The 54,261-nt window shown below is 72.1% G+C and carries 54 protein-coding genes and 2 pseudogenes (1 of these 56 only partly in view); 26 read left to right on the plus strand and 30 right to left on the minus strand.

Translation table 11 applies throughout. From position 1 onward, the window contains the following. Nucleotides 1-6: 6 nt before the first annotated feature. Together IG90_RS0130015 and IG90_RS0130020 are read right to left on the minus strand one after the other, a co-directional pair. Nucleotides 7-723: a L,D-transpeptidase family protein gene (locus IG90_RS0130015; RefSeq protein WP_030591368.1), complete on the minus strand. Its 717-nt coding sequence runs from the start codon at nucleotides 721-723 to the stop codon at nucleotides 7-9. Nucleotides 724-906: 183 nt separating this feature from the next. Continuing rightward, a complete protein-coding gene (locus tag IG90_RS0130020) occupies nucleotides 907-2,217 on the minus strand; it encodes an MFS transporter (RefSeq protein WP_030591371.1) in 1,311 nt (436 codons plus the stop codon). 62 nt (nucleotides 2,218-2,279) lie between these two features. Here IG90_RS0130020 and IG90_RS0130025 point away from each other — a divergent pair, with 62 nt between their 5' ends. Continuing rightward, nucleotides 2,280-3,233, plus strand: coding sequence for a LysR family transcriptional regulator (locus IG90_RS0130025; protein ID WP_030591374.1), 954 nt, complete (start codon nucleotides 2,280-2,282; stop codon nucleotides 3,231-3,233). A 44-nt stretch (nucleotides 3,234-3,277) separates the two neighbouring features. Beyond that, nucleotides 3,278-3,538 carry a hypothetical protein gene (locus IG90_RS0130030; RefSeq protein WP_051860312.1) on the plus strand — a complete coding sequence of 87 codons (261 nt, stop codon included), beginning with the start codon at nucleotides 3,278-3,280 and terminating at the stop codon, nucleotides 3,536-3,538. 25 nt (nucleotides 3,539-3,563) lie between these two features. Here the strand turns inward: IG90_RS0130030 and IG90_RS0130035 are convergent, their stop codons facing one another. Then, on the minus strand, nucleotides 3,564-4,325 hold the full coding sequence (locus tag IG90_RS0130035; RefSeq protein ID WP_078585464.1) for an alpha/beta hydrolase: 762 nt from the start codon (nucleotides 4,323-4,325) through the stop codon (nucleotides 3,564-3,566). A gap of 103 nt (nucleotides 4,326-4,428) precedes the next feature. Here IG90_RS0130035 and IG90_RS0130040 point away from each other — a divergent pair, with 103 nt between their 5' ends. Next, complete coding sequence (locus tag IG90_RS0130040) at nucleotides 4,429-5,583, plus strand: adenosine deaminase (protein ID WP_030591384.1); 1,155 nt, start codon at nucleotides 4,429-4,431, stop codon at nucleotides 5,581-5,583. 134 nt (nucleotides 5,584-5,717) lie between these two features. Next, complete coding sequence (locus IG90_RS0130045) at nucleotides 5,718-6,020, plus strand: hypothetical protein (protein WP_030591387.1); 303 nt, start codon at nucleotides 5,718-5,720, stop codon at nucleotides 6,018-6,020. 111 nt (nucleotides 6,021-6,131) lie between these two features. Here IG90_RS0130045 and IG90_RS0130050 read toward each other — a convergent pair whose 3' ends face one another. From IG90_RS0130050 to afsQ1, 5 genes are all read right to left on the minus strand, one after another. Continuing rightward, complete coding sequence (locus IG90_RS0130050) at nucleotides 6,132-6,338, minus strand: PspC domain-containing protein (protein WP_030591389.1); 207 nt, start codon at nucleotides 6,336-6,338, stop codon at nucleotides 6,132-6,134. Nucleotides 6,339-6,432: 94 nt separating this feature from the next. Then, nucleotides 6,433-6,999 (minus strand): VanZ family protein, encoded by a 567-nt coding sequence (locus IG90_RS0130055; protein ID WP_030591391.1) that lies wholly within the window; start codon nucleotides 6,997-6,999, stop codon nucleotides 6,433-6,435. A 241-nt stretch (nucleotides 7,000-7,240) separates the two neighbouring features. After that, the gene (locus IG90_RS0130060) at nucleotides 7,241-7,879 is read right to left on the minus strand and encodes a hypothetical protein (protein ID WP_030591394.1); all 639 of its coding nucleotides are present in this window, start codon (nucleotides 7,877-7,879) and stop codon (nucleotides 7,241-7,243) included. Next, the gene (locus tag IG90_RS0130065; protein WP_030591398.1) at nucleotides 7,876-9,405 is read right to left on the minus strand and encodes a sensor histidine kinase; all 1,530 of its coding nucleotides are present in this window, start codon (nucleotides 9,403-9,405) and stop codon (nucleotides 7,876-7,878) included. The genes IG90_RS0130060 and IG90_RS0130065 overlap by 4 nt, the downstream gene beginning before the upstream one ends. After that, the gene (gene afsQ1, locus IG90_RS0130070) at nucleotides 9,402-10,079 is read right to left on the minus strand and encodes a two-component system response regulator AfsQ1 (protein ID WP_078533099.1); all 678 of its coding nucleotides are present in this window, start codon (nucleotides 10,077-10,079) and stop codon (nucleotides 9,402-9,404) included. The genes IG90_RS0130065 and afsQ1 overlap by 4 nt, the downstream gene beginning before the upstream one ends. Before the next feature lie 182 nt (nucleotides 10,080-10,261). On the opposite strand from afsQ1, the gene IG90_RS0130075 reads away from it, so the two are divergent. Further along, entirely contained in the window at nucleotides 10,262-11,068 is an 807-nt protein-coding gene (locus IG90_RS0130075; RefSeq protein ID WP_078585465.1) for a SigE family RNA polymerase sigma factor, read from the plus strand. 231 nt (nucleotides 11,069-11,299) lie between these two features. Here IG90_RS0130075 and IG90_RS0130080 read toward each other — a convergent pair whose 3' ends face one another. Continuing rightward, nucleotides 11,300-12,007: a uridine kinase family protein gene (locus tag IG90_RS0130080; RefSeq protein WP_030591407.1), complete on the minus strand. Its 708-nt coding sequence runs from the start codon at nucleotides 12,005-12,007 to the stop codon at nucleotides 11,300-11,302. 62 nt (nucleotides 12,008-12,069) lie between these two features. Between IG90_RS0130080 and IG90_RS0130085 the strand changes: the two genes are divergently transcribed. Continuing rightward, entirely contained in the window at nucleotides 12,070-12,489 is a 420-nt protein-coding gene (locus IG90_RS0130085; protein WP_030591410.1) for a hypothetical protein, read from the plus strand. Between the two features lie 85 nt (nucleotides 12,490-12,574). On the opposite strand, the gene IG90_RS0130090 is transcribed toward IG90_RS0130085, so the two are convergent. The 3 genes from IG90_RS0130090 to deoC are packed head-to-tail and all read right to left on the minus strand — an operon-like array spanning nucleotide 12,575 to nucleotide 15,922. Beyond that, nucleotides 12,575-13,492, minus strand: a complete 918-nt coding sequence (locus IG90_RS0130090; RefSeq protein ID WP_030591413.1) for an aldehyde dehydrogenase family protein — start codon at nucleotides 13,490-13,492, stop codon at nucleotides 12,575-12,577. Beyond that, nucleotides 13,485-14,921: an aldehyde dehydrogenase family protein gene (locus IG90_RS0130095; protein ID WP_030591416.1), complete on the minus strand. Its 1,437-nt coding sequence runs from the start codon at nucleotides 14,919-14,921 to the stop codon at nucleotides 13,485-13,487. Before IG90_RS0130095 ends, IG90_RS0130090 begins: the two co-directional genes overlap by 8 nt. A 5-nt stretch (nucleotides 14,922-14,926) precedes the next feature. Further along, nucleotides 14,927-15,922: a deoxyribose-phosphate aldolase gene (gene deoC / locus IG90_RS0130100; RefSeq protein WP_030591419.1), complete on the minus strand. Its 996-nt coding sequence runs from the start codon at nucleotides 15,920-15,922 to the stop codon at nucleotides 14,927-14,929. 158 nt (nucleotides 15,923-16,080) lie between these two features. On the opposite strand from deoC, the gene IG90_RS0130105 reads away from it, so the two are divergent. Beyond that, nucleotides 16,081-16,719: a PH domain-containing protein gene (locus IG90_RS0130105; RefSeq protein ID WP_030591423.1), complete on the plus strand. Its 639-nt coding sequence runs from the start codon at nucleotides 16,081-16,083 to the stop codon at nucleotides 16,717-16,719. Between the two features lie 283 nt (nucleotides 16,720-17,002). On the opposite strand, the gene IG90_RS0130110 is transcribed toward IG90_RS0130105, so the two are convergent. From IG90_RS0130110 to IG90_RS0130120, 3 genes are all read right to left on the minus strand, one after another. Further along, entirely contained in the window at nucleotides 17,003-18,643 is a 1,641-nt protein-coding gene (locus IG90_RS0130110; protein WP_030591426.1) for a phospho-sugar mutase, read from the minus strand. Between the two features lie 280 nt (nucleotides 18,644-18,923). Next, nucleotides 18,924-19,748, minus strand: a complete 825-nt coding sequence (locus IG90_RS0130115) for a purine-nucleoside phosphorylase (RefSeq protein ID WP_030591429.1) — start codon at nucleotides 19,746-19,748, stop codon at nucleotides 18,924-18,926. A gap of 116 nt (nucleotides 19,749-19,864) precedes the next feature. Next, the gene (locus IG90_RS0130120) at nucleotides 19,865-20,302 is read right to left on the minus strand and encodes a gamma-glutamylcyclotransferase family protein (RefSeq protein WP_007458837.1); all 438 of its coding nucleotides are present in this window, start codon (nucleotides 20,300-20,302) and stop codon (nucleotides 19,865-19,867) included. 272 nt (nucleotides 20,303-20,574) lie between these two features. On the opposite strand from IG90_RS0130120, the gene IG90_RS0130125 reads away from it, so the two are divergent. Beyond that, the gene (locus IG90_RS0130125; protein WP_030591432.1) at nucleotides 20,575-22,014 is read left to right on the plus strand and encodes an NAD(P)H-quinone dehydrogenase; all 1,440 of its coding nucleotides are present in this window, start codon (nucleotides 20,575-20,577) and stop codon (nucleotides 22,012-22,014) included. A 176-nt stretch (nucleotides 22,015-22,190) separates the two neighbouring features. Then, nucleotides 22,191-23,150: a DeoR/GlpR family DNA-binding transcription regulator gene (locus tag IG90_RS0130130; protein WP_078585466.1), complete on the plus strand. Its 960-nt coding sequence runs from the start codon at nucleotides 22,191-22,193 to the stop codon at nucleotides 23,148-23,150. Nucleotides 23,151-23,345: 195 nt separating this feature from the next. On the opposite strand, the gene IG90_RS0130135 is transcribed toward IG90_RS0130130, so the two are convergent. Then, on the minus strand, nucleotides 23,346-23,888 hold the full coding sequence (locus IG90_RS0130135) for a TetR/AcrR family transcriptional regulator (protein WP_459170904.1): 543 nt from the start codon (nucleotides 23,886-23,888) through the stop codon (nucleotides 23,346-23,348). 173 nt (nucleotides 23,889-24,061) lie between these two features. Continuing rightward, nucleotides 24,062-25,816 (minus strand): acetyl/propionyl/methylcrotonyl-CoA carboxylase subunit alpha, encoded by a 1,755-nt coding sequence (locus IG90_RS0130140; RefSeq protein ID WP_030591441.1) that lies wholly within the window; start codon nucleotides 25,814-25,816, stop codon nucleotides 24,062-24,064. A gap of 354 nt (nucleotides 25,817-26,170) precedes the next feature. On the opposite strand from IG90_RS0130140, the gene IG90_RS0130145 reads away from it, so the two are divergent. Beyond that, nucleotides 26,171-26,644, plus strand: a complete 474-nt coding sequence (locus IG90_RS0130145; RefSeq protein ID WP_051860313.1) for a hypothetical protein — start codon at nucleotides 26,171-26,173, stop codon at nucleotides 26,642-26,644. On the opposite strand, the gene IG90_RS0130150 is transcribed toward IG90_RS0130145, so the two are convergent. The 4 genes from IG90_RS0130150 to IG90_RS0130165 form a co-directional block, all read right to left on the minus strand. Then, a complete protein-coding gene (locus IG90_RS0130150; protein ID WP_030591446.1) occupies nucleotides 26,625-27,236 on the minus strand; it encodes a nucleoside triphosphate pyrophosphatase in 612 nt (203 codons plus the stop codon). The two genes, IG90_RS0130145 and IG90_RS0130150, sit on opposite strands and share 20 nt — an antisense overlap. A gap of 59 nt (nucleotides 27,237-27,295) precedes the next feature. Further along, complete coding sequence (gene mmpB / locus IG90_RS46755) at nucleotides 27,296-27,424, minus strand: morphogenic membrane protein MmpB (RefSeq protein ID WP_098018286.1); 129 nt, start codon at nucleotides 27,422-27,424, stop codon at nucleotides 27,296-27,298. 110 nt (nucleotides 27,425-27,534) lie between these two features. Then, the gene (locus tag IG90_RS0130160; RefSeq protein WP_030591448.1) at nucleotides 27,535-27,741 is read right to left on the minus strand and encodes an acyl-CoA carboxylase epsilon subunit; all 207 of its coding nucleotides are present in this window, start codon (nucleotides 27,739-27,741) and stop codon (nucleotides 27,535-27,537) included. Nucleotides 27,742-27,784: 43 nt separating this feature from the next. After that, nucleotides 27,785-29,365 (minus strand): acyl-CoA carboxylase subunit beta, encoded by a 1,581-nt coding sequence (locus IG90_RS0130165; protein WP_030591450.1) that lies wholly within the window; start codon nucleotides 29,363-29,365, stop codon nucleotides 27,785-27,787. A 155-nt stretch (nucleotides 29,366-29,520) separates the two neighbouring features. Here IG90_RS0130165 and IG90_RS0130170 point away from each other — a divergent pair, with 155 nt between their 5' ends. From IG90_RS0130170 to hutH, 5 genes are all read left to right on the plus strand, one after another. After that, on the plus strand, nucleotides 29,521-30,390 hold the full coding sequence (locus IG90_RS0130170; protein WP_030591453.1) for a biotin--[acetyl-CoA-carboxylase] ligase: 870 nt from the start codon (nucleotides 29,521-29,523) through the stop codon (nucleotides 30,388-30,390). A 190-nt stretch (nucleotides 30,391-30,580) separates the two neighbouring features. Next, nucleotides 30,581-31,780, plus strand: coding sequence for an adenylate/guanylate cyclase domain-containing protein (locus tag IG90_RS0130175; RefSeq protein ID WP_030591457.1), 1,200 nt, complete (start codon nucleotides 30,581-30,583; stop codon nucleotides 31,778-31,780). 156 nt (nucleotides 31,781-31,936) lie between these two features. Then, complete coding sequence (locus tag IG90_RS0130180) at nucleotides 31,937-32,749, plus strand: enoyl-CoA hydratase/isomerase family protein (RefSeq protein WP_030591460.1); 813 nt, start codon at nucleotides 31,937-31,939, stop codon at nucleotides 32,747-32,749. Nucleotides 32,750-32,862: 113 nt separating this feature from the next. Then, a complete protein-coding gene (locus IG90_RS0130185; RefSeq protein WP_030591463.1) occupies nucleotides 32,863-34,017 on the plus strand; it encodes a GGDEF domain-containing protein in 1,155 nt (384 codons plus the stop codon). Nucleotides 34,018-34,491: 474 nt separating this feature from the next. Further along, nucleotides 34,492-36,042, plus strand: a complete 1,551-nt coding sequence (gene hutH / locus IG90_RS0130190) for a histidine ammonia-lyase (protein WP_078585467.1) — start codon at nucleotides 34,492-34,494, stop codon at nucleotides 36,040-36,042. 120 nt (nucleotides 36,043-36,162) lie between these two features. Here hutH and IG90_RS0130195 read toward each other — a convergent pair whose 3' ends face one another. Continuing rightward, nucleotides 36,163-36,489 carry a hypothetical protein gene (locus IG90_RS0130195; RefSeq protein ID WP_030591469.1) on the minus strand — a complete coding sequence of 109 codons (327 nt, stop codon included), beginning with the start codon at nucleotides 36,487-36,489 and terminating at the stop codon, nucleotides 36,163-36,165. A 108-nt stretch (nucleotides 36,490-36,597) separates the two neighbouring features. Here IG90_RS0130195 and IG90_RS0130200 point away from each other — a divergent pair, with 108 nt between their 5' ends. The 3 genes from IG90_RS0130200 (at nucleotide 36,598) to IG90_RS0130210 (ending at nucleotide 39,570) form a co-directional block, all read left to right on the plus strand. Beyond that, nucleotides 36,598-37,047 (plus strand): hypothetical protein, encoded by a 450-nt coding sequence (locus IG90_RS0130200; protein WP_233436119.1) that lies wholly within the window; start codon nucleotides 36,598-36,600, stop codon nucleotides 37,045-37,047. A gap of 236 nt (nucleotides 37,048-37,283) precedes the next feature. Continuing rightward, nucleotides 37,284-38,552 carry a L,D-transpeptidase gene (locus IG90_RS0130205; protein ID WP_030591474.1) on the plus strand — a complete coding sequence of 423 codons (1,269 nt, stop codon included), beginning with the start codon at nucleotides 37,284-37,286 and terminating at the stop codon, nucleotides 38,550-38,552. Nucleotides 38,553-39,162: 610 nt separating this feature from the next. Next, on the plus strand, nucleotides 39,163-39,570 hold the full coding sequence (locus IG90_RS0130210; RefSeq protein ID WP_051860314.1) for a DUF1330 domain-containing protein: 408 nt from the start codon (nucleotides 39,163-39,165) through the stop codon (nucleotides 39,568-39,570). Here the strand turns inward: IG90_RS0130210 and IG90_RS0130215 are convergent. After that, nucleotides 39,537-39,989, minus strand: coding sequence for an RDD family protein (locus tag IG90_RS0130215; RefSeq protein ID WP_030591480.1), 453 nt, complete (start codon nucleotides 39,987-39,989; stop codon nucleotides 39,537-39,539). The genes IG90_RS0130210 and IG90_RS0130215 overlap by 34 nt on opposite strands. A 487-nt stretch (nucleotides 39,990-40,476) precedes the next feature. Here IG90_RS0130215 and IG90_RS44970 point away from each other — a divergent pair, with 487 nt between their 5' ends. The 3 genes from IG90_RS44970 to IG90_RS0130230 all read left to right on the plus strand — a co-directional run bounded on the left by IG90_RS44970 (nucleotide 40,477) and on the right by IG90_RS0130230 (nucleotide 43,108). Beyond that, nucleotides 40,477-40,647 (plus strand): hypothetical protein, encoded by a 171-nt coding sequence (locus IG90_RS44970; protein ID WP_167345015.1) that lies wholly within the window; start codon nucleotides 40,477-40,479, stop codon nucleotides 40,645-40,647. 349 nt (nucleotides 40,648-40,996) lie between these two features. After that, the gene (gene gdhA / locus IG90_RS0130225) at nucleotides 40,997-42,385 is read left to right on the plus strand and encodes an NADP-specific glutamate dehydrogenase (RefSeq protein WP_030591483.1); all 1,389 of its coding nucleotides are present in this window, start codon (nucleotides 40,997-40,999) and stop codon (nucleotides 42,383-42,385) included. 153 nt (nucleotides 42,386-42,538) lie between these two features. Continuing rightward, complete coding sequence (locus IG90_RS0130230) at nucleotides 42,539-43,108, plus strand: hypothetical protein (protein WP_030591485.1); 570 nt, start codon at nucleotides 42,539-42,541, stop codon at nucleotides 43,106-43,108. A gap of 8 nt (nucleotides 43,109-43,116) precedes the next feature. Here the strand turns inward: IG90_RS0130230 and IG90_RS0130235 are convergent, their stop codons facing one another. Next, a complete protein-coding gene (locus tag IG90_RS0130235; RefSeq protein ID WP_030591488.1) occupies nucleotides 43,117-43,524 on the minus strand; it encodes a YrdB family protein in 408 nt (135 codons plus the stop codon). Nucleotides 43,525-43,783: 259 nt separating this feature from the next. On the opposite strand from IG90_RS0130235, the gene IG90_RS0130240 reads away from it, so the two are divergent. Then, the gene (locus tag IG90_RS0130240; RefSeq protein WP_209443582.1) at nucleotides 43,784-44,233 is read left to right on the plus strand and encodes a helix-turn-helix domain-containing protein; all 450 of its coding nucleotides are present in this window, start codon (nucleotides 43,784-43,786) and stop codon (nucleotides 44,231-44,233) included. 151 nt (nucleotides 44,234-44,384) lie between these two features. On the opposite strand, the gene IG90_RS0130245 is transcribed toward IG90_RS0130240, so the two are convergent. Then, nucleotides 44,385-45,299 carry an alpha/beta fold hydrolase gene (locus IG90_RS0130245; protein ID WP_030591494.1) on the minus strand — a complete coding sequence of 305 codons (915 nt, stop codon included), beginning with the start codon at nucleotides 45,297-45,299 and terminating at the stop codon, nucleotides 44,385-44,387. Between the two features lie 105 nt (nucleotides 45,300-45,404). Here IG90_RS0130245 and IG90_RS0130250 point away from each other — a divergent pair, with 105 nt between their 5' ends. After that, nucleotides 45,405-46,124 carry a TetR/AcrR family transcriptional regulator gene (locus IG90_RS0130250; protein WP_030591496.1) on the plus strand — a complete coding sequence of 240 codons (720 nt, stop codon included), beginning with the start codon at nucleotides 45,405-45,407 and terminating at the stop codon, nucleotides 46,122-46,124. 74 nt (nucleotides 46,125-46,198) lie between these two features. Here the strand turns inward: IG90_RS0130250 and IG90_RS42635 are convergent. Beyond that, nucleotides 46,199-46,294 (minus strand): annotated as a pseudogene (locus IG90_RS42635) (peptide-methionine (S)-S-oxide reductase MsrA); the annotation flags it as partial. A gap of 43 nt (nucleotides 46,295-46,337) precedes the next feature. On the opposite strand from IG90_RS42635, the gene IG90_RS0130255 reads away from it, so the two are divergent. Beyond that, a complete protein-coding gene (locus IG90_RS0130255; protein WP_051860315.1) occupies nucleotides 46,338-47,822 on the plus strand; it encodes a recombinase family protein in 1,485 nt (494 codons plus the stop codon). A gap of 154 nt (nucleotides 47,823-47,976) precedes the next feature. Here the strand turns inward: IG90_RS0130255 and IG90_RS44445 are convergent, their stop codons facing one another. The 3 genes from IG90_RS44445 to IG90_RS0130270 all read right to left on the minus strand — a co-directional run bounded on the left by IG90_RS44445 (nucleotide 47,977) and on the right by IG90_RS0130270 (nucleotide 50,667). After that, nucleotides 47,977-48,837: an SAVMC3_10250 family protein gene (locus IG90_RS44445; protein ID WP_124264659.1), complete on the minus strand. Its 861-nt coding sequence runs from the start codon at nucleotides 48,835-48,837 to the stop codon at nucleotides 47,977-47,979. Between the two features lie 119 nt (nucleotides 48,838-48,956). Further along, nucleotides 48,957-49,622, minus strand: a complete 666-nt coding sequence (gene msrA / locus IG90_RS0130265) for a peptide-methionine (S)-S-oxide reductase MsrA (protein WP_030591502.1) — start codon at nucleotides 49,620-49,622, stop codon at nucleotides 48,957-48,959. Between the two features lie 118 nt (nucleotides 49,623-49,740). After that, a complete protein-coding gene (locus IG90_RS0130270; protein WP_030591505.1) occupies nucleotides 49,741-50,667 on the minus strand; it encodes a LysR family transcriptional regulator in 927 nt (308 codons plus the stop codon). Nucleotides 50,668-50,767: 100 nt separating this feature from the next. On the opposite strand from IG90_RS0130270, the pseudogene IG90_RS39895 reads away from it, so the two are divergent. After that, nucleotides 50,768-51,972: pseudogene (locus tag IG90_RS39895) on the plus strand (MFS transporter). 70 nt (nucleotides 51,973-52,042) lie between these two features. Here the strand turns inward: IG90_RS39895 and IG90_RS0130280 are convergent. Next, nucleotides 52,043-53,146 (minus strand): hypothetical protein, encoded by a 1,104-nt coding sequence (locus IG90_RS0130280; protein WP_030591508.1) that lies wholly within the window; start codon nucleotides 53,144-53,146, stop codon nucleotides 52,043-52,045. Between the two features lie 66 nt (nucleotides 53,147-53,212). Here IG90_RS0130280 and IG90_RS0130285 point away from each other — a divergent pair, with 66 nt between their 5' ends. After that, nucleotides 53,213-54,261: the 5' portion of a cystathionine gamma-synthase gene (locus IG90_RS0130285; protein ID WP_030591512.1), read on the plus strand. 97 nt of this gene lie beyond the right edge of the window; 1,049 of the gene's 1,146 nt are visible here — the first part of the coding sequence; its start codon is at nucleotides 53,213-53,215; its stop codon lies beyond the right edge, outside the window.

Raw genomic sequence — 54,261 nt, forward strand, 5'->3', positions numbered from 1 at the left:
CCTGGCTCAGGTCCCGGGCTTGCGCCCGTACACGTACACGTCGTCGCCGTTCTTCAGCAGTTTCCAGTATGCCTTCGCGTCGGCGGGCCGCATGTTGACGCAGCCGCCGGAGCCCGGCGGGTTGTACATGGACTTGGTGACCGAGTGGAACGCCTGGCCGCCGTCGAAGAACTGGGAGTGCGGCATCCAGACCTTGTAGATGGTCGACCAGTGCTTGATGTTGCGCCAGTAGATCTTCTTGGCCCCGGTCCGGGTCTCCGCGCCGTCCCGGCCGGTCCGCACCGGCACGGGTCCGTACGTCAGCTTCTTGCCGTCCTGGATCCAGCTCAGCTGCCGCGTCAGGTCGACACAGGCGATGCGCCCCTTGTTGGTGGGGCACTTCTTCGCCTTGTTGGGGTTCTTCCCGGCCGCCTTCTGGGCGAGCATCGTGTTCATCGTGCGCCAGGTCAGCGGACCGGCGTAGCCGATGGTGGGGGTGATCCCGTGTTTCTTCTGGAACTTCTGGGTCGCCTTGCAGTCGGCCGTCGACTGCTTGCCGTCCACGGGCCGCTTCAGGAACTTCTCGACCTGCTTCTGGTACGGTCCCACCGACTTCGTGCAGGACGCCGCGTGGGCGGCGGTGCCGGTGCCCAGGACCAGGGCCGGGGCGGCCACCAGCCCGGCGACGGACAGTGCCACCCCACGCCGCAACCGTCTTCCGGGTTTTTTCGCCGTGACTCCCATGCGCGCAACTTCCCTTCGCCCACAGTGCGTTGTTGGTTACGTCTGGTAGACGTGCGAAGGGGGGCGGTGGTTGCGCGCCGGTATGTCTCGGTTGTGTCCCGGTCCGGCGCGACCCGGCGGACCGGTCGGCGCGGGGCCGGGCAGCACACGCTGCCCGGCCCTCGCGCACGTCGCCCGGGCGGTTCAGCGGGTGGCCGGGACGAGCGCCCGCCGCTCCGCACGCGCCACCCGGGTCCCGTACAGGGTGATCGAGACGACTCCGAGGACCGCGAGCAGGCCCAGGGCCACCGTCGCCGTCCAGCCCCCGGCGTGGAAGGCGACCGCGCCCAGCGTGCCGCCCGCGCTGGAGCCCAGGTAGTACGCCGACTGGTAGAGCGCCGAGGCCTGCGCCCGGCCCGTCGTCGCGGTCCGGCTCACCGAGGACGACGCGACCGCGTGCCCGGCGAAGAAGCCGGCGGTGATCAGCACCAGGCCCAGCAGCACGGCGGCCAGCTGGTCGCCCAGCGAGAGCAGCAGCCCGGCGGTCGTGGTGGACACCGCCAGATAGAGCGCGCCCCGGCGGCCCAGCCGGGCCACCAGGCGTCCGGCGGCGGCCGAGGAGACCGTACCGACCAGGTAGACGAGGAAGATCGACCCGATGACGCCCTGCGGCAGGCTGAACGGCTCCTCGACCAGCCGGTAGCCGATCACCGTGTAGACCGCGCCGAACACCGTCATGAACAGCGCGCCGATCGCGTACAGCCGCACCAGCAGCGGGTTGCCCAGGTGGGTGGCGACGGCCTTCGCCAGCGCCTTCGGGTTCGGCGAACCCGGGTGGAAGTTCTTCGCCTTCGGGATGAGGAAGTGGAACGCGACGGCGCACACCAGCGCGAGCAGCCCGACCGCCGCGAGCGCGGCGCGCCAGCCCCAGGCCTGGGCGACCCAGCCGGTGAGGATGCGCCCGCTCATGCCGCCGATGCTGTTGCCCGCGACGAACAGCCCGATCGCGGCGATCAGCGCCTTGGGCCGCACCTCCTCCGCCAGATACGCCATCGCGGAGGCCGGAAGTCCGGCGAGCGCCGCGCCCTGGACGGCGCGCAGCGCGATCAGCGCGCCCATCGACGGGGCGAGGGGCACCAGCAGCCCGACCAGTACCGCGATCGCCAGCGACGCCGTCATCATCTGCCGCCGCCCGAACCGCTCCGAGAGCGCGCTCAGCGGCAGCACGAACAGGGCCAGCGCCCCGGTCGCCGCCGAGACCGTCCAGCTCGCCTGCCCGGCGGTCGCGTCGAACGACGCGGAGACGGCGGGCAGCAGCGCCTGGGTGGAGTAGAGGAGGGCGAAGGCCGCGACACCGGCGGCGAAGAGGGCGAAGCTCATCCGGCGGTAGCCGGGGCGGCCGGGCTCCAGACGCTCATGGGTGGCGGCGGCGGGCGCGGCGGTGGTGGTGACGGGGGACTGCGGGGCAGAGGCATCCACGACGATGGTGGATGCCCCGGTACTGGCGGGAGGCATACGTCGAAAGTAGAGCGAGACGTTTCATGCGTCCAATGCATGAAACTGCCATAATCGATCCCATGGTGCATGAACGCAGCTCAGGGCCTCGGCTGTCACCGAGTAGTTACGAAGAAGACATCCGGGCCGTGCTCGCGCCCCGCCTCGCGTACTTCGAGGCGGTCGCCCGCCACGAGCACGTGACCCGTGCCGCGCACGAACTCGGCGTCCCGCAGTCCACGCTCTCGCGGGCCATGGTCCGGCTCGAAGCGGACCTGGGCGTCGCCCTGTTCGCCCGCAAGGGCCGCACCGTCTCGCTCACCCCGGCGGGCCGCACCTTCCTCGGCTCGGCGGAACGGGCCCTGGCCGAGGTGGAGAAGGCCGCCGACTCGGTCCGGGCGGACGCCGACCCGACGGCGGGCCGGGTCTCCTTCGGCTTCCTGCACACCATGGGCTCGGAGACCGTGCCCGCCCTGATCCGCGCCTTCCGGGTCGACCACCCCAAGGTCCGCTTCCAGCTCGTGCAGAACTACGGCGAGGCGATGATCGAACGGCTGCGCGCGGGCGGCCTCGACCTCTGCCTCACCTCACCCGTGCCCGACGCCCCCGACCTGGTCGCCCGGCGCCTCGACGAACAGCGGCTGCGCCTGGTGGTCCCCGACGACCACCGTCTCGCGTCCCGCCGCCGCATCCGGCTCGCGGAGGCCGCCGACGAGACGTTCGTCACCCTGGAACCCGGTTACGGGCTGCGCCGGATCACCGACGACCTCTGCGCGGAGGCGGGCTTCACCCCAAGGGTCGCCTTCGAGGGCGAGGAGGCGGAGACCCTGCGCGGACTGGTCGCCGCCGGGCTCGGGGTGGCCCTGCTGCCGCCGCCCGCCGTCGCCCGCCCCGGGGTCGTCGAACTGACGGTCACCGCACCGCGCGCGGCCCGTGAGATCGGCGTCGCCTGGCTGGACGGACACCCCGACACCCCGCCGGTCGCCGCCTTCAAACGCTTCCTGCTCTCGCGCCGGGGGAACCTGCTGCCGGACTGAGCCGGACCGGGCCGGACCGAGCCGGAGCGATCGTCCGGCCGGCCGTGGGGTTCGCGCTGCTGATCGGGGGAGGCGTCCTCCTGCGGTCGGCGCTCTGGTGGAACCGCCGCCGCGCCCCGGGCACCCCGGCCGTCCGCGCCGCGCAGATCACCGTGCCGACGGCGGCGACGGCGCTCGCGGTGGGCACCGCGGTCACCGGCGGGCACCTCCCCCTCGCCCTCCCCACCGCCGCCGCGGGCTGCGCGGCCACGTGGACGTCCTCGGTGTGGCCGCTCCGGCGGCCGGCCCGAGAACGTACGACCTGAGGCAAGGGCTTTGCCCCGTAGGCGTTCAGTGCCGCAGCGACCGCCCGAACCCGGCGGCCAGCGGCATCCGCAGCCCCAGCGGCGGCGGTGCGGCGAGCGCGTCCGCGACCGGGCGGGCGTAGGACCGGGCGAGGAGGGAGCCGGTCACGAAGTCGGCGGCCAGCGCCACCACTTCGGAGCGGTGCTGGCGCAACGCGTTCCCGTCCGAATGGACTTCGAAGCGGCAGGTGTCCCGGTTGGACTTCTTCGCCCGCTCGGCCAGCCGGTAGGACAGCTCCGGGTCGGTGCGCTCGTCGTCGGTGCCGTGCACGATCAGCACCCGGCGCCCCATCAGCTGCTTCACCGGCTCCGGCCCGTCCGCCGCCTGCTCCGGCAGCCACGGGGCCATCGCCAGCACCGACGTCACCGCACCGTGCCCGGCGGCCCGCAGCGCCGCCCGCCCGCCCATCCCGTGGCCGGCCAGGCAGACCGGCACGTCGCCGTACCGCCGCTGGACCTCGTCGGCCGCCCACGCGGCGTCCTCGACGGGATGCGCGTCGTCCGCGTTCCAGCCGCGGCAGCGATAGCGCAGCACGTGCACCGCGAGCCCGTCGCCCGCCCCGGCACGGGCCAGGGAACGGGCGAACGGCAGCTGCGCCGCGTACGACAGGGTGGAGGGGCGACGGCGTGAGTCGGCCCGGCCGTCCGGGAGCAGCAGAACCACGCCGCTGACCTCGTCCATTGCTCCGGCCGTCCGAACGGCCCGTCCCAGCCTGGCTTCAGGCAGGGGGAGTGCGCGCTGTCCCATGACAGAACAGTGTCAGAAGGAGAGGTGTACTCCGCCCGACTTCGCGGTCACTGTTACGCATCGACACGAGGCGCTCTACGCGCGTAGGCGCTAGAGTGCCAAGATGACGAGCCAGACCCCGAATGTCCCTGATTCCGACCAGATCCGGCGCGCCCCCAAGGTGCTGCTCCACGACCACCTCGACGGCGGCCTGCGGCCGGGCACCATCGTCGAGCTGGCCCGCGCGCAGGGTTACGACTCCCTCCCCGAGACCGAGGCCGACAAGCTCGGCATCTGGTTCCGCGAGGCCGCGGACTCCGGTTCGCTGGAGCGCTACCTGGAGACGTTCGCCCACACCTGCGCCGTCATGCAGACCCGTGACGCGCTGTTCCGGGTGGCCGCCGAGTGCGCCGAGGACCTCGCCGAGGACGGCGTCGTCTACGCCGAGATCCGCTACGCCCCCGAGCAGCACCTGGAAGGCGGCCTGACCCTCGAAGAGGTCGTCGAGGCCGTCAACGAGGGCTTCCGCGAGGGTGAGCGCATCGCCCGCGCCAACGGCCGCCGCATCCGCGTGGGCGCCCTCCTCACCGCGATGCGGCACGCCGCCCGCGCACTGGAGATCGCCGAACTCGCCAACAGCTACCGCGACCAGGGCGTCGTCGGCTTCGACATCGCCGGCGCCGAGGCCGGGTTCCCGCCCACCCGCCACCTCGACGCGTTCGAGTACCTCAAGCGGGAGAACAACCACTTCACGATCCACGCGGGCGAGGCCTTCGGCCTGCCGTCGATCTGGCAGGCCCTCCAGTGGTGCGGCGCCGACCGGCTCGGCCACGGGGTGCGGATCATCGACGACATCGAGGTCGCCGAGAACGGCTCGGTCTCCCTCGGCCGCCTCGCCTCCTATGTGCGCGACAAGCGCATCCCGCTGGAGATGTGCCCGACCTCCAACCTCCAGACCGGCGCGGCCACCTCGTACGCCGAGCACCCGATCGGGCTGCTGCGCAAGCTGCACTTCCGGGTCACCGTGAACACGGACAACCGGCTGATGAGCGGGACGAGCATGAGCGGGGAATTCGAGCGGCTGACCGAGGCCTTCGGATACACGCTCGACGACATGCAGTGGTTCACAGTCAATGCGATGAAATCAGCATTCATTCCTTTCGACGAACGTCTCGCGATGATCAATGACGTCGTCAAGCCCGGATACGCGGAGCTGAAGTCGGAGTGGCTTTTCCGTCAGACCGCTGTGACCAGTGGCTCTACGGTCTCCGGAGGCTGAGGGGCGGGACAGGAGAAAGGGCCGGGAGGTGAAATCCCGGCCCTTTCTCGCGTGTCGGTATGTTTGCGGAGCGAGCTGAGGGGCGGCTAGCTTGCAGAGCCGCTCGCATCCCCTTCCCCAAGGATGAATTCTCCATGAAGAACTCCGCTGCCAAGACTCTCGGTGTCGCCGCTCTCGGCGCCGCTTTCGCCGCTGCCGCCGCCGGCAGCGCCTCCGCCGCCCCCTCGCTGCCGCTGGACAGCGCGGCCGGGGCGCTCCCCGTCTCGACGATGGCGCTCGACACCGTCGCGCAGTCGGTCCAGAACGCGCCGGTCCAGGAGACCGTCGGCAAGGTCCTCGGCGGCGACGCCACCGACGCGGCCGCCCCGGTCACCGGCCTGCTCGGCGGACTGCCCACCCAGGGCCTCTCCGCCAACGGGATCCCGCTCGGCGGCTGACCCGGCCCGCGCGCCGGGCCTCCGGCGGCACCCGCACGTGCCGGTGGGGCGCACACCCTGATCCAGGGTGTGCGCCCTACCGTGCGTTCTCGCTCCCCGTGTCGCGTCGCGTCACCAGGCCGTCGCGGAGGAGGCGGACTTCTCCGAGGGCAGCAGTGCCCACAGCGCCAGGTAGAGCAGGAACTGCGGGCCGGGCAGCAGGCAGGAGACGACGAAGATGACGCGCATCGTGCTTGCGGAGATACCGAAGCGCCGGGCGAGGCCCGCGCACACTCCGCCGATCATGCGGCCTTCGCGGGGGCGGACAAGTGCGGCCATGGTGGGCTCCTTCGCGAACCGTTGCGGGAGGAGCAGCCTGTCGTGCTCCCCGATGTATCCATGGTGCCGCCGCGAGGGGGTACAAAACATCGCTCTACGGTGCGAGACCGACCCCGGTAATCGTCGGGGTCGACCCCGCAGGGGCCTCGTCCCTGAGACGGGTCTCCTGGCGGAAGTACGGCAGGTCCCGTACCCCGGGCAGTCCCCGGCGACGCAGCCGCGCCCGGCAGACCGGGACGACCAGCAGATGGGCCAGCACCACCCCGGTGGTGTTCAGCAGCAGCGAATCGATGTCGACGACCTGACCGGGCACCCCGGTCTGGCCCAGCTCGATGGCCAGCGAGATCAGCGCCCCGGCGGCGACCGTACGCAGCAGCGAGACCCAGGGGGAGACGAAGATCCGGCCCCCGGCCATCGGCAGCAGCACCCCGAGCGGGGCCAGCAGGACCAGCGCCCCGCCGATCCGGCGGGCCGCCTCGGCCGGTCCCAGTGCGAGGTCCGCCCTGATCCCGGCGAGCGGCTCGAAATTCGCCGCCGTGATCCAGGGAACGTCCAGCGGGCGCAGCGTCAGCCACCCGACGAACAGCAGATGCGCGACAAGGAGAGTGAGGCCCGCCGCGCGGAAGTGGATGACGGTCTGGCCGTCCGAACTGTGACGCACGTCGACCAAGACGCCACGACCGGCAGGATCGGTTCCGTGCCGTCGCCCTCCACCGCCCGGACAGCCCTCCCCGGGCGCCCTCGAATAGCGCGCGGGCCATGCGAGCCCGCTCGGGCCCCGCGTCAGCCCGGTGCACGGCGTGGCTTGACCCGCGTCAGTCCAGCCGCCCGGCGTACGGCGTACGGCGTGGCCTGACCCGCGTCAGCCCGGCCGCCCGGCGCACGGCGTGGCCTGACCCGCGTCAGTCCAGCCGGACCGCGTCCGGCGTGGCCAGATCTCCCGGCCGGGACTTCGTCTGCGAGGTGCACAGATAGCCGCGCGGCGGGTAGTCCCCGGGCCCGCCCAGGAACACCGAACCGTCCCGGACCAGCGTCTCGCTCTCCGCGTACGTGCACACCAGCTGGGCCAGCGCCTCCGCCGACAGGTCCTCCGGCTGAATGCTCAGGCGCAGGGTGCCCGCCGGGTCGCCGCCCCGGGCCGGATCCACCCGCAGCCCCGCCGGAACCGCGGTGGTGAACCCGGCCCGCCGCTCGCCCGCGGGCGGCGCCTGCTGGACCTCCTCCAGCAGCGCGCGGGCGACCGCCACCCGGTCGGTGCCGACCGCCTCCGCCGTCACCGGACGGTCCACGGTGACCAGCTGCGAGGCGCACACCAGATACACCTCGGCGCTCACACTGTCCGGCGACCGGGTGGTGACGTCCGACGAGGACAGCCGGCACGGCACCCGGGAGGGCGCGGCCCCCGCGTCGACCGGCACCGATGTCGTACGGATCCCGCACCCGGAGACCAGCGCCGCAGCCGCCAGCAGGACGGCCAGCGAGACGGCCGTGCGCCGCCGCAGCGGGCTCCGCCTCCGGAACGTGGCATCACCCCGCTTCACGTCGCCCCGTCCTCGTCCGGCGCCTGCGCGCCCGCCTCGTCGTGGTGCGCGAGCTTCTCGGCGTCGCGCGGCAGCCGCAGTTCGAAGACGGCACCGCCGTCCGGGGAGTTCGCCGCCGTGATGTCACCGCCGTGGATGTGCGCGTTCTCCATGGCGATGGAGAGGCCGAGCCCGCTGCCCTCCGACCGAGGTCTGGAGGCGCTCGCCTTGTAGAACCGGTCGAAGACGTGCGGCAGCACGTCCTCGGGGATGCCCGGACCGTGGTCCCGTACCTCGATGACCAGCTCCTCGCCCTCGGTCCGCACCCGGACGCCCACCGGCGAACCCCCGTGCTTGAGGGCGTTGCCGATGAGATTGGCCAGGATCACGTCCAGCCGGCGCGGATCGAGCCGGACCATCATGCCGCGCTCCGCGTCCAGGTCCACCGCGTCCAGCCAGGCCCGCGCGTCGATGCACGCGGTCACCTGGTCGGCGACGTCGACCGTGTCCAGCACCAGTCGGGCCGTGCCCGCGTCGAAGCGGGTCACCTCCATCAGGTTCTCCACCAGGTCGTTCAGCCGCCGGGTCTCGCTGACCACCAGATGCACGGCGGGCGCGATCATCGGGTCGAGGGTGTCCGCCTCGTCCTCCAGCACCTCCGCCACCGCGGTGATCGCGGTCAGCGGGGTGCGCAGCTCGTGCGACATGTCGGCGACGAACCGGCGGCTCGCCTCCTCCCGCGCGCTCATGTCCGCGACCTTCTTCTCCAGCGAGCTCGCCGTCCTGTTGAACGTACGGGAGAGATCGGCGAGTTCGTCCGTGCCGGAGACCACGAGCCGGGTGTCGAGCTTGCCCTCGCCGAGCTTGCGGGCCGCGTCGCCGAGCCGCTGCACCGGGCGCAGCACCGTCGTCGCGGCGGCCTGCGCGAGCAGCGCCGAGCCGACCAGCGCGAGGGCGGTGGCGATCCCCAGCGACCAGGCGAGCGAGTTGAGGTCCTGCCGCTCCTGGTCGAGGGACTTGAGCATGTACCCGGTCGGCCCGCCGCCGATGATCCGCGTGCCAGCGACCAGATACGGCGTGCCCGCGATGCTCGTCCGCTGCCAGAACAGGTGGTACTCGTGCTCGTTGCTCGACGTCAGCGGCTGCTTGCGGGCCACCTGCTCCTGCAGCGAGTCCGGCACATCGGCCCGGGTGAAGGTGTCCAGGTCGGAGTAGCCCACGATCGGCTTGCCGCGCTCCCGTTCGGCCTCCAGGAGCACGCTGTACCCCGGGCCGCTGGACGCCATCTCCCCGGCGGCCCGCTGGAGGTCGTCCTTGGTGGGACGCGCCGCAAGACCCGCAGCGGTGTCCTGCATCTGCCGCCGGAAGTCGTCGAGCGCGGTGTCCTGGGTACGGGTCAGCACGGCCTCGCGGTTGAGCCAGTACGCGATCCCCGACGCGGACACCGCTGCCGTCAGCGCCACCAGCGCGAACACCACGACGAGCCGCAGCCGCAGACTGGTCCAGCGCAGACCGGCGCGCAGGGACCGCTTGGCGGTTTCGGTCACTGAGGTGAGTCCAGCCGGTATCCCACGCCCCGCACCGTACGGATCAGGGTCGGCGAGGACGGCACGTCCTCCACCTTCGCCCGCAGCCGCTGCACACAGGCGTCCACCAGACGGGAGTCGCCCAGGTAGTCGTGCTCCCACACCAGGCGCAGCAACTGCTGCCGGGACAGGGCCTGGCCGGGCCGGCGGCTCAGCTCCAGCAGGAGCCGCAGCTCGGTCGGCGTGAGCTGCAGATCCTCACCGCCCTTGGTGACGGTCATGGCGGAGCGGTCGATCACCACGTTGCCGAAGGTCGCCGAGTCGGTCGACTCGCGCTCCCCGCGGCGCAGCACCGCCCGGATCCGGGCGTCCAGCACCCGGCCCTGGACAGGCTTCACCACATAGTCGTCCGCGCCGGACTCCAGTCCCACCACGACGTCGATGTCGTCGCTGCGCGCGGTCAGCAGAATGATCGGCAGCTGGTCGGTGCGGCGGATCCGCCGGCACACCTCGAAACCGTCGATCCCCGGCAGCATCACATCCAGCACGACCAGGTCGGGCCGCTGCTCGCGCAGCAGCTCCAGGCCGTCCTCTCCCGTCGCCGCGGTGGCCACACGGTGGCCCTGGCGTGACAACGAGAGTTCGAGGGCCGTGCGGATGGCGTCGTCGTCCTCGATCAGCAACAGGAAAGGCACGAACGTCATTCTGGCCCATGGTGGCGCTTCAGTTCGACCTGTGGCCCGTTCCGATTGTCGGGACACGGCCGCAACTGCCCTTGTGACAGGCCTGTGACAGTCGGGGGACAGCGCCATGAAACTGCCCCGGCAAGCTCTTCGACAGCAGGGAACGAACGGACTTCACCGATAGGGGGCGCGAGATGAACGCACTGCACAGCACCAGCTCAAGCGCAGTTGTCACGCGTCTCCACGACGTCGGCCGGAGCACGGAGAAGTCCGGTGCCACGGGGGGCACCTCCCTGCTCGAGCGCGGCCGAGAGCTCGGGGGAGTACGGGGGCGTGTTCGAGGCGCCGGGCGTCAGCACCAGACGGCCGCGGAGCAGGTGCGCATGCCGTACATGGCGGTGGTCGACGCACCCAAGGGGGCGGCGAGCGCGTACGGGGAGGCCACGGGGGATCGCGGAGCCCGGACGGAGAACGCGGACGCCGAAGCGGCGTTCACGGCCTACGTCCAGGAGCGACGGGCCTCCCTGTACGCGACCGCCTACCACCTGACCGGCGACCGGTTCGAGGCCGAGGACCTGCTGCAGAGCGCCCTCTTCTCGACCTACCGGGCGTGGGACCGGATCAGCGACAAGGCGGCGGTCGGCGGCTATCTGCGCCGCACCATGACCAACCTGCACATCAGCGCCTGGCGCAGGCGCAAGCTCAACGAATACCCGACCGAGGAGCTGCCGGAGACGGTGGGCGACACGGACGCGATGCGCGGCACGGAGCTGCGGGCGGTGCTGTGGCAGGCACTCGCCCGGCTGCCCGAACTGCAGCGCACGATGCTGGTCCTGCGGTACTACGAGGGCCGCACCGACCCGGAGATCGCGTCGATCCTCGACATCAGTGTCGGCACGGTGAAGTCCAGCATCTGGCGCTCCCTGCGCCGGCTGCGCGAGGACGAGGTCCTCAGCTTCGGACGTGACGAGCAGGAGTCCTTCGGCGAGCTGGTGGCCTGAGGCTGGGCCCTTCGCTTCGGGGGAGGCGGGGGCCACGGGGGAAAGTGCGGGGGAGCAACGGGGGAGCAGTGAGAACGGGGACCGAGGGGACCCGGGGGAATCACGGGGGAACACGGGGAACGGCCCACCGCTTCGGGGGAGGCGCGGGCCACGGGGGAAACACAGCGGGGCCGTACGGGCCGGGGGTCCTGTACGGCCCCGCTGGGCGTTTCGAGAAAGCCGGCCGCCCGGCTACACCGTCCGCCCCGCCGGCGCTCCACGCCGGCACCGCCCCGCCGCCGCGGCGGCGAACCGGCCCAGTGCCTCCTCCTTGCCGCAGGGATACGCCCCCAGGGCCGTCTGACGGGCCACGATGCGCCGCTCGGCCCGCATCAGCCGCCAGCCGCGCCGCAGCAGGAACGGGACCGACTTGCGGCCCTCGCGCAGATCCCGCACCAGTCGGCGCCGGAACGTCGTGGACGGGCGGCCGCGCAGGCACAGCGCGTCCGCCAGCAGCCCCAGCTCCTGGCAGCGCTCCACGATGTCCGCCGCGAAGATGCCCTCCGCCACGAACAGCGGTGACCGCTCGATGTGGAAGGTCTCGTGGCCCGTGCGGGAGCTGGTGGCGATGTCGTACACCGGAACGTCCGTACGGCCGCACCGGCACAGCTCCGCGATGGCGGCCACCGCCGCGTCCGCGTCCCAGGACCCGGCGGAGTCCCAGTCGATGTCCGTGGAGCCGGGGACGCGCGGCAGCGTCGGGTCCCCCGCCTCCTTGTAGAAGTCGTCCAGACGCAGCACCGGAAGACCGGTGCGGGCGGCCAGGACGGACTTGCCGGAGCCGGAGGGGCCCGCGAGGAGGACGACGCGGGTCGGGATCGGTTGGGAACTCACAGAACAGAAGTGTGAGGCATTGACCCGCGCAGGCGACCCCCCGGGCCTCCTGTTGGTATCCAGCATCACACCTCAACTACTCTGCGCGCACAGACGATTACCCGACCAGGCTTGATCAGGTGGAAAACATGGCACTTCATGCACGTAAGCCCGAACGTCGCGTCCTGCTGCGCGCCGGTCTGACCGTCACCGCGCTGGGGGCCGCCCTGGGAGCCGGTGCGGGCTCCGCGGGGGCAGTGCAGCTGCCCCCGGTCGCGGAGATCCCGGACCAGGGCACCTCGGCCCTCCAGGCGGTCACCGAGACGGCCGGTCCCGCGGTGACCAGCGCGCTCGGGACCTCGCTGGCCGGCAGCATCGCCCCGGTCACCGACCTTCAGCTGGACCCGCTGGCCAACACCGGGGTGGATCCGCTGGACAACGCCGTGGGAACCCAGATCGCCGACTTCAAGCCGCTGACCACGGCCGTCGTCACCGATCCGATCACCAGCGGCGGCGCGCTGAGCGATCTGCCCGTGGTGGGTTCGGTGACCAAGCTCGTCACCGGCTGACGCGCGCGGGACGCGGACACGGCGAACGGGGCCGCCCCGGGGTGGGAGGGCGGCCCCGTTCGGGTACCTGCGGTGCGGTCCGTCCTCAGTACGAGGAGCCCGCAGCTCCCAGCGCGCCCGTCGGGTGCCACACCGTCTTGGTCTCCAGGAACGCCGTCAGGCGGTGCGTGCCGGGGGAGGCCGGCCAGTCCTCGGAGTCCGACGTGCCGTCCGCGTCCACAGGCTGTGGGCGGAGCACGCGCTTCAGATTGTCCGCCGCCGCGATCTCCAGCTCCTTCGCCAGCGCGGTGTCCGCGCCGGTGAGGTCGATCGCGTTGACGTCCTGGTGGGCGGCGAGCGGGGCCGCCAGCTCCGCCGTGGCGCCGGACAGGATGTTGACCACACCGCCGGGGACGTCCGAGGTGGCCAGCACCTCGCCCAGCGACAGCGCGGGCAGCGGGGCGTCCGCCGAGGCGATGACGACCGCCGTGTTGCCCGTCGCGATCACCGGGGCGATCACCGAGACCAGGCCGAGGAACGACGACTTCTGCGGCGCGAGAACCGCGACGACGCCGGTCGGCTCGGGGGTGGAGAGGTTGAGATACGGTCCCGCGACCGGGTTGGCCCCGCCCGCGATCTGCCCGATCTTGTCGGTCCAGCCCGCGTACCAGACCCAGCGGTCGATCGCCGCGTCCACCACGGCCGCCGCCTTGGACTTCGACAGCCCCTCGGAGGCGGCCACCTCGCGGACGAACTGGTCCTTGCGGCCCTCCAGCATCTCCGCGACGCGGTAGAGGACCTGGCCGCGGTTGTACGCGGTCGCGCCCGACCAGCCGCCGAACGCCTTGCGCGCGGCCACGACCGCGTCGCGCGCGTCCTTGCGCGAAGACTTCGGGGCGTTGGCGAGCCACTGGCCCTTGGAGTCCGTCACCTCGTACACCCGGCCGCTCTCGGAGCGGGGGAACTTGCCCCCGACGTACAGCTTGTAGGTCTTGTAGACGCTCAGACGGTTCTGCTCAGACATCGAGGTACGCCTCCAGGCCGTGGCGGCCGCCCTCGCGGCCGAAGCCCGACTCCTTGTAGCCGCCGAACGGCGACGTCGGGTCGAACTTGTTGAACGTGTTGGCCCAGACGACGCCCGCGCGGAGCTTGTTCGCCACCGCGAGGATGCGGGAGCCCTTCTCCGTCCAGATGCCGGCCGAGAGGCCGTACTGACTGTTGTTGGCCTTGGCGACCGCCTCGTCCGGGGTGCGGAACGAGAGAACGGAGAGCACCGGGCCGAAGATCTCGTCACGGGCCACCGTGTGCGCCTGGGTGACGTTGGTGAAGAGCGTCGGGGCGAACCAGTAACCGGAAGACGGCAGTTCGCAGGGGGCGCTCCAGCGCTCCGCGCCCTCCGCCTCGCCGGTCTCCACCAGGGCGGTGATCCGGGCGAGCTGCTCGGCGGAGTTGATCGCGCCGATGTCGGTGTTCTTGTCCAGCGGGTCGCCGAGGCGCAGCGTGGACAGCCGGCGCTTCAGCGCGTCCAGAACCTCGTCCTGGACCGACTCCTGGACGAGCAGCCGGGAGCCCGCGCAGCAGACCTGGCCCTGGTTGAAGAAGATGCCGGTGACGATGCCCTCGACGGCCTGGTCGATCGGGGCGTCGTCGAACACGATGTTCGCGCCCTTGCCGCCCAGCTCCAGGGTGACCTTCTTGTCCGTGCCCGCGACGGAGCGCGCGATCGCCTTGCCGACGGCGGTCGAACCGGTGAAGGCGACCTTGTTCACGTCGGGGTGCGTGACGAGGGCCTCGCCCGCGTCGCCGTACCCGGTCAGGATGTTGACGACACCCTTGGGGAGCCCCGCCCGGCGGCAGATGTCCGCGAAGAACAGCGCGCTCAGCGGGGTCGTCTCGGCGGGCTTCAGGACCACCGTGTTGCCCGTGGCGAGCGCCGGGGCGATCTTCCACGCGAGCATCAGCAGCGGGAAGTTCCACGGGATGACCTGGCCGGCCACGCCCAGCGGACGGGGGTTCGCCCCGTAGCCCGCGTGGTCGAGCTTGTCGGCCCAGCCCGCGTAGTAGAAGAAGTGCGCCGCGACCAGCGGGAGGTCCGCGTCGCGGGTCTCCTTGATCGGCTTGCCGTTGTCGAGCGTCTCCAGGACGGCCAGCTCACGGCTGCGCTCCTGGATGATCCGCGCGATCCGGAACAGGTACTTGGCGCGCTCGGAGCCGGGCAGCGCCGACCACTTCTCGAACGCCTTCCGTGCCGCCTTCACGGCCCGGTCCACGTCCGCCGCGCCTGCCCGCGCGACCTCGGAGAGGACCTCTTCGCTGCTCGGCGAGACGGTTTTGAAGACCTTGCCGTCGGCGGCCTCGGTGAACTCGCCGTCGATGAACAGCCCGTAGGAGGGGGCGATGTCGACGACGGCGCGGGACTCCGGCGCCGGTGCGTACTCGAATGCGGATGCCATGGTCATCAGTCCACCGTCACGTAATCGGGGCCGGAGTAACGGCCGGTGCTGAGCTTCTGGCGCTGCATCAGCAGGTCGTTGAGCAGGCTGGAGGCGCCGAACCTGAACCAGTGCGGGTCCAGCCAGTCCTCGCCCGTCGTCTCGTTCACCAGCACCAGGAACTTGACCGCGTCCTTGGTGGTGCGGATGCCGCCGGCCGGTTTCACACCGATCTGTACGCCGGTCTGCGCCCGGAAGTCGCGGACGGCCTCCAGCATGAGGAGCGTGTTGGCCGGGGTGGCGTTGGTGGCCACCTTGCCGGTCGAGGTCTTGATGAAGTCCGCGCCCGCCAGCATCCCGATCCAGGAGGCCCGGCGGATGTTGTCGTACGTGGACAGCTCGCCGGTCTCGAAGATCACCTTGAGGCGGGCGGTGCCGCACTCCGCCTTCACGGCGAGGATCTCCTCGTACACCTTCAGGAAACGGCCGGAGAGGAACGCCCCCCGGTCGATCACCATGTCGATCTCGTCGGCCCCGGCCGCCACTGCGTCGCGGACGTCCGCGAGCTTGACGTCCAGCGAGGCGCGGCCCGCCGGGAAGGCGGTCGCCACGGACGCCACCTTCACACCGGAGCCGGCCAGCGCGGCGGCGGCGGTGGCCGCCATGTCGGGATAGACGCAGACCGCGGCGGTGTGCGGGGTCATGCGGTCGGGCTCGGCATCCAAGGGGTCGGAGGAGAGCCGAGGCGGAGCGTAGCGAAGCGGGTCGGGGTTGACGGCCTTGGCGGCGAGAGCCCGGACCTTGCCCGGGGTGTCCGCGCCTTCCAGCGTCGTCAGGTCGATCATCGAGATGGCGAGATCGATGGCGTACGCCTTGGCCGTCGTCTTGATCGAACGGGTTCCGAGGGAGGCGGCGCGCGCTTCGAGGCCGACGGCGTCGACGCCGGGGAGCCCGAACAGGAAGCGGCGCAGCGCACTGTCGGACGCCGTCGCGTCGGAGAATGCGGGAGCAGTGGTGGGCATGGTCACCAGAGGAGCATATCTACGCGCGTAGCGACCTGTACAGGGGGCCGGGCCGTCCGTGCGTCCCGCACCCCGGCCCTCCGGTACCGGATTCCCGGGGCACGGCGGTACGGCAGCCGCTCCGCCGTCCTCCGCGCCCGTCAGGCAGAATCGGCCCCATGACGAGCCCCACACCTCCCGCGGAGCCGCCCCCCGCGACACGGACCTACCGTTCCGTCGCCGCACTGGTCTGCGGGTCGCTGCTGCTTCTGCTGATCGCCTGGATGGGCGGGGACGCCATGATCCGGGGCGAGGGACGGGTGCCGTGGCTCGCGGCGGCCGCGCTGCTCCTCGTGGTGCCGCTGGTCGTGGCCTTCACCCTGCGGCCCGCCGTCTTCGCGGACGACGAGCGCATCCGGATCCGCAACCCGTTCCGGACGATCCAGCTCCCCTGGACCGAGGTCGCCGACGTCCGGGCCTCGTACTCCTCCGAGCTGCTCGCCCAGGACGGCACGAAGTACCAGCTGTGGGCGATCCCCGTCTCCCTGCGCGCCCGCAAGCGCGCGGCCCGCACCGCCGCCCGCGCGGCGCACGACGACCCCTACGGCCGTACGTCGGTCAGCGCCGACGTCCGCGACTCGGCCGCGCGCACCGCCTCCGCCGACCAGACCGTCCGCGACCTGCGGGACCTGGCCGAGCGGGCCGGCGACACGACCGCCGAGGGCGTGGACCGGGGCTCCGTGCGCTGGGCGTACGAGGTGATCGCCCCGGCCGTCGCCGGCGCCGTCCTGCTCGCGGTGGTGGGGGCGACCGGCTGAGAGCCTGTCGGGTGACCTCCGACCGGGCGGCCACGCCCTGGCACGCACGCTTCCGGCGTTGCCGAGATGCCCTGGCAGCTCCGCTACGAGGAACCCCTTCGGCGCCTTGGAACCGCAGGCACCGGACCGCGTCCGCTTTCCGGTCGAAGGCCACCCGACAGGCTCTGAGGCCGACGCCACGGAACGCCGAAGGGCCGGCGCCCCCGGGAGGGGCGCCGGCCCTTTCGTGTGAAGCGGCGCGCTCGTGTGATGCGGCGCGTCGGATGCCCGCTCGAGGTGTGCGTCAGATGCCCGCCGCCGCCGCGAGGTCCCGCTTGATCCCGGCGAGCAGCTCGGCGCCCCGGGCCCGCGCGGCGGGCAGTCCGGCCGCGTCCGCCACCGGGACGACGACCTCCAGGTAGCACTTCAGCTTCGGCTCGGTACCGCTCGGGCGGACGATCACCCGGGCGCCTTCCAGGTGGTAGCGAAGCCCGTCGGTGGGCGGCAGCCTGTCCGTGCCCTGCGACAGGTCCTCGGCCGAGGTGACGACGAGGCCGGCCAGCGCGGTCGGCGGCTGCTCACGGAGCCGGGTCATGGCGTCGGCGATGACCGTCAGGTCCTCCACCCGCACCGAGAGCTGGTCGGTGGCGTGCAGGCCGTGGGCCAGGGCCAGGTCGTCCAGCAGGTCCAGCAGCGTACGGCCCTGCTCCTTGAGTACGGAGGCGAGCTCGGCGACGAGCAGGGCGGCGGTGATGCCGTCCTTGTCGCGGACGCCCTCGGGGTCGACGCAGTAGCCGAGCGCCTCCTCGTACCCGTACCGCAGGCCGTCCACCCGGGCGATCCACTTGAAGCCGGTAAGGGTCTCCTCGTAACCGAGGCCCGCCTTCCCGGCGATCCGGCCGAGCAGCGAGGACGACACGATCGACTCGGCGAACACGCCGCTGACGCCCCGCTCCACCAGGTGCGCGGCGAGCAGCGCGCCCACCTCGTCGCCGCGCAGCATCCGCCAGCCGCCCTCCGTGGCGGTGTCGGGCACGGCGACGGCACAGCGGTCGGCGTCGGGGTCGTTGGCGATGATCAGGTCCGGCGCGGCCCGGCGCGCGGTGGCGAAGGCGAGATCCATCGCGCCGGGCTCCTCCGGGTTCGGGAAGGCCACGGTGGGGAACGCGGGGTCCGGCTCGGCCTGCTCGGCGACGAGCACCGGCGCGGGGAACCCGGCCCGGGCGAACGCGGCGGTCAGCACCGAGGTGCCGACGCCGTGCATCGCGGTGTAGACCGTGCGCGCCGTACGGGGGCTGCCGTCGGCCAGGACCGCGTCCGTACGGGCGAGGTAGGCGTCCAGCACCTCCTCGCCGAGGGTCTCCCAGCCGTCCTCGGGACGGACGGTGCCCGCCAGCGGGCCGACCGCGGCGATGGCGGCGGCGATCTCGCCGTCGGCCGGGGGCACGATCTGCGAGCCGTCGCCGAGGTAGACCTTGTAGCCGTTGTCGCGCGGCGGGTTGTGGCTGGCGGTGACCTCGACGCCCGCGACGGCTCCCAGATGCCGTATGGCGTACGCCAGTACGGGGGTGGGCAGCGGGCGGGGCAGTACGGCGGCGCGCAGGCCGGCGCCGGTCATCACGGCGGCCGTGTCGCGCGCGAAGTCCGCGGACTTGTAACGGGCGTCGTACCCGATGACGACGAGCCCGCCCTCCTCGCCCTGGGCCTTCAGATAGGCGGCGAGGCCCGCCGCCGCCCGGATCACCACGGACCGGTTCATCCGCATCGGCCCGGCCCCGAGCTCCCCGCGCAGCCCGGCCGTGCCGAACTGGAGCGTGCCCGCGAAGCGGGCGGCGAGCTCGGCGGTGTCGCCCGCCTCGATGAGCGCTGCCAGCTCCGCGCGCGTCTCGGGGTCGGGGTCCTCGGCCAGCCAGGTCCTGGCCTGCGCGATGAGGTCGTGCTGCACGGGGGCCGCCTTTCGGGGGGTGTGCGGAAGTGGGTTACGGGGGTGGGGTGCGGGCGGCCGGGGCGAGGCCGGGGCGGAGTGAAAAGGGCAGCCGCACGGGCTGAAGGCGGTGGCTCAGAGCCTGTCGGGTGGCCTTCGACCGGAAAGCGGACGCGGTCCGGTGCCTGCGGTTCCAAGGCGCCGAAAGGTCCTCGTAGCGGAGCTGCCAGGGCATCTCGGCAACGCCGGAAGCGTGCGTGCCAGGGCGTGGCCGCCCGGTCAGAGGTCACCCGACAGGCTCTCAGACGCGGTCGAGCACCCTCGCCAGCAGCGCGCCCATCCGGGTCGCCGAGTCGCGGCCGGCCTGGAGGACCTCCTCGTGGTTGAGGGGTTCTCCGGACAGGCCGGCCGCCAGGTTGGTGACGAGGGAGAGGCCGAGTACCTCGGCGCCCGCCTCGCGGGCCGCGATGGCCTCCAGGACCGTGGACATGCCCACCAGGTCTCCGCCCATGACCCGGACCATGTTGATCTCGGCCGGGGTCTCGTAGTGCGGGCCGGGGAACTGGACGTACACGCCCTCTTCGAGGGAGTCGTCGATCTCCTTGCACAGCGCGCGCAGCCGCGGGGAGTACAGGTCGGTCAGGTCGACGAAGTTGGCGCCGACGATCGGGGAGGCGGCCGTCAGGTTGATGTGGTCGCTGATCAGAACCGGCTGGCCCGGGCGCATGCCCTCGCGCAGACCGCCGCAGCCGTTCGTCAGGATCACGGTCCCGCAGCCCGCGGCCACCGCCGTACGGACCCCGTGGGCGACGGCGGCGACGCCGCGGCCCTCGTAGAAGTGCGTGCGGCCGAGGAAGACCAGCGCGCGCTTCTCGCCGATCTTGTACGAGCGGACCGTGCCGCCGTGGCCCTCGACGGCGGGCGCCGGGAAGCCGGGCAGCTCGGTCACGGGGAACTCGGCCTCCGGGACGCCGAGTGCTTCGCCCGCGGGCGCCCAGCCTGAGCCCATGACCAGGGCGACGTCATGGGTCTCGGCGCCGGTCAGCTCGCGCAGGCGGGCGGCGGCCCCGGCAGCGGCTGCCTGCGGGTCGCCCTGGATGTTGTCCGGAATAACAGATGCGTTCACGCGGACGAGCGTAACCGCTGAATCCCTACGCGCGTAGATGCACTGGCGCAAAGACGCGCCGGAGGTCTTTTGTGTTTTCGCACGAAGCGGGCGTGGCCGGGCCCCGCCCGCCCCGGTCAGCAGGGGCGCTTGCGCAGTTCCATCACGTAGTCGTGAGGTGCGCCGGCGGATTCCGCGGCGTCCGCGATCTCACCCAGGTAGCGCGCCGAGGGCAGCCCGCCCTCGTATCCGTTCAGCACGTACATCCAGGCCGGCTCCTCGCCGTCCAGGGTGTGCACCCGCACCCGCATCCGCCGGTATATGTCGAGCCCGACGCCCTCCCAGCGGTCCATGGAGTCCTCGTCCATCGGCGCCAGGTCGTACAGCGCGACGAAGACCTGGGAGCGCGGCGCCTCCACCACGGTGGCCAGCGCCCCCTCCCAGCCCATCTGCTCCCCGCCGAAGGTCAGCCGCCAGCCGTTGAGCCAGCCGGTGCTGCGCATCGGGGAATGCGGGGCGCGGCGGGTCATGAGCCGCGCGTCGAGGTTGCCGGCGTACGCGGCGTAGAGCGACATGGGACCGAGGGTACGGGAGGTGGGCGCGGGAGCGGCGGTTCCTGTGACGAAGGCCCCGGTCGGGGGAGTGCGGGGCGGCGCGGACCTCGGTGCGCGGGCCGCTCGTCCCCGTACGGCGGACGCCCTCCTTCCCGTATGGAGGGCCCCGGGGCGAAGCACATTGGCGCGTGCGGGACAATGGAGTACGTACTGCATTCCCCCGGGGCGATCCCCCGGACCCCCGGCCGGGGCGGCAGACGGCCGCGGGTTACACAACGCGAGGCGGACTTTTCGTGACCCGGATCGTGATCATCGGCGGCGGCCCCGGCGGCTACGAGGCAGCCCTGGTGGGCGCCCAGCTCGGCGCGGAGGTGACCGTCGTCGACTGCGACGGTCTGGGCGGGGCCTCGGTCCTCACCGACTGCGTGCCCTCGAAGACCCTGATCGCGACGGCCGAGGTGATGACCACCTTCGACTCCTCGTACGAAGAGCTGGGCATCATCGTCGCCGACGACACGCCGCACATGGAGCAGGCCGCGAGGGTCGTCGGTGTGGACCTCGGCAAGGTCAACCGCCGGGTCAAGCGCCTCGCGCTCGCCCAGTCACACGACATCACCGCGTCCGTCACCCGGGCCGGCGCCCGCGTGATGCGCGGCCGGGGCCGGCTCGACGGGCTCCAGGCGGCCGACGGGTCCCGTCAGGTCGTCGTCACCGCGGCCGACGGCACCGAGGAGCGGCTCACCGCCGACGCCGTGCTGATAGCGACCGGAGGTCACCCGCGCGAGATCCCGGACGCTCAGCCGGACGGCGAGCGCATCCTGAACTGGACCCAGGTCTACGACCTCGACGAGCTGCCCGAGGAGCTCATCGTCGTCGGATCCGGTGTCACCGGAGCCGAGTTCGCCGGGGCCTACCAGGCGCTCGGCTCGCGCGTCACCCTCGTCTCCTCCCGCGACCGGGTGCTGCCCGGCGAGGACCCGGACGCCGCCGCCGTCCTGGAGGACGTCTTCCGCCGCCGCGGGATGAACGTCATGGCCCGCTCCCGCGCCCAGTCCGCCAAGCGCGTCGGCGACCGGGTCGAGGTGACGCTGGCCGACGGCCGGGTCATCACCGGCTCGCACTGCCTGATGGCGGTCGGCGCGATCCCGAACACCGCGGGCATGGGCCTGGAGGAGGCCGGCGTACGGCTCAAGGACTCCGGGCACGTCCTCACCGACCGGGTCTCGCGCACCAGCGCCCCCGGCGTCTACGCGGCCGGTGACGTCACCGGGATCTTCGCGCTGGCCTCGGTCGCGGCGATGCAGGGCCGGATCGCGATGTACCACTTCCTGGGCGACGCGGTCGCCCCGCTGAACCTCAAGGCCGTCTCCGCCAACGTCTTCACCGACCCGGAGATCGCCACCGTCGGCTACAGCCAGGCCGAGGTCGACGCGGGCAAGATCGAGGCCCGGGTGGTGAAGCTGCCGCTGCTGCGCAACCCGCGCGCCAAGATGCAGGGCATCCGCGACGGCTTCGTCAAGATCTTCTGCCGTCCCGGTACGGGGATCGTGGTCGGCGGCTGCGTGGTCGCGCCGCGCGCCAGCGAGCTGATCCACCCCATCTCGCTCGCGGTCGACAACAACCTGACGGTGGAGCAGATCGCCAACGCGTTCACCGTGTACCCGTCCCTGTCGGGATCGATCGCGGAGGTGGCCCGGCAGTTGCACACCCGCAAGCTCACGGGCGAGGGCTGAGCACCCGGGAAACCCGGCAGCCCCCGGCGGTCCGGGCGGCGCTGTGACCACTTGACGATCACCGCTCAACAACAAAGGGGCCTCCCATACCACTTGGGGGCCCCTTTGAAGTACAACTTCTGTTATTCGGCGCAAACTGCTGAAAACTCACCGACGGTCAGGTTACTGTCAGTTCCGTGTTCGCTGCAGAACGTCGTCAATTGATCCTCGAAATGGTGCGTGCCAACGGAGCGGTATCGCTCCGTGAGCTCGCCCGCGTCGTCCAGACCTCCGAAGTGACCGTACGGCGGGACGTGCGGGCACTGGAGGCAGAAGGACTCCTCGACCGCCGGCACGGCGGTGCGGTCTTACCGGGCGGTTTTACGCGGGAGTCCGGCTTTCCGCAGAAATCCCATCTCTCCACCGCGGAGAAGACAGCTATCGCCGACCTGGCCGCAGGTCTCGTCGGTGAGGGCGAGGCCATCGTGGTCGGCGCCGGCACGACCACGCAGGAGCTGGCCCGCCGGCTCGCGAGGGTCCCCGGTCTGACCGTCGTCACCAACTCCCTCTTGGTGGCCCAGGCGTTGGCCCACGCCAACCGGGTCGAAGTCGTCATGACCGGCGGCACCCTGCGCGGGAGCAACTACGCGCTGGTGGGCAGCGGGGCCGAGCAGTCCCTCCAGGGGCTGCGGGTCTCCCGGGCCTTCCTCTCCGGGAGCGGCCTCACGGCGGAGCGTGGCCTGTCCACCTCCAACATGCTCTCGGCCAGCGTCGACCGGGCTCTCGTGCAGGCCGCCGCGGAGGTGGTCGTCCTGGCGGACCACACCAAGCTCGGCTCGGACACCATGTTCCAGACGGTGCCCACCGAGCTGATCACCCGCCTGGTCACGGACGAGCCCCCGCTCCACGACGAGCGGGCCGCCGCCGAGCTCCAGTCCCTGGCGGACCAGGGCGTGGAGATCACGGTGGCCGGTCCGGAGGCGGACGCGTCGGGCGGGGCCGGCCCCCCACCGGGGCGCCGGCCCCGCCGCGACATGCCGCTCCCCGGTCAGCGGCGCACGCAGAACGGTGGCCTCGGTCCGCAGCTCCGCAGCGCCTCGGCGCTGGCGGACGTCCCGGGCGAGCGGGCGCGCGTGGCGGATCTGCGGCGGCGGTAGACCCGGGTCGGGGCGCCGTCTCCGAGCCCCCGCTCCGGCGCTCCCCCTTCAGTGCCTTCTGCGCTCGCCTCTCAGCCCTCCGGCGTTCGAGGAGCGGGGTCCCGGGCGGAGCCCCGGGTTCGGGAAGGGGCGGGGCGGGGGAGAAGCCCGGCGCAGGGGCCAAGCCCCGGACGAAGCCCGTTGCTCCAGGCCTCGCTACTTCAGGCCCCGCAGCGTCAGCCGCAGCAGCCGCTCCGCCAACTCCGGGTCGTCCGGCGACTGCTCGGCCGCCAGCGCGATCGCGTTGGTGAGCTGGAGCAGATCGTCGATCGACACGTCGCCCCGGACCGCCCCGCTCTCCTGGGCCCGGCGCAGCAGCCCCGCGCCTGCCTCCCGGAGTGGCAGATGGCACTGCACGAGCGCCGAGGTCTCGTCGCGCGAGGCGGACATCAGGGCGTGGGCCAGGCCGCGGTATTCACCCGCATGAGTGACGATCGCGCCCAGCCAGTCCACCAGCGCCCGGCACGGCGCTTCCGCCGCCGCCAGCTCACGGGAGCGGTCCAGGAGCGAGCACAGGGCGTCCTGGAAGACCGCGTTCATCAGGGCGTCCCGGTTCGGGAAGTGCCGGTAGAGGGTGCCGATGCCCACGCCCGCCCGCCGGGCGATGTCCTCCAGCGAGGCGTCCGTGCCGTGCTCGGCGAAGGACCTGCGCGCCTCGCCCACCAGCCGGTCGTGGTTCCGGCGCGCGTCCGCGCGCATCGGCCGGGCCGGCGGCTGCACCGTGCTCGTGTCCATCGGGATCGCCCCTGCCATGGTTTCCGCCCCTCCCTCGGTCCTCGGGACCTTCGTGGGTTCCAGGATGCCACTGTGACGAAGGGGCCCGGCCCGCGTCTCACGACGCGGGCCGGGCCCCTTCGGGGTGCGCGGTGCGGTCAGTCCTTGATCTCGCAGATCAGGGCGCCGGAGGAGACGGAGGCGCCGACCTCGGCGGTGAGGCCCTTGACGGTGCCGGAGCGGTGCGCGTTGAGCGGCTGCTCCATCTTCATGGCCTCCAGGACGACGACGAGGTCGCCCTCCTTGACCTCCTGGCCCTCCTCCACCGCGATCTTGACGATGGTGCCCTGCATGGGCGAGGCGAGGGTGTCGCCGGAGGCGGCCGAGCCGGCCTTCTTCGCGGCGCGGCGCTTGGGCTTCGCGCCGGCGGCGAGGCCGGTGCGGGCCAGCGACATGCCCAGCGAGGACGGCAGCGACACCTCCAGGCGCTTGCCGCCGACCTCGACGACGACGGTCTCGCGCCCGGCCTCGTCCTCCGCGTCCGCGTCGGCGGGCGCGGCGAAGGGCTTGATCTCGTTGACGAACTCGGTCTCGATCCACCGGGTGTGGACGGTGAACGGGTCCGCGGTGAAGGCGGGGTCGGCGACGACGGCCCGGTGGAACGGGATCGCGGTGGCCATGCCCTCGACCTGGAACTCCGCCAGTGCACGGGCGGCGCGCTGCAGCGCCTGCTCACGGGTCGCGCCGGTCACGATGAGCTTGGCGAGCAGCGAGTCCCACGCCGGGCCGATGACCGAGCCCGACTCGACGCCGGCGTCCAGGCGGACACCCGGACCGGTCGGCGGGGCGAACGTCGTCACGGTGCCGGGGGCGGGGAGGAAGCCACGCCCCGGGTCCTCGCCGTTGATGCGGAACTCGAAGGAGTGGCCGCGCACGGCGGGGTCGTCGTAGCCGAGTGCTTCGCCGTCGGCGATGCGGAACATCTCGCGGACGAGGTCGATGCCGGTGACCTCTTCGGTGACGGGGTGCTCGACCTGGAGGCGGGTGTTGACCTCCAGGAACGAGATCGTGCCGTCGACGCCGACGAGGAACTCGACCGTGCCGGCGCCGACGTAGCCGGCTTCCTTCAGGATCGCCTTCGAGGCGGCGTACAGCTCGTCGTTCTGCGCCTGGGTCAGGAAGGGGGCCGGGGCCTCCTCCACGAGCTTCTGGTGGCGGCGCTGGAGCGAGCAGTCACGGGTGGAGACGACGACCACGTTGCCGTGGCTGTCGGCCAGGCACTGGGTCTCCACGTGCCGCGGCTTGTCCAGATACCGCTCGACGAAGCACTCGCCGCGGCCGAACGCCGCGACGGCCTCGCGGACAGCGGAGTCGTACAGCTCCGGGATCTCCTCCAGCGTACGGGCCACCTTCAGACCGCGACCGCCGCCGCCGAAGGCCGCCTTGATCGCGATCGGCAGGCCGTTCTGCTCGGCGAAGGCGACGACCTCGGCGGACCCGGAGACCGGGTCCGGGGTGCCGGCCACCAGCGGGGCGCCCGCGCGCTGGGCGATGTGCCGGGCGGCGACCTTGTCGCCGAGGTCGCGGATGGCCTGCGGCGGGGGGCCGATCCAGGTCAGCCCGGCGTCCAGGACGGCCTGGGCGAACTCCGCGTTCTCCGACAGGAATCCGTAACCGGGGTGGATCGCGTCCGCCCCCGAGTCAGCGGCGGCCTGCAGCACCTTGGCCATGTCCAGATAGCTGGCGGCCGGGGTGTCACCGCCCAGAGCGAACGCCTCGTCGGCGGCCCGGACATGCAACGCGTCCCGGTCCGGCTCGGCGTAGACCGCGACACTCGCGATCCCCGCGTCCCGGCACGCCCGAGCAACGCGGACTGCGATTTCGCCACGGTTGGCGATGAGCACCTTGCGCACGATGACTCCCTCCTCGAAACAAGCTGAGTTTAGGGACTACCGACACGGCCGTACGACCCGTCCCCAATGGTGAGCTTGCCCACACGGAGTGTGATCCGAGGCTTGCCCCAGTAGTGAAATCCCTTGTGGCACCACGGTACGCCGCGATCCTCAACCGCACAGTAACCACCCGGTGTGGTCCAGGTCTCTGTCTTTAAGGTCAACGCCTCATGGCGTTTCTTTGTGGAGTCCCTACGAACGGCCGGAGGATTCTTTGCCCGGCGCCCCGGACCCGTCCAGCCCCTTGTCCGAAGGAATACCCGTGAGTAGGGTCCGCGCTACGCACGTACCAGAGGTAACAGGGGTGGGACGCTGATGCGCAGACCGGTTGCGATCGTGACCGCGCTCGTGCTGTTCGGGGAGGCGGTGGGCATCGTGCTCGTCAACGCCGTCCTGGCCACGGTCGCCGAGAACCAGAACATGTCGCTCGCCGGCCTGGACCCGGACGCCATGTCCACCGGGACCTGGGTGATGGGCGGTGTCTCCGGGCTGGCGCTGGTCCTGTGCGGGCTGACAGCGCTGATCGCCGGGATACGCGACCGCGCTCCGGGACGCGCCGGACGGATCGTCCTGATCGGTTGCGCGGTCGTGCACGGCGTCCTCGGCGCGGTCACCGTCGGCCTGGTGGGGTGGTCGGCCTTCGCGTTCATGATGGTCGTGCTGGCCCTGCTGGTGCTCACCCTGCTGTCGTACGGGACCGAGACCCGGGCCGACGACGGGGTGGGCGACAAGGCGGCCCCGGCGGCGGCTGAGCCGCCCCGGGCCGGACTCAGACCCACAGCTCCGTGACGGAGACGTCCAGCTCGCCCAGCAGCCGGCGCAGCAGCGGCAGCGAGAGCCCGATGACATTGCCGTGGTCGCCCTCGATGGAGTCGACGAACGGCGCCGAGCGGCCGTCCAGGGTGAACGCCCCCGCGACGTGGAGCGGTTCTCCCGAGGCCACATAGGCGGCGACCTCGGCGTCGCTCGGCTCGCCGAACCGTACGACCGTGGACGCCGTCGCCGACGCCGTACGGCCGGAGGCGGTGTCGATCACGCTGTGCCCGGTCCGCAGGATCCCCGACCGGCCGCGCATCGCCTTCCAGCGGGCGGTGGCCTCCTCGGCGTCGGCGGGCTTGCCGAGCGCCTCGCCGTCCAGCTCCAGCACCGAGTCGCAGCCGATGACCAGGGCGCCCGCCGCCTCGGGGCGCTCCGCCACCGCCGCGGCCTTGGCCCGGGCCAGGACGAGCGCCAGCTCGGCGGGGGTCGGCGCGCTCAGGGCGTCCTCGTCGACACCGCTGACGATCACCTCGGGGGCGAACCCGGCCTGGCGCAGCAGACCGAGACGGGCGGGGGAGGCGGAGGCGAGCACGAGACGGCGCTGATCAGTCATGCGGGCCATCGTAGAAGGGCCCGGGGGCCGTGGTCCCCCCGGTGCCCGAGGGGGCATGGGCCCGTGGCTCAGCGGATGCCGAGCACGAACATCGCCACCAGCATCGCCAGCGCCAGCAGGACGCCGGCCCTGCGCATCATGGCCTGGGCGTCGCGCAGTTCCTTCGGCGGCTTGTTCTCGGGGTCGGACCACAGCATGCTTCCGATCCTGCTGCGCCGTCCGCCCCCACGCCTGAGTACGGGTACTCAAAGCCGCCCCCGTGCGGGACGGGGGCGGCTCGGGGACGGCTCGCGGACGGGCCGGCGGCTCAGGCCGGCCAGTACGTCCGGGCCCAGGCCCGGGGGCCCGGCCGCGGGCGGCCGGTGCGCGCGATGCGCCCCGGGTCCGACCACTGCTCGGGCGGCAGCGGCGCGCCGGACGACATGGCGGACGCCGCCGCGGCGCGCGCCCGGACCACCGCCAGTGCGGCGGCCAGTTCCTCCGGGGTGGGGTTGCCCCGTACGACCTTGATCATGGGCAGACCTTTCTGCGAGCAGGCGGGACTTTCGAAACACGCCCTAGAGCGGGATGTTGCCGTGCTTCTTCGGAGGCAGTGATTCCCGCTTCGTACGCAGCTGACGCAGCCCCTTGACGATATGGGCCCGCGTCTCGGACGGCATGATCACCGCGTCGACGTAGCCGCGCTCGGCCGCCACGTACGGGTTGAGCAGCGCGTCCTCGTACGCCGCCATCAGCTCGGCGCGCGTGGCGTCCGGGTCCTCGGCGGCGGCGATGGTGCGGCGGTGCAGGATGTTCACCGCGCCCTGCGCGCCCATGACGGCGATCTGCGCGGTCGGCCAGGCGACGTTCAGGTCGGCGCCCAGGTGCTTGGAGCCCATCACGTCGTACGCGCCGCCGAACGCCTTGCGGGTGATGACGGTGATCAGCGGGACCGTCGCCTCCGCGTAGGCGTAGATCAGCTTCGCGCCGCGCCGGATGATGCCGCCGTACTCCTGGTCCACGCCCGGCAGGAAGCCCGGCACGTCCACGAAGGTGATGACGGGCACGTTGAACGCGTCGCAGGTGCGGACGAAGCGGGCCGCCTTCTCGCTGGCGTTGATGTCCAGGCAGCCGGCGAACTGCATCGGCTGGTTGGCGACGATGCCGACCGGGTGGCCCTCGACCCGGCCGAAGCCGGTGACGATGTTCGGCGCGAACAGGGCCTGGGTCTCCAGGAACTCGCCGTCGTCCAGCACGTGCTCGATCGCGGTGTGCATGTCGTACGGCTGGTTCGCCGAGTCCGGGATGAGCGTGTCCAGCTCGCGGTCCTCGTCGGTGGTGGCGAGGTCCGCCTCCTCCGGGAAGGCCGGGGCCTCGGAGAGGTTGTTCGAAGGCAGGTACGACAGCAGCGACTTGACGTACTCGATGGCGTCCTTCTCGTCGCCCGCCATGTGGTGCGCCACCCCGGAGGTGGTGTTGTGCGTACGGGCGCCGCCCAGCTCCTCGAAGCCGACGTCCTCGCCGGTGACCGTCTTGATGACGTCGGGGCCGGTGATGAACATGTGCGAGGTCTGGTCGACCATCACCGTGAAGTCGGTGATCGCGGGGGAGTAGACCGCACCGCCCGCGCACGGGCCGACGATCAGCGAGATCTGCGGGATCACCCCGGAGGCGTGCACGTTGCGGCGGAAGATCTCGGCGAACAGGCCGAGGGCCGCGACGCCTTCCTGGATCCGCGCGCCGCCGCCGTCGTTGATGCCGATGACCGGGCAGCCGGTCTTCAGCGCGAAGTCCATGACCTTGACGATCTTCTCGCCGTAGACCTCGCCGAGCGAACCGCCGAAGATCGTGAAGTCCTGCGAGTACACGCAGACCGGGCGGCCGTCGACCGTGCCGTAACCGGTGACGACACCGTCCCCGTACGGGCGGTTCTTCTCGATGCCGAAGTTGGTGGAGCGGTGCCGGGCGAACTCGTCGAGCTCCACGAAGGAGCCCTCGTCCAGGAGCAGCTCGACCCGCTCACGGGCGGTCAGCTTGCCCTTGGCGTGCTGCTTCTCGACCGCGCGGGCCGACCCGGCGTGCGTCGCCTCGTCGATGCGGCGCGTCAGGTCCGCGAGCTTGCCCGCGGTGGTGTGGATGTCGCTTAGCGGCTCGGACATCGGGGGGCGGCTCCCTGCCTGGTCACGGGGACGACGTCTGGCACCGGTCACGGGGGGACGGCCAGCCGTCAGTCCGGCTCTGGCTACTGACTCGTAGGGTATCGGCGCGCCTCCGGAAAGGCAGTGCGTCCTTTGCCACACCTAGGCTGGGTTGCATGACACCACCGGATGCGCCACACAACCGCTGGTCGGACCTCGGCCGGCCCCCCCTCAACGTGACCGCGCTGCGCCGCGGGCTGCTGCGGCCGGACGCGCTGTGGACGTCGCTGGAGGTCGTGGAGTCCACCGGATCCACCAACACCGACCTCGCCGAGCAGGCCCGTACCGGGGTGGCGGGCGAGGGCACGGTGCTGGTCGCCGAGGAGCAGACGGCCGGGCGCGGGCGGCTGGAGCGGACCTGGACCGCACCGCCCCGCTCCGGGCTCTTCTTCTCGGTGTACCTGGAGCCCGGCGACATCCCCGTGGAGAGGTGGGGGTGGGTACCGCTGCTGGCCGGGGTCGCCGCCGCGACCGGGCTCGCGAAGTCGGCGGGTGTCGACATGTCGCTGAAGTGGCCCAATGACCTGCTTGTTTCGGTGGAGGGGGAGGAGCGCAAGACGGGCGGCATCCTCGGCGAGTTCGCCGGGGACGGCATCGTCGTCGGTCTGGGCGTCAACGTCTCCCTGCGCGCCGACGAGCTGCCCGCCCCCACCGCCGGATCGCTGGCGCTCGCCGGAGCGGTCTCCACCGACCGGGAGACCCTGCTGCGCGCCGTCCTGCGCTCGCTGGAGGACTGGTACGGCCGGTGGAGGGCGGCGGGTGGCGACGCGGCCGCGAGCGGGCTCCAGGCCGCCTACGCGGCGGGCTGCGCGACGCTGGACCGGACCGTGCGGGCCGAGTTGCCGGGGGGTGCGTCCCTGGTCGGCGAGGCGGTCGCGATCGACGGGGACGGGCGGCTCGTCCTCTCCACCGAGGACGGGCTCCAGCAGCCGGTCTCGGCCGGGGACATCGTCCACCTGCGCGGCGCGGCGGGCGGCCTGACCTGAGAGGCCTGACCTGAGAGGGGGGTACCCCGATGGGCGTACGGGCCAATACCGCGTATGCCTGCGATGTCACGCGCGACCCACCGATGACGGGCGGCCAAGGACGTGAGCTGGGGCACACCTGCCGTATCGTTGAGGCGATCCAGCGACAGATCGGCAGGGCAGTGCGCAGGGAACGGGCAGGAGGCGGCTGGTGACCGTCGGCGACACGACGTCCGGCGCGGGTGAGGAGCCCGGGTCGGACTCCTCGGTCCACGCCACACCCCACCACGAGGTCGACCACACGGTGGAACCCACCGACGACCCCCTCGCCATCCGCCTCGAAGCGCTGATCCTGGGGGCCGACCGGCGTTACACACCCTTCCAGGCGGCCCGCACCGCCGGGGTCTCCATGGACCTGGCCTCCCGGTTCTGGCGGGCCATGGGCTTCGCCGACATCGGCCAGGCCAAGGCGCTCACCGAGGCCGACGTGCTCGCCCTGCGGCGGCTCGCCGGTCTCGTCGAGGCGGGGCTGCTCAGCGAACCGATGGCGATCCAGGTCGCCCGCTCAACCGGGCAGACCACCGCCCGGCTGGCCGAGTGGCAGATCGACTCGTTCCTGGAGGGCCTGACCGAGCCCCCCGAGCCCGGCATGACCCGCACCGAGGTCACGTACCCGCTGGTCGAGCTGCTGCTCCCGGAGCTCCAGGAGTTCCTCGTCTACGTGTGGCGGCGCCAGCTGGCCGCCGCCACCGGACGGGTCGTGCAGGCCGCGGACGACGAGGAGATGGTCGACCGTCGGCTCGCCGTCGGCTTCGCGGACCTGGTCGGCTTCACCCGGCTGACCCGGCGCCTGGAGGAGGAGGAGCTCGGCGAGCTGGTCGAGTCCTTCGAGACGACCGCCGCCGACCTGGTCGCCGCGCACGGCGGCCGGCTGATCAAGACCCTCGGCGACGAGGTCCTCTTCGCCGCCGACGACGCGGGCACGGCCGCCGAGATAGCGCTCCGGCTCATCGAGGCCATGGCCCAGGACGAGAAGATGCCGGCTCTGCGCGTCGGCATCGCCTTCGGCACGGTCACCACCCGGATGGGCGATGTGTTCGGCACCACGGTGAACCTCGCCAGCCGGCTCACCTCGATAGCTCCGAAGGACGCCGTCCTGGTCGACGGGGCGTTCGCCAAGGAGCTGGTCCGCCACGGCGATGCCCCGGAGTCCGAGGCGCAGGCCGCCGAGGCCGTCGCGGCCGCCGCCGAACGGGCCCGGGTCGCCGAGAAGGAGGGCCGCGAGCCGGACGAGGAGCCGCCGCTGCCCACGTACCGCTTCGGGCTCCAGCCGATGTGGCAGCGCCCCGTGCGCGGGCTCGGCGTGGTGGAGCCGTGGCTGCTGGCCCGGCGCGGGAAGACCGGCTCCTGAGGGCGGCTCGACCTTTCGTCGCGCCTCCGTCTTCACGCCTCCGTCCCGGTCGTCACGTCCCCGTCCCCGTCCCGCCCTGTCGGGGGCGGTGCCGTCCTGTCTAGGATCCGTGGCGGTAACGCTCGTTAACAGGCCGTCCATGACAGGGGTACAGCCATGACCGTCACGTCCGAGCAGCGGTACGGGGATTTCGTCGTCGTACGGCGGCACGAGGGGCAGGACCACGTCGCCGAGCTGGTCCTCGACCGGCCCAAGGCCATGAACGCCGTCTCCACCGGTATGGCCCGCTCCCTCGCCGCCGCCTGCGAGGCGCTCGGCGCCGACCGGGGCGTCCGGGCCACCGTCCTGACCTCCAGCCACGACCGGGCCTTCTGCGTGGGCGCGGACCTCAAGGAGCGCAACTCCTTCACCGATGCCGACCTCGTACGCCAGCGGCCCACCGCCCGCGCCGCCTACACCGGGGTCCTGGAGCTGCCGATGCCGGTAATCGCCGCCGTGCACGGCTTCGCCCTCGGCGGCGGCTTCGAACTCGCCCTCGCCTGCGATGTGATCGTCGCCGACACCACTGCCGTGGTCGGGCTGCCCGAGGTGTCCGTGGGTGTCATCCCGGGCGGCGGCGGTACGCAGCTGCTGCCGCGCCGGGTGGGTGCGGCGCGCGCCGCCGAGCTGGTGTTCAGCGCCCGCCGGGTCGAGGCCGCCGAGGCGCGCGAGCTGGGCCTGGTGGACGAGCTGGTCGAGGCGGGCCGGGACCGCGAGGAGGCCCTCGCACTGGGCGGCCGGATCGCCGCCAACTCGCCGGTCGGGCTGCGCGCCGCCAAGAAGGCGCTCCGCCTCGGCCACGGGCTCGACCTGCGGGCGGGCCTGGAGGTGGAGGACGCGGCCTGGCGGTCGGTGGCCTTCTCCGGGGACCGGGCGGAGGGGGTGGCCGCGTTCAACGAGAAGCGGCGCCCCGACTGGCCCGGCGAGTGACGATGCGCGCGCGTCACGCAGCGTGAGCGTGGCGCCGAGGAATAGTTGAAATTAGTTACGCATCAAGCTGATCGAGCTGATCAAAAGGGAACAAATCTACATAAACTGGAGAAATGGGTGGTGACGACGAACGGCTGCGGGCCGTGGTTTCGCTGGCGCAGACCATGGCCGCGGCCTACACGCCGCGTGAATCGTGGCGGGCGGCGGCGCTGGGCGCCTGTGAGGCGCTGAGCGGCAGTTTCGCCGCGCTCTCGGTGTGGGAGCGGGACCGGGGCAGGCTGCGGGTCCTGGTGAACGCGGGGCAACGGGCCGAGGGGGAGGAGGAGTTCCCCGAGGAGGAGGCCTACCCGGTCCACGAGTTCCCGGAGATCACCGAGTTCCTGCACGAGCGGTGGGCCGGCGGCGGCGAACCCGACGCCTGGGTGGAGACCGCCGACGGGCTGCCCGGCGCGGGCGGCCCGGCCCGCGGCGCCCGCCCGTACTGCCACCAGCGGGTCGCCGCGCTCCGGCGGCGCGGCCGGGGCTGCTGCGTGGTCGCGCCGATCGTGCTGCACGGCCGGGCGTGGGGCGAGCTGTACGTGGCGCGGCCGGCCGGGCGGCCCGTCTTCGACCGCGCCGACGCGGACTTCGCGACCGTGCTCGCCGCCGTCGTGGCCTCCGGCATCGCCCAGACCGAACGCCTCGAAGAGGTCCGCAAGCTGGCCTTCACCGACCCGCTGACGGGTCTGGCCAACCGCCGCGCGGTCGACATCCGGCTCGACGAGGCCATCGAGCGGCACCGTGCCGACGAGACGGTCGTCAGCCTCGTCGTCTGCGACCTGAACGGCCTCAAGGCGGTGAACGACACCCATGGCCACGCCGTCGGCGACCGTCTGCTGGAACGTTTCGGCTCGGTGCTGTCGCTGTGCGGGGCGATGCTGCCGGAGGCGCTGGCGGCCCGGCTGGGCGGCGACGAGTTCTGCCTGCTCGCGGCGGGCCCCCCGGCGGACGCGGTGGTCGGCGTGGCCACCGAGCTCTGCGACCGGGCGGCGGTGATCGACCTGGGCGAAGGGGTCGCCTGCGGGGTCGCCTCCACCGGAGACCCGATCGGCCCGGTGCGCTCGGCCCGCCGGCTGTTCCGGCTCGCGGACGCGGCCCAGTACCGGGCCAAGGCGGCCCGCTCGCCGGGGCCCGTGGTGGCCGGGCGGGACGGCGAGGTCATCCGGCTCGCGGACTCCCCGCCGAAGTCCGTGCACGACCGTCGCCGGCTGCGCGGCAACCGCCCGTGAGCGCCGGGGGCGCGGTTCGAGCTGAGCGTGGGCACGTGGTTCACGCCGGCGCGGGGGCGCGGTTCGCGCCGAGCGGGCACGCGGTTCGCGCCGGCGCGGGGGCGCGGTTCGCGCCGAGCGGGCACGCGGTTCGCGCCGAGCGGGGGTAGGCCGTCCGGCGCGGTGAAGGCGTCGGCCCTGCCCGTGGCGGCGTCCGGTCTCAGTGCGGTGGCGGCACCCGGTTCGGGGCGTTCTCGATGGTGCAGCCGCCCTCTCCGCGCGCATCCGCTGTATCCGGGACGGCCGCCGGAGACGGCGAACAGCGGCAGGGGGGGCGAGCGGCGGGAGTCGACGCATGGGCGCAGCCTTCCGGCAGGGTGCGCGCCGGGCGAGCCGCTCACGTACCCGGTCCCGTGAAGGGCTCTGTCGTCCCGTAAGGGGCTCTGTCCCGAACCACTAGTGACATGGAGGCTTTCAATCCGTACGCTGCTGAATATGGATATGCACACTGTTGTGGTGGGGACGTCCGGAACCACCGCCGAGGACGTCGTCGCCGTGGCCCGCCACGGCGCCCGGGTCGAGCTCTCCGCCGCCGCCGTGGAAGCCCTGACCGCTGCCCGTCTCATCGTGGACGCGCTCGCCGCCAAGCCCGAGCCGGTCTACGGCGTCTCCACCGGCTTCGGCGCCCTCGCCAGCCGCCACATCAGCCCGGAACTGCGGGCACAGCTCCAGCGCAACATCGTCCGCTCGCACGCGGCGGGCATGGGCCCCCGCGTCGAGCGCGAGGTCGTCCGCGCGCTGATGTTCCTCCGGCTCAAGACGGTCGCCTCCGGCCACACCGGCGTACGCCCCGAGGTCGCCCAGACCATGGCGGACGTGCTGAACGCGGGCATCACGCCCGTCGTCCACGAGTACGGATCGCTCGGCTGCTCCGGCGACCTCGCCCCGCTCTCGCACTGCGCGCTCACCCTGATGGGCGAGGGCGACGCGGAGGGCCCCGCCGGCACGGTCCGCCCGGCGGGCGAGCTGCTCGCCGCGCACGGCATCGCCCCGGTCGAGCTCCGCGAGAAGGAGGGCCTGGCCCTCCTCAACGGCACCGACGGCATGCTCGGCATGCTGGTCATGGCCCTCGCCGACCTGAAGAACCTCTACACCTCGGCCGACATCACCGCCGCCCTCTCCCTGGAGGCGCTGCTCGGCACGGACAAGGTCCTCGCCCCCGAGCTGCACGCCATCCGCCCGCACCCCGGCCAGGGCGTCAGCGCGGACAACATGCTGCGGGTGCTCGCCGGTTCGGGCCTGACGGGCCATCACCAGGACGACGCGCCCCGGGTCCAGGACGCCTACTCCGTACGCTGTGCGCCCCAGGTCAACGGCGCGGGCCGCGACACCCTCGACCACGCCGCCGTCGTCGCCGGGCGCGAACTGGCCTCCTCGGTCGACAACCCGGTGGTCCTTCCCGACGGCCGGGTGGAGTCCAACGGCAACTTCCACGGTGCGCCCGTCGCGTACGTCCTGGACTTCCTCGCGATCGTCGCCGCCGACCTCGGCTCGATCTGCGAACGCCGCACCGACCGGCTGCTCGACAAGAACCGCTCGCACGGCCTGCCGCCGTTCCTCGCGGACGACGCCGGGGTCGACTCGGGCCTGATGATCGCCCAGTACACCCAGGCCGCCCTGGTCAGCGAGATGAAGCGGCTCGCGGTCCCCGCCTCCGCCGACTCCATCCCGTCCTCCGCGATGCAGGAGGACCACGTCTCCATGGGCTGGTCCGCCGCGCGGAAGCTCCGTACCGCCGTGGACAACCTGGCCCGGATCGTCGCCGTCGAGCTGTACGCGGCGACCCGCGCCGTCGAGATCCGCGCCGCCCAGGGCCTCACCCCCGCCCCCGCGTCGCAGGCCGCCGTGGACGCGCTGCGGGCCGCCGGAGCGCAGGGCCCGGGCCCGGACCGCTTCCTCGCGCCGGACCTGGCCGCCGCCGACACGTTCGTACGGGAAGGGCGCCTGGTCGCGGCCGTGGAACCGGTCACGGGACCGCTGGCCTGAGCCGGTCCTGTACGTACGGAAGAGGGCTGCCGCACCGGGGGCGCGGTAGCCCTCGCGTGCGTACGTGGGCGGTAGCCCTCCCGTGCGTGCGGGAGCGGCAGCCTGCTCGTGCGTGCGGGATCAGAGCGCCGGACGCGTACCGGTCCCGGAGCGGTGGACGGAGTAGGTGACGAAGGCGGTGCCGAGGCCAAACAGGGCGGTTCCGCCGACGAGATACGGAGTGGTGTCCGGGCCTGAACCGGTGTCGGCGAGGCGCGCGCCGGAGGCGTCGTCAGGGGTGCCGGCGGCCTGCCCGGCGGTCGGCCGTTCGGCAGGGGCGGCCGGTGTGGACTGCGGGCGTCTCTCCCCGGTCTCCCCGGTCGCGTTGGCCGACGGGACGAACCAGAGAGCGGCCAGCAGCGTGCCTGCGGCGGTGGCGGTCAGCAGTGTGCGACGAGCGACGGACACAGATTCGATCCCCTTGCGACAACCATGAGTTAGCCCCGTGGGCCGATGCTAAGCAAAGCAGCGGGTCGGTGGAAAGTCGTGGCCCCGCCGGACCTTACGCTCCGGCCTATGAGCACAGAAGAGACATCCAGGTTTGTTCGACTTCGCGTGGAGATGGTGCTGGAGGTCACCGACCTCGACGCCCTGACCGGCACCGCCCTCGAATCCATCGCCGCCGAGTACGGGGAGCCCGTCGCGGCGGTCGCCGGAACCGACACGGCCGAGGAGCGGATGCATGCCGAGGCCACGGTCCGGGCAGACGGTGCGGAGGCCCTCGCCTCGCTGGTCGACCCCTTCGACCTGGTCAGCGAGGTGCCCGGAGTCGAACTCGCCCAGGCCTCGTGGAGCAGCGAGAGCATCGAGTACGACCCCGACGCGGACGGCTGGGACGACGCGGACGACGGCGACGAGGGCCTGTTCCTGCCACGGGACGACGCCGACGAGGAGGGGTATGGCGACGCGGTCGCGCACAATGGGAAGAACGACGGCGAGGACGGTGACCCCGCGCAGCGGGTGTGACGTGTGAGGACACCGGCCCCGGCCCCGCTCGACTGCGGACCGGGGCCGCGCTGTGCGGCGGCGAAAACCGGGGCCCGGCCGCGGGAACCACCGCTGCCGAGGACGCGTCGATGAGTGGTGTTCCCCACATCTGTCATGGATGTGGAACGGAGCACCCTTCCCGGGTGTTCTTGGAACATGGACGGGGAATAGCCGCCTGGCGGCCCCCGTCCGGGGATTTTGGGGAGTCGGCAACGATGGAGAAGCGTGTGATGACGGACAGCAAGCGGCGCAGGGGTCTCATGGCCATGTCCGCACTGCTCGGCGGCGTGCTGGTGCTTTCGGCCTGTAGCGACGACGGCGACAAGGGCGGAAAGACGAGCGCCGGGAGTTCGGAGTCGTCGCAGCAGGAGGTCGACAAGGCGGCAGCCGAGGACGCCTCCGAGGCGCAGATAGCGATCAAGCCGAAGAACGGCGCGACCAACGCCAGCATCAACAACGCGGCCCAGGTCACCGTCGCCAAGGGCAAGCTGACCGAGGTCGTCATGACCACGGCGGACGGCACCCCGGTCGAGGGCACCCTGGCGGCCGACGGGTCCAGCTGGAAGCCCGCGGGTCAGCTGGAGCGGTCCACCACGTACAAGATCGACGCCACGGCGGAGGACTCGAAGGGCCGTAAGGCCCACGAGAACAGCTCCTTCACCACCGTCTCGCCCGACAACAGCTTCATCGGGAATTTCACCCCGGAGGACGGCTCCACGGTCGGCGTCGGGATGCCCGTCTCGATCAACTTCAACAAGGCGATCACGGACAAGAAGGCCGTCCAGAACGGCATCACCGTGACCTCCAGCAGCGGCCAGGAGGTCGTCGGCCACTGGTTCAACTCCCAGCGCCTGGACCTGCGCCCGCAGGACTACTGGCAGGGCGGCTCCACCGTCACCCTGAAGCTGGCGCTCGACGGCGTCGAGGGCGCGGACGGCGTCTTCGGCGTCCAGCAGAAGACCGTGACCTTCAAGGTCGGCCGTAACCAGGTCTCCACCGTCGACGCGAAGACCAAGCAGATGACGGTCACCCGCGACGGCAAGACGATCAAGACGATCCCGATCTCCGCGGGCTCCCCCGACAACCCCACGTACAACGGTCAGATGGTGATCTCCGAGAAGCACAAGGAGACCCGGATGAACGGCGCCACCGTCGGCTTCACCGATGACGACGGCAAGGGCGAGTACGACATCAAGGACGTGCCGCACGCCATGCGCCTGTCCACGTCGGGCACCTTCATCCACGGCAACTACTGGGGCAAGGGCATCTTCGGCAACGCCAACACCAGCCACGGCTGCGTGGGCCTCGCCGACGTGAAGGGCGCGAACGACCCCAACGCGCCGGGCGCCTGGTTCTACGAAAACTCGCTCGTCGGCGACGTCGTCATCGTCAAGAACTCCCCGGACAAGACGATCACCCCGGACAACGGCCTCAACGGCTGGAACATGAGCTGGTCCGAGTGGACGGCCGGCTCCCAGGCCTGATCCACCCGTCCGATTCCCCCTCGCACCACGCACCACCCCGTCCCCGCCCGAAGGCGGCGGCCCCGGAACACTCCGGGGCCGCCGCCTTCGGCGTGTCCGGTGCCCCCTATAACGCTGTGTCCAGCCCCATCAGGACGCGCCGGAGAAACGCCACGTCGGGCCCCGGAGGGCTGGCCGGCCTGTCCCCGGGACGCTCGTGCGCCAGGCGCCGCGGCAACGACGGACGGACCGCGAGCTGGGCCCACACCGCTTTGCCGCCCGTGGTGGCTGACCAGGGTGACCAGCCCACCCACCTTGGAGTTGGCGCTTGGCGAAGCGGTGCTCCGCCAACCGGTCGGCGGAGGCGAAGTAATGGCTCGCCAGTTGCACTCGTCTTCACCTCCGGCGAGTGGGCCGCTTTCGAGGACGGCGTCGTGGGCGGCGAGTTCAAGCGGTCGTAGTACGAGCCCCGCACGCAGCCGCAAGAGCGCCCGGCCAGTCGTCCCGGCCGGGCGTTTCGCTGTGCGGGCCACGGTCATGACCTCCCAGGTAATCGACGCCCTCCACCCCACCCGGCAGCATCGGAGGCGTCACGGGGAGCCACCCCGACACCACCACGGAGGACCGGGCCATGACCGCGTACGCCATCGCTCACCTGTGCCCCGCCGACGGCCCCGTCCAGGACGAAGTGCTGAGCTACATCGAGCGGATCCAGGCCACCATGAAGCCCTACGGAGGCCGCTTCCTGGTGCACGGGGCCGAGGCGGAGGTGGTGGAGGGGGCCTGGCCGGGCGCGTTGGTCATCATCGGCTTTCCCGGGATCGAGGAAGCTCGCGCCTGGTACGCGTCCCCCGCGTACCAGGAGGTCCTGCCGCTGCGCACCCGGCACATGGCCGGTGACGTGATCATCGTCCCCGGCGTCGGTCCCGAGTACGACGCGTCAGCCACGGCGGCGGCGATGCGGGCGGCCCGGGACCGTACGGCACAGGAGGCCGAAGAGCAGGCTCAGCCCGTAAGCCCCTCCACCGCCGCCCGGTAGTGCCGCAGGTCACTGCGCCGGACCTGGCGCACCCCCGCGAGGTCCTCGTGCGGCTCGGTGGGGCAGCCCGCGGGACGCTCCGGGCCACTGGGCTCCGCTGCCGGGCCCCGGAGCCGGTGCCAGGGCTGGAGCGGCAGCCAGAGGAGCCCGTACAGCCAGCGCAGCACCAGCCTGCGAAATCCCGGCCGGCCCGCGTCGGGCAGCCGGATCACCCGGACGCCCATGATCAGCTTTCCGGCGCTCGCCCGGACGGCCATCGTCAGCAGTACCTGGTTGGCGAACGACAGCACGACCAGCTGGACGACCAGCAGAGCGACCGCGTGCCCCGTCCCGCCGGCGTTCAGGCAGGATCGCACCAGCAGCCCGACGGTCAGCAGGCACAGATAGGCGTCGAGCCCGACTGCCAGATAGCGCCGCATGTCACCCGTGCCCTTGGGGATGCGCGGCTGTGCCCGGGGGCCCGGGGCGGAATACGCCGAGGGGCGGGCGTACGCCGGATACGCCGCCCGTGGGAGCGCGTGCCCGTGCGGCGGCGGGGGCGGTGCCGAGGGCGCGTCGGGACGGGACCGAGCGGTGCCGCTCCAGGCCCGGCGCACTCCGTACAGCGCCCGTAATTCGTCAGGAGGCTGCCCTCTCCGACGCCCCCGTGGCTTCGTCATGGGGGCATCATGACTGATCGTCAGGCGGGGTGTCCCTGTTCCTGACGGGTAACTACCGCGCCCCGGCGTTGTTTCCACGGGACCCTTACGGTTGCCTTCCCCACGGCTCCACGGCCGCTTCGTTCCCGCCTGGTCGCCGGGGACGGGGTGTAGTCCGCTGCACCTCGAAACGGGGGCCCTCTCCCTCCTCGCGGCGCGCCCCGGCCGACAGAATCGAGGCATCACCGATCACGGAGGCATCGCCGTCATGAAGTCTCTGCTCTGGCTCGTCCTGTGCGCCGCGCTCGCCGTCAACGTCTTTCTCAGCCTCGCCGTCGAGGAGAGCGGTCTCCAGATCACCCTGAGCGTCGCGGCGGGCGTCACCGCGCTCGCCTGCGGGGTCGGGCTCTGGGCGCTGCGTGACCCGCACGAGAGCTGACCCGGCATGTGACCTTCGCCACTCCGAGGTTCGTCCCGAGAGGACGGGCCGGGCCGCACGGGCCGCTCGTAACAGCGGTTCGGAGGCCGGCGGAGATCCCTCCCCGCCGGTCCGGACACTGATCAAAACGCCTGATCATGGTCAATATGTGGATGGTCCTCGAAGATCATCGGGCCGCACTGGAGAATCGGACGGTACGACGGTCCTGCGCATCGCCCACCCGGGCGACGGCCGCACGGCCCTCCCGAGCGGGAGTCCGCGGGGCTCCGGCGGGGGAGGCGGACCGGTGGCGCTCTCCGGGACGGGGGCGCCGACGCGCACGAGCCCGACCACGGAAGGTCTTGATCAGATGCCGGTCATCCCCGACTCGCCCGACTCCGCACGCACGACCGATGCCGCGGCCCGCGTCATCGAGCCGCTCTACGCCGAGATCCTGCGCCGCAACCAGGGTGAGCAGGAGTTCCACCAGGCGGTCCGCGAGGTCCTGGAGACACTCGGACCGGTGCTGACCCAGCGACCCGAGTTCGTCGACGCCCGCATCATCGAGCGGCTGTGCGAGCCCGAGCGCCAGCTGATCTTCCGGGTGCCGTGGTCGGACGACTCCGGCGACATCCACGTCAACCGCGGCTTCCGGGTGGAGTTCTCCAGCTCGCTCGGCCCCTACAAGGGCGGGCTGCGCTTCCACCCCTCGGTCAACCTCGGCATCGTGAAGTTCCTCGGCTTCGAGCAGATCTTCAAGAACGCCCTCACCGGCATGCCCATCGGCGGCGGCAAGGGCGGCGCGGACTTCGACCCCAAGGGCCGCTCCGACGCCGAGATCATGCGGTTCTGCCAGTCCTTCATGACCGAACTCCACCGCCACCTGGGGGAGTACACCGACGTCCCGGCCGGTGACATCGGCGTCGGCGGCCGCGAGATCGGCTACCTCTTCGGCCAGTACAAGCGGATCACCAACCGTTACGAGTCCGGCGTCCTCACCGGCAAGGGCCTCGGCTGGGGCGGCGCACAGGCCCGTACGGAGGCCACCGGCTACGGCACGGTCCTGTTCACCGCCGAGATGCTGCGCAGCCGGGGCGAGTCGCTGGAGGGTCAGACCGTCGCGGTCTCCGGCTCGGGCAACGTCGCCATCTACGCCATCGAGAAGGCCCAGCAGCTCGGCGCGACCGTCATCACCTGCTCGGACTCCGGCGGCTATGTCGTCGACGAGAAGGGCATCGACCTCGTCCTCCTCAAGGAGATCAAGGAGGCCGGCCGGGGCCGGGTCTCGGAGTACGCCGAACGGCGCGGCGCACACGCGCAGTTCGTACCCGGTACGGGGGTGTGGTCGGTCCCCGCGGACGTGGCCCTGCCCTGCGCCACGCAGAACGAACTCCACGAGGCCGACGCGCTGGACCTCGTACGCAACGGGGTCAAGGCGGTCGCGGAGGGCGCCAACATGCCCACCACCCCGGAGGCGGTGCGGGTGTTCCAGGAGGCGGGCGTCGCCTTCGCCCCCGGCAAGGCGGCCAACGCGGGCGGGGTCGCCACGAGCGCGCTGGAGATGCAGCAGAACGCGTCCCGGGACTCGTGGACCTTCGCCCACACCGAGGAGCGCCTCGCCGAGATCATGCGGCACATCCACGACTCCTGCTACACGACCGCGGAACGGTACGGCAGCCCCGGCAACTACGTGGTGGGCGCGAACATCGCGGGCTTCGAGCTGGTCGCGGACGCGATGCTGGCGCAGGGCCTGATCTGACCGTACGCGGCGAGGCGCCGGCGCCGGTGTGGTCGCCGGCGGAACCGCTACCCCGCGCGGGCGAGGCTGCCAGGTGTGGTCTCCCCCGGGCGGGGGAGCGGGTTGGCTCGCGCGGGTGATTCCTCGTCGCGCCCGCCCCGCGAAGGTGGAGTCATGACGCTGAAGATCCTTCACCGGCCCCCGTCCGTGGGTGACACCGAGCGGCCCGTTCCGCGCTGGGCGATGCGCCTGGCCTACGCGCTTCCGCTGCTTCTGCTGCCTGCGTGCCTGTGGCGGCTGCCCTTCGCGCTGCACTTCGAGATGGGGCAGGTCCAGGACGGCGGTTTACCCGCCTACTGGCTGAGCATCCCGTACGTTCTCGGGCTCAGCGTGTTGACGGAGGTGGTCGCGATCCTGACCATCGGGCTGGTCCGGGGCTGGGGCGAGGTGGCGCCCGCCTGGATACCTGTCATCGGCGGCAGACGCGTCCGGCCGATGGCGGCCGTCGTCCCCGCCGTGCTCGGCGGCCTGATCCTCACCTTCCTGTTCACCGCCGTCCCGCTGGGCGACGATCGCGACCTCACCCTGTACGGCGTCATCGACACTGTCGAGTACACCAACGGCGCCTGGGACGCGTTGGCGATGGTGGTTGGCACCCCTCTCGCCGCTTGGGGGCCCATCACCATCGCTCTCGCGATCGCCTACTACCGGCGTCGAGCCTCCGCCGTGGCCGTCACCGGGTGAGGACTCGTTCAGGTGGGCGGGCGACGGCGGTAGTACTCCGCGCAGCCGGTGTTCAGGGCCAGAACGACGGCGAACACCCCGGCCACGACCGGGTGCCCCGTTCCGTACACCGCCGCAGCACTGCCGCCGAGGACCAGGGCCTTCACCGCCAGCACCCCCGCGAGCGGCGGCCTGAACCGGGCGCGGGGCGCGGCGAACAGCCCCCACAGGGTCACGGCCGCCGCGGGTACCCCGAGGCCGAGCAGGACCGGTACGAGGACTCCGTCCACGGCGGTGAAGCCCCACCAGACGAGGCAGCCGATCGCCACGAGCTCCAACAGGAAGGCGAGGACTTCGTTGACGGCGAACCAGGGACGCTGCCGGAGCGCCTGTGGATCATGGTGCCCCGTGTGCCCTGCTGCCTGCTCTCGTGTCATCCCTGACCCCCTACGGAGAAGTCGCTGTCGGGCGTGACGATAGCGGCCGTGCCCTGGACCGGGCCGTTTCCCTGGAACCGGCCGTCTCTCCGGACCTGGCCGTCTCCCGGAATCGGCCGATCCCGGACCTGGCCGACTCCCGAAACCGGCCGTCTCCCGGGGCCGGCGGGCTGTCACGCGACTTCGCCATCAGCAGATCTGCCCGGAGCGCAACGCCGGACCGGTGCGGGGGAGGCGCAGCGCTCCTAGGCTGGGGACGGTGAGTATCCGAGTGACGAACCAGGCCGACGTGATCCCTCTGCGCCCGCTCCCGGCGGTGGCCCCGGCTCTGCCCCGGGAGCCGCTCTGGCGTGACCTCGTCGGGGAGGTGCTGCGCCGCGAACGCCAGGCCCAGGGGCGGACCTTGAAGGACGTCGCCGAGGCGGCCCGGATCTCCATGCCGTATCTCTCCGAGGTGGAGCGGGGCCTCAAGGAGGCCTCCTCCGAGGTGCTGGCCGCCGCGGCCCAGGCGCTCGGCCTGAACCTTGCCGACGTTCTGGCGCTGGCGGGGGAGCGGCTGGTCAGCCTCGCCGCGGCCCGCTCCCGGCCGCGCTCGCTCGGGTCGAGTGCGGTCGGTGGCCACCGGTCCGTGCGGTCTACAGGTCCGGCGGGTTCGGTCGGCGCGATGCGCCCGTCGGGCCCGATGGGTGGCGTGCTGCTGGCTGCCTGACCCGAGGGGGAGGGGAGTTGCGGGCGGACGCCCTGCCCGAGGGCCCGGGGGGTGTTGCGTACAGCTGTCTGACCCGAGGCCCGGGGGTGTTGCGTACGGCCGTCCGACCCGAGGGGTGTTGCGCGAAGCCGCCTGACCAGGGAGATGGCTGTTACGTGTGGCCGTCGACCCGGGCGGCCCGGTCCGCGAGCGCCCGTACCTCGGCGGCGACGGCGGTGTGCCGCTCGCGCGGGATGTCGTGGCCGACGCCGGGCTGGAGGACGAGCCGGGCGTCGGGGATCGCCGCGGCGGTGGCCCGGCCCGCGGAGGGCTTGAGCAGCGGGTCGTCCGTGCCGTGCAGCACCAGCGCGGGGACGCGCAGTTCGGCCAGGGACGGGCCGTGCCAGGGCGCCCCGATCTGGCGGGACTGGGCGTCCGGGTCGGCGATGCCGGTGTCCACGTCGGCGGTGATCCGCTCCAGGGCCTCCGCCTCGTCGAACGGGTAGCCGGGCGACGCGCAGAGCCGCGCCACCGCGAGCCCGGTCGCGATCCGCTCCTCCCGGTCCTGGGCGGGCTTGATGCGGGCGAACTTCGCGAGCGTGCCGAGCCGCAGATGGCGGAAGGCTCCCAGCCCGCCGACATCGCTGGGGAGCGCGGCGGACGAGGTGAGCGTGCGCACCCGGCCCGGGTGGCGCAGGGCGACGCGCTGGGCGACGACGCCGCCCAGCGAGTGTCCGAAGAGGTGGGCCGACTCCCAGCCGAGCGCGTCCATGACGGCGACGGCGTCGTCGGCCATGTCCTCGGCGGTGTAGGCCGCACCGCGGCCGGCGGCCAGGGCGGCGAAGGGGTTGCCCCGGGCGGTGCGTTTGGGCAGCCGGGTGGACTCGCCCGCGTCCCGCTGGTCGTAGCGGGCGACGGCGAACCCGGCGTCGGCGAAGGCCGCGCACAGCTCCCCGGGCCACCAGTGCCGGGAGACCGCCAGCCCCATCACCAGGAGCAGCGGTTCGCCGTCCGCGCCCTCCTGGAGCCGGTCGTGGGCGAGCTCGACCGCACCGTTGCGGGCGAAGCGTCGTTCGGTCCAGGTCATGGCGGGCTCCTCCGATGGACGAGAATACTGCGAACGGTGTTCGCAGTATTAGACTACAGGCAGTTCCGGACCCCGGACGGGGACCTGAAGGGAAGGTGGCGGACCGTGGCCGATCGCGAGACCCGGCCGACGACCGTCTGGTCACGCCCCGAGCGGGGCGCGCGCGGACCCGCACCCGAACGGAGCCGCACCCAGATCACGACGGCCGCCCTCGCCCTCGCCGACGCGGAGGGCCTGGGGGCCGTGTCGATGCGCGCGCTCGCGCAGAGGCTGGGCACGGGGCCGGCCTCGCTCTACCGCTACGTGGGGAGCCGGGACGAGCTGCTGGACCTCATGGCGGACGCGGTCGCCGGCGAACTGGACCTCTCCGGGGCCACCGGCGGCGACTGGCTGGACGATCTCGTCGGACTGGCCCTCCAGTCCAGGGACGCGCACGTCCGGCACCCGTGGCTCGCCGATCTGAACGACCGGCGCGGCGAGGTGCTGGGCCCGCACGCGATCGACTACCTCGACCACGCGCTCGGGATCCTGGCCCCCGCGCCGGGCACCGCCGGGCAGAAGCTGGGGGCCGTCGGCCTCCTCGGCGGCCTGGCGGTTCTCTTCGCCCGCCGCGAGGCCGCCGCGACGTCCACCGGCGACCCGGCCACCGGCGACCCGACCGCCCGGGCGGCCCACCTGGCCGCGGTCGCCGCAGAGGGCCGCCACCCGCACCTGCTCGCCGCCCTCACCGCGGCGGGCGCACCGCCCCCGGCCGACCGGGACGCCCTGTTCGTACGGCTGCTGCGGCGACTGCTTCCGGCGATGCTCGGCCAGGGGGAGCCGTAGGTCGTGTCCGCAAAGTCTCGTCTGGCCCGGAGGGCGGACGACGATACTTTGCGGACACTCCCCGGGGCCCGGGATCAGCCCTCGACCGGGACCACGCCGATCGGGCAGGAGACGCCCGTGCCGCAGTAGCCGCCCGGGTTCTTGTCCAGATACTGCTGGGACGTTGCTTCCCTTTGCGTATAATTTGTGACTCTTCGTAATAAGGGGTGGGAAGTGAACGAAGCGGCACAGGTGATCCCGGTTGTCTCGTACGCGCGTATCTCCGCCGACACGGCCAGGGACGGTCACGGCGTCGAGGACCAGCACAAGGTGAACGGCGAGACGGCGGCCCGTCTCGGCTGGACAATCGTGCACCGCTACACCGACAACGACCTGTCGGCGGCCAAGGCGGCGGTGGTGCGACCGGACTTCGAGGCCATGGTGAAGGCGCTCAAGTCGGGCCACATGCCGGACGGGCAGCCCGTGCGCGGCGTCATCGTGGTCGCGGACGACCGGCTAACGCGCCGTGCGGGCGACTATGAGCGGTTCGTGGACGCGCTCACGTACGAGGAAGGACGGCTCTACGCTGACGCCAAAGGGGCGAAGAACCTCTACAGCGAGGACGTGGAGTCCATGGGGCTCTTCGGCGTCGTCATCTCCAAGATGGAAGTCCGCAAGATGCAGCGGCGGGCGCGCCGCTCACACCGCGCTCGCGCGGAGCTGGGCATCCCGGTAGGCGGGAGGCGCCCCTTCGGCTGGCAGGACGACAAGCTCAGGCTGGAGCCCGAGGAAGCGGCGTGGCTGGCGAAGGGCGCCCGCGAGGTGATCGCGGGCAAGTCCCTGCACTCGATCCTCCGCGAGTGGCGGGAGGCCGGCGTCCGCACAATCAACGACAAGGAATGGGCGAGCCGCTCGCTCAAGCTCGCACTGTGGAACCCGCGACTGTGTGGCTGGCGGAAGCACAATGGTGAGCTGGTGCGTGACGCCAACGGCGTGCCCGTAGTGGGTCTCTGGGAGCCCGCCATCACTCCCAAGGAATGGATGGCCATCGACGCCATCTTCTCTGCCCGCGTCGGCCCCAACATGAAGGCTGACGGATCGGTCACGGACTACCGGACCCCCTCGTACCTGCTGACGGGAATCCTCCGATGCGGAAAGCCTCGCGAGGATGAGCAGATCTGCAATTCGCCCCTTCGGGCAGCCGCGCGAGCGGACCTCTCCGGGGGATATCTCTATCAGTGCCCCAGTAAAGAAATGGGCGGGTGTGGGGGCACCGGACGGAACGGTGCCAAGATTGATGAATTCATCACGGAGGCCGTACTCGCGAAGTTGGAAGAGAGGGCGGCCAGGTCGACGCACGTCGACGAGCTGTGGGGAGGGGAGGAAGAGCTGGGCCGTCTGATGGCCAAGCAGCGCAAGTTGCTCCAGGCATGGCAGGAAGACCAGGTCTCGGATGAGCTGTTCTTCCCCGAGAGTCAGAAGATGGAAGCGCGTGTCAAGGAACTCCGCGCGGACAGGTCACGTCACGCCTTGAGACGGCAGAGGGCCGCCGAAGTCACTGGCGACGTACGCGAGCGTTGGACCACCTGCAGGCTGGACCTGGCGCAGAAGCGTGCCCTGATCAGAGAAGCGCTGCACGCGGTGATCGTGCTGCCGGTGGGAGGCGGAGGTCGGCGCCCGTTCAACCCTGACCTGCTGGTCCCGAAGTGGCGGGACTGACGGGGTGGTGGAAACAGAATGGGGCGCCGCCGTCCGGCTGGTGTATGCCTCTCGTGTTCGATGCTTCCGAGCCGGTCACGGCGGGGTCAAGAGCTGATCCTTTCCACAACAGGAAAATTCGCCCCCGACTTCGGTGCTTCGTAGCGACGGGCTGTCACTCTGGGGCTTCAGGGTGCCCAGGTGGGTAGTAGTACCTGTTGCGATCGCGTGGCGGCTGGTCAGGCTGCCACTGCCAGATGGACCGGCGATGGCGACGGTGAAGGTCACGGTGAAGACGTAGTCGTGTGAGCCATCGCATTGGCTTCTTCGAGGTGTCCTGGACGTACAGCGGGGTTGCCACGATGAGCCGTGGGAGGAATTGCGACTCCGGGACGTGGAGGTCTACCCGGGCCAACCCCTGTACTCGCGCACGATGCTGCGGTGCATGGTGGCCTTCAATCACGTTGAACACCCACCGCGCCACCTGTTCAGGACGATTGACGCGTGACACGGCCAGGGCTTCCGCGGTCAGGGCTTCGGGGATGTCTGTCCGCCCACGTTCATCTGCATCGTTGATCTTGAGGATCAGCTCATGCAACCACGTGGTACCGGATCCCATTCTTCCTGCCGTTGCGGTCTTCTTGAGCAGGTGTTCCGTGGAACCGCACAACATCAGGTCAACCGGGGTTCCAACCGCACTTCGTTCACTTCGCAAGGATCCGAAGAAGAGCACAACATCGTCGAGGTCGGGGAGATCGCTGTCCCCGTGGGATGTGCTCCATCCCATCTCAACGTCGAAAACGATCCACTCGCCAGTCGCGAGCTCCGGAGCGTAGAAGTGCGCTGCCTCACGCTCAAGCTGCCGCCGCACCTGGCGAAGCCTGTGGAGCTCAGTGTCGGTCGGATTCCGCGGTGGCGCGGGTGAGACTGCCACCGTTGCAACCTGTAGATCTACTTCTGCGTTCATCGTCGGCAGGCGGCGTGGTGGGCGTTCAGGGAAGAACGCTTCCAGCCTGCGCCGGGAGAAGTAGATCATGTTGTTCAACCGCATATATGCCCCACTGGCTTAGCGGGCTCCCCGTGAGCCACACAGCTCAAATACCCACCGACCGGTCACGGCGAATCGTCGGGGAGCCCGCCTGCATCATGGGGCTGTCAGCCTTCGGCCGCGGCCACGCCGATCGGGCAGGAAACGCCCGTCCCGCCGGTGCCGCAGTAGCCATTGACGTTGCGGTCGAGGTACTGCTGGTGGTACGCCTCCGCCGGCCAGAACGGGCGGCCCTCGGCCGGGAGGATCTCCGTGGTGATCTCCTTGTGGCCCGAGGCCGTCAGGACCTTCTGGTAGGCCTCACGGGACGCGTCGGCGGCCGCTGCCTGCGCGGGGGAGTGGGTGTAGACCGCGGAGCGGTACTGGGTGCCCACGTCGTTGCCCTGGCGGAAGCCCTGGGTCGGGTTGTGCGACTCCCAGAAGAGCTTCATCAGCTCCTCGTACGTGACGACGGCCGGGTCGAAGACGACGCGTACCGCCTCCGTGTGCCCGGTCAGGCCCGAGCAGGCCTCCTCGTACGTGGGGTTCTCCGTGTAGCCGCCCTGGTAGCCGACGAGCGTCGTCCAGACGCCCTCGGTCTGCCAGAACTTCCGCTCCGCGCCCCAGAAACAGCCCAGCGCGAAGTCCGCCACCTCCAGGCCCTCCGGATACGGGCCCACCAGGGGGTTGCCGAGGACCGTGTGGCGGGAGGGGACGGAGAACTCGGGGACGGGGCGGCCGCGCAGGGCCTGCTCCGGGGTGGGGAGCTCGGGGGTGCGGTGGTTCAGGAACATGCGGGGGCTCCTCCGGGGGTCGGTGTCCGGTACGTACAACAAGGGAGCGGCCGCCGGGATTCCGGGGCGCGGGGGCTCGGGGAAGGCGGCTCTCCCCGCGCCTCCGACGCCCCTTCGCTCACCCCTTCGTGGCCGTACCCGGACCCGGACCCGTACCCGCCGTCACCGCCGCCAGTGCCCGTGCGAAGCCCCGCGTCCGGGCCGTCTCGTGGTTCCGGTGCCACACCAGCGCGAGCGAGGAGTCCGGGAGGCCGGTCACCGGGACGAACGCCACCGCGTGGCTGCCGTAGTAGTCGGCCGTCGGGTCGCACAGCAGCATCGCGCCCCGGTCCGCCCGCACCAGGGCGAGGCCCTCCTGGAGACTGCTCACCGCGGGCCCGGCCGGGATCGCACGGCCGCCGGGTGTGGCGGCGGGGGCCTGGGCCAGGCGCCAGTACTCCGGGGCCGCCCCCTGGACGCCGATGAGCGGGCAGCCCGCCAGGTCCTCGGCGCCGATGCCGGGGCGGCGCGCGTACGGGTGCCGGTCGGAGACGGCGAGGGTCAGCGGCCGGGCGGAGAAGACCGGGCCGAGCACCAACTCCTCGTCCCGGACCGGCATCAGCACCACCGCCGCGTCCACCTCCCCACGGTGCACCGCGCCGAACGGGTCGGAGAGCGGGATCTCCACGATCTCGGCGGCACAGTCGGGGTGCCCGTCCCGGAAGGCCGTGACCGCCCGCATGAACGGGTCGTTCGCCGTCCCCTGGAAGCCGACGCGGAACAGCCCGCCGACGCCCCTCGCCGCGTCCCGTACCTCGTCGATCGTCGCGACGATCGCGTCGAAGGCCGGCCGCAGCCCGGCATGGAACTGTTCGCCGAGCGGGGTGAGCCGGACCCGGCGGCTCGTCCGTTCGACCAGCCGCCCGCCGATCCTGCTCTCCAGGGCCCGCAGCAGCTGGCTGATCCGGCTCTGCGAGAGGTAGAGGCGCTCCCCGGCCCGGCCGAAGTGGAGCTCCTCGGCCAGCGCGAGGAAGGCCTCCAGTTCCCGGATCCCCGGATTGCTCACCTGTTCCCCGCCTTCGCCGGTCCGGATCCATTAGCTCAGGTCATAGAAGGATGAGAGTCCGGCCGTTGTTCCCGGCCTCCGGCCTCGATTGGCTGGGGACATGACGCAGGTTCAGGAATCCTCAGGCGCCAGGCCCGCCCGCCCGACGCCCTCGCGCAGCGGCTGGTGGGGAGTGGCGGCCCTCGCGCTCGGCACCTTCACCGTGGTCACCTCCGAGATGCTGCCCGTCGGGCTGCTCACACCGATGGGCCGCTCACTCGGCGTCCCGGAGGGCGTGGCCGGTCTGACGCTGACCATCACCGGCCTCGTCGCGGCGCTCTCCGCCCCGGCCCTCGTCCCGCTCCTGGGCCGCGCCGACCGGCGTACGGCCCTGTGCGCGCTGGTCGCCGTGCTGGTCGTCGGCAACCTCGGGGCGGCCTGGGCGCCCGACTTCGGGACCATGGTCGTCGCCCGCGTCCTGGTCGGCGTCGGCATGGGCGGCGTCTGGGCCGTCGCGGCGGGGCTGGCGGTGCGCCTGGTCCCCGCGAAGTCCGTCGGCGCCGCCACCTCCCTGGTCTTCGGGGCATCGCCGTGGCATCCGTCCTGGGCGTCCCCGCCGGTACGTACCTGGGCGCCCTCGCGGGCTGGCGCGCCGCGTTCCTGGCGGCCGCCGGGCTCGGAGCCGTGGTGCTGGTCGCGGTGGCGCTCCTGCTGCCCCGGCTGCCCGCGGAGCGCACGGTTCCGCTCGGCGGTGTGCTGCGGCTGACCCGCGACCCCCGGCTGCGTACGGGACTCCTCGTCGTCGGCTTCCTCGTCACCGGGCACTTCGCCGCGTACACGTACATCAGACCGGTCCTGGAGGACGTCTCCGGCGTCGGCGCGGGCACGATCGGCACCCTGCTCCTGGTGTACGGCATCGCCGGCGTGGCCGGGAACTTCCTCGCCGGGGCCGGGGCGGCCCGCTCGCCGCGCGCGACGCTGCTGGCGATCGGCACGGTCCTGGCGCTCACCGTGGCCGCTCTGCCCTGGCTGGGCGGTTCCCCCGCCCTCGCGGCCGTCCTGATGGCCGTCTGGGGCCTCGGCTACGGCGGCGTGTCGGTGAGCACGCAGACCTGGGTGCTGCTCGCCGCCCCCGACGCCCGCGAGGCCGCCTCCTCGCTGTTCGTCGGGGTGTTCAACGGGGCCATCGCGCTCGGGGCGCTGGCCGGCGGTCTGGTGGCGGACGGCATCGGGGTCACGGCCGTCATGGGGACGGGCGCGGCGCTCGTGGCGGGTGCGCTGGTGACCACCGCGGCCGGCCGGGCCCCCGCACCCGCCAGGGCCTGACCCCCGTACGGGGACCCCTGTGCGGAGACCCCCGTACGGAGACCCCCGTACGGAGACCCCCGTACGGAGATCAGTGCGGCAGCGTCGCCGGGCTGCCGCCGTTCGCCTCGTACCCCGCGACCGCCAGCGCCCGGTAGACCGTGTACTGCGCGGCCGGGTCCGGGTCCGTCGTCCACGGCAGCGCGCCCACATGACCGTCCACCCGGACCAGCTGGTGCATCGCCTCCGACCAGCGCTCCATGTGGACCAGGAACAGCACCAGCAGATGGCGGACATGGGCCAGCATCGGGTCGTCCGCACGTGCCGCGTGCACCGCGAACATCGCGCCCTCGACCGCCTTGGTGACCACCTGGCCGCGGTAGAAGCCCTGCACCAGGTTGACCTCCGGCAGGTGCTCGTACACCGCGAACAGCGGTAGCGCCGCCAGCAGCGAACCCCGCGGGGCGCGAGCGGCGGCGGCCGTGGCGAAACGGTCGGCGTCGGCGCGCGAGCCGTGCCACTTCTCGCAGTGGAAGTGCAGCGCGGCGATGTGCGCGCCCATGTGGGCCGGGGCCCGGTCGATGATCTTCGCCCAGAGCTGGTCGAACTGCTCCGGGGTGTAGTTCAGACCCCGGGCCACCGCCAGCTCCACGATGTACGGCACGGGGTCGCCCGGCGCGAGCAGGGCCGCCTCGCCGCAGACCGTACGGGCCTCCTCCAGGATGATCCGGAAGTCGTCGCTGCCCGCCGCCGAGGAGCGCCACGCCTGCTGCACCAGGAACTCCGCGTGCACCGCCGCACCGCCCGCGTCCTTCGGGGACTCCGCGCGCCAGGTCCGCAGCCACGCGCCGCCCACCCCGGGCCGCTGCGCCAGCTCCAGCGAGGCCGCACCGGCGAAGGCCTGGATCCGCTGCCAGCGCACCTCGCCCTCCTTCGGCGTCCCGGCCAGCAGCTGGGCGGCCGCCCGCCAGTCCTGGGTGCCCTGGACGACGTCGAGGACGTCCAGGAGGTCCTGGTCCGGGCCCGGCATCCGGACGTCCAGCTCCTCCTGGCGGGCGAAGCCGTACGTGTCGGGGTCGGCCGCGTCGGGCGAACCCGGGGCGACCTGGCGGATACCGCCGCGGCGGCGCATCACGAACGGGCCGACGACCGCCGCGAGCATGCACATCGCGAGCAGGAACAACAGAATCTCCATGGACCCATTGTCCCCGGAGCGGCGAGTGGCCGGTAAGGGCCCTCTTCACGAACTACGCTCGGCCCCATGAGCGACCAGCACAGCTTCGAAACCCTCGCCATCCACGCGGGGAACACCGCCGACCCCCTCACCGGCGCGGTGGTTCCGCCGATCTACCAGGTGTCCACGTACAAGCAGGACGGCGTGGGCGGACTGCGCGGCGGCTACGAGTACAGCCGCAGCGCCAACCCGACCCGCACCGCCCTCGAGGAGAACCTCGCGGCCCTCGAAGGCGGCCGCCGCGGTCTCGCCTTCGCCTCCGGCCTCGCCGCCGAGGACTGCCTCCTGCGTACGCTGCTGACCCCAGGCGACCACGTGGTCATCCCGAACGACGCCTACGGCGGCACGTTCCGGCTGTTCGCGAAGGTGGCCTCGCGGTGGGGCGTGGAGTTCTCCGTGGCCGACACCTCGGACGTGGCGTCCGTACGGGCCGCGATCACCCCGCGCACCAAGGCGGTCTGGGTGGAGACCCCGTCCAACCCGCTGCTCGGCATCACCGACATCGCCGCAGTGGCCCAGGTCGCCCGGCAGGCCGGGGCCCGCCTCGTCGTCGACAACACCTTCGCCTCGCCCTACCTCCAGCAGCCCCTCGCGCTCGGCGCGGACGTCGTCGTGCACTCCACGACCAAGTACATGGGCGGCCACTCCGACGTCGTCGGCGGCGCGCTCGTCGTCAGCGACCCGGAGCTGGCCGAGGAGCTGGCGTTCCACCAGAACGCCATGGGCGCGGTCGCCGGGCCCTTCGACGCCTGGCTCGTGCTGCGCGGCATCAAGACCCTCGCCGTCCGCATGGACCGGCACACCGAGAACGCCACCAAGGCCGCCGACCTGCTGACCCGGCACCCCAAGGTCTCCCAGGTCCTCTACCCGGGCCTGCCCGGGCACCCGGGCCACGAGGTCGCCGCCAAGCAGATGAGGGCCTTCGGCGGCATGGTGTCCTTCCGCGTCGCGGGCGGCGAGGAAGCGGCGGTCGAGGTCTGCAACCGGGCGAAGCTCTTCACGCTGGGCGAGTCCCTCGGCGGCGTGGAGTCGCTGATCGAGCACCCGGGGCGGATGACGCACGCCTCCGTCGCGGG

Source organism: Streptomyces anulatus (genome assembly GCF_000721175.1).
Taxonomy (GTDB): Bacteria; Actinomycetota; Actinomycetes; order Streptomycetales; family Streptomycetaceae; genus Streptomyces; species Streptomyces anulatus_C.

Coding starts and splice junctions, on each gene's coding strand:
- IG90_RS0130015 (WP_030591368.1), bottom strand. CDS start 723: ATGGGAGTCACGGCGAAAAAACCCGGAAGACGGTTGCGGCGTGGGGTG.
- IG90_RS0130020 (WP_030591371.1), bottom strand. CDS start 2,217: ATGCCTCCCGCCAGTACCGGGGCATCCACCATCGTCGTGGATGCCTCT.
- IG90_RS0130025 (WP_030591374.1), top strand. CDS start 2,280: ATGGTGCATGAACGCAGCTCAGGGCCTCGGCTGTCACCGAGTAGTTAC.
- IG90_RS0130035 (WP_078585464.1), bottom strand. CDS start 4,325: ATGGGACAGCGCGCACTCCCCCTGCCTGAAGCCAGGCTGGGACGGGCC.
- IG90_RS0130040 (WP_030591384.1), top strand. CDS start 4,429: ATGACGAGCCAGACCCCGAATGTCCCTGATTCCGACCAGATCCGGCGC.
- IG90_RS0130045 (WP_030591387.1), top strand. CDS start 5,718: ATGAAGAACTCCGCTGCCAAGACTCTCGGTGTCGCCGCTCTCGGCGCC.
- IG90_RS0130050 (WP_030591389.1), bottom strand. CDS start 6,338: ATGGCCGCACTTGTCCGCCCCCGCGAAGGCCGCATGATCGGCGGAGTG.
- IG90_RS0130075 (WP_078585465.1), top strand. CDS start 10,262: ATGAACGCACTGCACAGCACCAGCTCAAGCGCAGTTGTCACGCGTCTC.
- IG90_RS0130080 (WP_030591407.1), bottom strand. CDS start 12,007: ATGCTGGATACCAACAGGAGGCCCGGGGGGTCGCCTGCGCGGGTCAAT.
- IG90_RS0130085 (WP_030591410.1), top strand. CDS start 12,070: ATGGCACTTCATGCACGTAAGCCCGAACGTCGCGTCCTGCTGCGCGCC.
- IG90_RS0130090 (WP_030591413.1), bottom strand. CDS start 13,492: ATGTCTGAGCAGAACCGTCTGAGCGTCTACAAGACCTACAAGCTGTAC.
- IG90_RS0130095 (WP_030591416.1), bottom strand. CDS start 14,921: ATGGCATCCGCATTCGAGTACGCACCGGCGCCGGAGTCCCGCGCCGTC.
- deoC (WP_030591419.1), bottom strand. CDS start 15,922: ATGCCCACCACTGCTCCCGCATTCTCCGACGCGACGGCGTCCGACAGT.
- IG90_RS0130105 (WP_030591423.1), top strand. CDS start 16,081: ATGACGAGCCCCACACCTCCCGCGGAGCCGCCCCCCGCGACACGGACC.
- IG90_RS0130120 (WP_007458837.1), bottom strand. CDS start 20,302: ATGTCGCTCTACGCCGCGTACGCCGGCAACCTCGACGCGCGGCTCATG.
- IG90_RS0130135 (WP_459170904.1), bottom strand. CDS start 23,888: ATGCGCGCGGACGCGCGCCGGAACCACGACCGGCTGGTGGGCGAGGCG.
- IG90_RS0130145 (WP_051860313.1), top strand. CDS start 26,171: ATGCGCAGACCGGTTGCGATCGTGACCGCGCTCGTGCTGTTCGGGGAG.
- IG90_RS0130150 (WP_030591446.1), bottom strand. CDS start 27,236: ATGGCCCGCATGACTGATCAGCGCCGTCTCGTGCTCGCCTCCGCCTCC.
- mmpB (WP_098018286.1), bottom strand. CDS start 27,424: ATGCTGTGGTCCGACCCCGAGAACAAGCCGCCGAAGGAACTGCGCGAC.
- IG90_RS0130160 (WP_030591448.1), bottom strand. CDS start 27,741: ATGATCAAGGTCGTACGGGGCAACCCCACCCCGGAGGAACTGGCCGCC.
- IG90_RS0130165 (WP_030591450.1), bottom strand. CDS start 29,365: ATGTCCGAGCCGCTAAGCGACATCCACACCACCGCGGGCAAGCTCGCG.
- IG90_RS0130170 (WP_030591453.1), top strand. CDS start 29,521: ATGACACCACCGGATGCGCCACACAACCGCTGGTCGGACCTCGGCCGG.
- IG90_RS0130180 (WP_030591460.1), top strand. CDS start 31,937: ATGACCGTCACGTCCGAGCAGCGGTACGGGGATTTCGTCGTCGTACGG.
- IG90_RS0130185 (WP_030591463.1), top strand. CDS start 32,863: ATGGGTGGTGACGACGAACGGCTGCGGGCCGTGGTTTCGCTGGCGCAG.
- hutH (WP_078585467.1), top strand. CDS start 34,492: ATGGATATGCACACTGTTGTGGTGGGGACGTCCGGAACCACCGCCGAG.
- IG90_RS0130200 (WP_233436119.1), top strand. CDS start 36,598: ATGAGCACAGAAGAGACATCCAGGTTTGTTCGACTTCGCGTGGAGATG.
- IG90_RS0130205 (WP_030591474.1), top strand. CDS start 37,284: ATGGAGAAGCGTGTGATGACGGACAGCAAGCGGCGCAGGGGTCTCATG.
- IG90_RS0130210 (WP_051860314.1), top strand. CDS start 39,163: ATGACCGCGTACGCCATCGCTCACCTGTGCCCCGCCGACGGCCCCGTC.
- IG90_RS0130215 (WP_030591480.1), bottom strand. CDS start 39,989: ATGCGGCGCTATCTGGCAGTCGGGCTCGACGCCTATCTGTGCCTGCTG.
- IG90_RS44970 (WP_167345015.1), top strand. CDS start 40,477: ATGAAGTCTCTGCTCTGGCTCGTCCTGTGCGCCGCGCTCGCCGTCAAC.
- gdhA (WP_030591483.1), top strand. CDS start 40,997: ATGCCGGTCATCCCCGACTCGCCCGACTCCGCACGCACGACCGATGCC.
- IG90_RS0130230 (WP_030591485.1), top strand. CDS start 42,539: ATGACGCTGAAGATCCTTCACCGGCCCCCGTCCGTGGGTGACACCGAG.
- IG90_RS0130235 (WP_030591488.1), bottom strand. CDS start 43,524: ATGACACGAGAGCAGGCAGCAGGGCACACGGGGCACCATGATCCACAG.
- IG90_RS0130245 (WP_030591494.1), bottom strand. CDS start 45,299: ATGACCTGGACCGAACGACGCTTCGCCCGCAACGGTGCGGTCGAGCTC.
- IG90_RS44445 (WP_124264659.1), bottom strand. CDS start 48,837: ATGATCTACTTCTCCCGGCGCAGGCTGGAAGCGTTCTTCCCTGAACGC.
- msrA (WP_030591502.1), bottom strand. CDS start 49,622: ATGTTCCTGAACCACCGCACCCCCGAGCTCCCCACCCCGGAGCAGGCC.
- IG90_RS0130280 (WP_030591508.1), bottom strand. CDS start 53,146: ATGGAGATTCTGTTGTTCCTGCTCGCGATGTGCATGCTCGCGGCGGTC.